The organism is Streptomyces sp. NBC_00353 (assembly GCF_036108815.1).
Taxonomy (GTDB): Bacteria; Actinomycetota; Actinomycetes; order Streptomycetales; family Streptomycetaceae; genus Streptomyces.
On record NZ_CP107985.1, the window covers coordinates 6999102 to 7056772 of the forward strand.

Annotated in this window: 47 protein-coding genes, 1 other RNA gene and 3 pseudogenes (1 of these 51 only partly in view); 22 read left to right on the forward strand and 29 right to left on the reverse strand. The window is 70.7% G+C overall.

The features are described 5' to 3' along the window. Positions 1-144 precede the first annotated feature (144 nt). A complete protein-coding gene (eda, locus tag OHA88_RS31530; protein WP_267005430.1) occupies positions 145-768 on the reverse strand; it encodes a bifunctional 4-hydroxy-2-oxoglutarate aldolase/2-dehydro-3-deoxy-phosphogluconate aldolase in 624 nt (207 codons plus the stop codon). A 66-nt stretch (positions 769-834) separates the two neighbouring features. Then, complete coding sequence (yaaA, locus tag OHA88_RS31535) at positions 835-1635, reverse strand: peroxide stress protein YaaA (RefSeq protein WP_328627999.1); 801 nt, start codon at positions 1633-1635, stop codon at positions 835-837. 202 nt (positions 1636-1837) lie between these two features. Here yaaA and OHA88_RS31540 point away from each other — a divergent pair, with 202 nt between their 5' ends. The 3 genes from OHA88_RS31540 to rnpB all read left to right on the forward strand — a co-directional run bounded on the left by OHA88_RS31540 (position 1838) and on the right by rnpB (position 4602). Then, complete coding sequence (locus OHA88_RS31540) at positions 1838-3280, forward strand: RNB domain-containing ribonuclease (protein WP_328628000.1); 1443 nt, start codon at positions 1838-1840, stop codon at positions 3278-3280. Positions 3281-3614: 334 nt separating this feature from the next. Continuing rightward, positions 3615-4133 carry a TetR/AcrR family transcriptional regulator gene (locus tag OHA88_RS31545; protein ID WP_328629838.1) on the forward strand — a complete coding sequence of 173 codons (519 nt, stop codon included), beginning with the start codon at positions 3615-3617 and terminating at the stop codon, positions 4131-4133. Between the two features lie 67 nt (positions 4134-4200). Beyond that, positions 4201-4602: RNase P RNA component class A (gene rnpB / locus OHA88_RS31550), an RNA gene on the forward strand. A gap of 53 nt (positions 4603-4655) precedes the next feature. Here rnpB and OHA88_RS31555 read toward each other — a convergent pair. Then, entirely contained in the window at positions 4656-4883 is a 228-nt protein-coding gene (locus OHA88_RS31555) for a hypothetical protein (protein WP_328628001.1), read from the reverse strand. 730 nt (positions 4884-5613) lie between these two features. On the opposite strand from OHA88_RS31555, the gene OHA88_RS31560 reads away from it, so the two are divergent. After that, positions 5614-7647, forward strand: a complete 2034-nt coding sequence (locus tag OHA88_RS31560; protein ID WP_328628002.1) for a glycoside hydrolase domain-containing protein — start codon at positions 5614-5616, stop codon at positions 7645-7647. A gap of 126 nt (positions 7648-7773) precedes the next feature. Here OHA88_RS31560 and OHA88_RS31565 read toward each other — a convergent pair whose 3' ends face one another. From OHA88_RS31565 to OHA88_RS31595, 7 genes and pseudogenes are all read right to left on the reverse strand, one after another. Next, positions 7774-8673, reverse strand: coding sequence for a MauE/DoxX family redox-associated membrane protein (locus OHA88_RS31565; RefSeq protein ID WP_328628003.1), 900 nt, complete (start codon positions 8671-8673; stop codon positions 7774-7776). A 31-nt stretch (positions 8674-8704) separates the two neighbouring features. Next, on the reverse strand, positions 8705-9319 hold the full coding sequence (locus OHA88_RS31570; RefSeq protein WP_328628004.1) for a cell wall protein: 615 nt from the start codon (positions 9317-9319) through the stop codon (positions 8705-8707). 11 nt (positions 9320-9330) lie between these two features. Further along, on the reverse strand, positions 9331-9753 hold the full coding sequence (locus OHA88_RS31575; RefSeq protein ID WP_030926101.1) for an RlpA-like double-psi beta-barrel domain-containing protein: 423 nt from the start codon (positions 9751-9753) through the stop codon (positions 9331-9333). 207 nt (positions 9754-9960) lie between these two features. Next, positions 9961-10602, reverse strand: a pseudogene (locus OHA88_RS31580) (dienelactone hydrolase family protein); the annotation flags it as partial. Between the two features lie 301 nt (positions 10603-10903). Continuing rightward, positions 10904-12331: an RtcB family protein gene (locus OHA88_RS31585; protein ID WP_328628005.1), complete on the reverse strand. Its 1428-nt coding sequence runs from the start codon at positions 12329-12331 to the stop codon at positions 10904-10906. A gap of 5 nt (positions 12332-12336) precedes the next feature. Further along, on the reverse strand, positions 12337-13320 hold the full coding sequence (locus OHA88_RS31590) for a CapA family protein (RefSeq protein WP_328628006.1): 984 nt from the start codon (positions 13318-13320) through the stop codon (positions 12337-12339). Positions 13321-13346: 26 nt separating this feature from the next. Next, a complete protein-coding gene (locus OHA88_RS31595; protein WP_328628007.1) occupies positions 13347-13754 on the reverse strand; it encodes an archease in 408 nt (135 codons plus the stop codon). A gap of 271 nt (positions 13755-14025) precedes the next feature. Between OHA88_RS31595 and OHA88_RS31600 the strand changes: the two genes are divergently transcribed. Beyond that, a complete protein-coding gene (locus tag OHA88_RS31600) occupies positions 14026-14955 on the forward strand; it encodes an LLM class F420-dependent oxidoreductase (protein WP_328628008.1) in 930 nt (309 codons plus the stop codon). Positions 14956-15150: 195 nt separating this feature from the next. Here the strand turns inward: OHA88_RS31600 and OHA88_RS31605 are convergent, their stop codons facing one another. Continuing rightward, positions 15151-16299 carry a winged helix DNA-binding domain-containing protein gene (locus OHA88_RS31605; protein WP_328628009.1) on the reverse strand — a complete coding sequence of 383 codons (1149 nt, stop codon included), beginning with the start codon at positions 16297-16299 and terminating at the stop codon, positions 15151-15153. A 713-nt stretch (positions 16300-17012) separates the two neighbouring features. Between OHA88_RS31605 and OHA88_RS31610 the strand changes: the two genes are divergently transcribed. The 5 genes and pseudogenes from OHA88_RS31610 (at position 17013) to OHA88_RS31630 (ending at position 25328) form a co-directional block, all read left to right on the forward strand. Then, complete coding sequence (locus OHA88_RS31610) at positions 17013-18542, forward strand: endo-1,4-beta-xylanase (protein ID WP_328628010.1); 1530 nt, start codon at positions 17013-17015, stop codon at positions 18540-18542. 114 nt (positions 18543-18656) lie between these two features. After that, complete coding sequence (locus OHA88_RS31615) at positions 18657-21401, forward strand: glycoside hydrolase family 48 protein (protein ID WP_328629839.1); 2745 nt, start codon at positions 18657-18659, stop codon at positions 21399-21401. A gap of 95 nt (positions 21402-21496) precedes the next feature. Continuing rightward, a pseudogene (locus OHA88_RS31620) lies at positions 21497-22189 on the forward strand (GH12 family glycosyl hydrolase domain-containing protein); the annotation flags it as partial. Positions 22190-22216: 27 nt separating this feature from the next. Further along, positions 22217-22978: pseudogene (locus OHA88_RS31625) on the forward strand (cellulose binding domain-containing protein); the annotation flags it as partial. Between the two features lie 235 nt (positions 22979-23213). Next, positions 23214-25328: a glycoside hydrolase family 6 protein gene (locus tag OHA88_RS31630; protein ID WP_328628011.1), complete on the forward strand. Its 2115-nt coding sequence runs from the start codon at positions 23214-23216 to the stop codon at positions 25326-25328. 97 nt (positions 25329-25425) lie between these two features. Here OHA88_RS31630 and OHA88_RS31635 read toward each other — a convergent pair whose 3' ends face one another. Then, the gene (locus tag OHA88_RS31635; protein ID WP_267005442.1) at positions 25426-25635 is read right to left on the reverse strand and encodes a hypothetical protein; all 210 of its coding nucleotides are present in this window, start codon (positions 25633-25635) and stop codon (positions 25426-25428) included. Between the two features lie 303 nt (positions 25636-25938). Between OHA88_RS31635 and OHA88_RS31640 the strand changes: the two genes are divergently transcribed. After that, positions 25939-26745 carry a hypothetical protein gene (locus tag OHA88_RS31640; RefSeq protein ID WP_328628012.1) on the forward strand — a complete coding sequence of 269 codons (807 nt, stop codon included), beginning with the start codon at positions 25939-25941 and terminating at the stop codon, positions 26743-26745. Positions 26746-26877: 132 nt separating this feature from the next. Here the strand turns inward: OHA88_RS31640 and OHA88_RS31645 are convergent, their stop codons facing one another. Next, positions 26878-27780 carry a glycosyltransferase family 2 protein gene (locus OHA88_RS31645; RefSeq protein WP_328628013.1) on the reverse strand — a complete coding sequence of 301 codons (903 nt, stop codon included), beginning with the start codon at positions 27778-27780 and terminating at the stop codon, positions 26878-26880. Between the two features lie 504 nt (positions 27781-28284). Continuing rightward, the gene (locus tag OHA88_RS31650; RefSeq protein WP_328628014.1) at positions 28285-28947 is read right to left on the reverse strand and encodes a ScbR family autoregulator-binding transcription factor; all 663 of its coding nucleotides are present in this window, start codon (positions 28945-28947) and stop codon (positions 28285-28287) included. Positions 28948-29077: 130 nt separating this feature from the next. Between OHA88_RS31650 and OHA88_RS31655 the strand changes: the two genes are divergently transcribed. After that, on the forward strand, positions 29078-30052 hold the full coding sequence (locus tag OHA88_RS31655) for a ScbA/BarX family gamma-butyrolactone biosynthesis protein (protein WP_328628015.1): 975 nt from the start codon (positions 29078-29080) through the stop codon (positions 30050-30052). Then, positions 30049-30999, forward strand: a complete 951-nt coding sequence (locus tag OHA88_RS31660; RefSeq protein ID WP_328628016.1) for an NAD-dependent epimerase/dehydratase family protein — start codon at positions 30049-30051, stop codon at positions 30997-30999. The genes OHA88_RS31655 and OHA88_RS31660 overlap by 4 nt, the downstream gene beginning before the upstream one ends. A 12-nt stretch (positions 31000-31011) precedes the next feature. Here OHA88_RS31660 and OHA88_RS31665 read toward each other — a convergent pair whose 3' ends face one another. Next, positions 31012-31890: a PhzF family phenazine biosynthesis protein gene (locus OHA88_RS31665; RefSeq protein WP_328628017.1), complete on the reverse strand. Its 879-nt coding sequence runs from the start codon at positions 31888-31890 to the stop codon at positions 31012-31014. Positions 31891-32111: 221 nt separating this feature from the next. After that, complete coding sequence (locus OHA88_RS31670; protein WP_326603357.1) at positions 32112-32885, reverse strand: SDR family oxidoreductase; 774 nt, start codon at positions 32883-32885, stop codon at positions 32112-32114. Between the two features lie 318 nt (positions 32886-33203). On the opposite strand from OHA88_RS31670, the gene OHA88_RS31675 reads away from it, so the two are divergent. Further along, positions 33204-34832, forward strand: coding sequence for an alkaline phosphatase D family protein (locus OHA88_RS31675; RefSeq protein ID WP_328628018.1), 1629 nt, complete (start codon positions 33204-33206; stop codon positions 34830-34832). Positions 34833-34845: 13 nt separating this feature from the next. Here OHA88_RS31675 and OHA88_RS31680 read toward each other — a convergent pair whose 3' ends face one another. Further along, positions 34846-35853: a Gfo/Idh/MocA family protein gene (locus OHA88_RS31680; protein ID WP_267005451.1), complete on the reverse strand. Its 1008-nt coding sequence runs from the start codon at positions 35851-35853 to the stop codon at positions 34846-34848. Positions 35854-35932: 79 nt separating this feature from the next. Here OHA88_RS31680 and OHA88_RS31685 point away from each other — a divergent pair, with 79 nt between their 5' ends. Further along, positions 35933-37237 (forward strand): multidrug effflux MFS transporter, encoded by a 1305-nt coding sequence (locus OHA88_RS31685; protein ID WP_328629840.1) that lies wholly within the window; start codon positions 35933-35935, stop codon positions 37235-37237. A gap of 59 nt (positions 37238-37296) precedes the next feature. Here OHA88_RS31685 and OHA88_RS31690 read toward each other — a convergent pair whose 3' ends face one another. After that, complete coding sequence (locus tag OHA88_RS31690) at positions 37297-38631, reverse strand: hypothetical protein (protein ID WP_328628019.1); 1335 nt, start codon at positions 38629-38631, stop codon at positions 37297-37299. Positions 38632-38826: 195 nt separating this feature from the next. Here OHA88_RS31690 and OHA88_RS31695 point away from each other — a divergent pair, with 195 nt between their 5' ends. After that, a complete protein-coding gene (locus tag OHA88_RS31695; protein ID WP_328628020.1) occupies positions 38827-39825 on the forward strand; it encodes a small ribosomal subunit Rsm22 family protein in 999 nt (332 codons plus the stop codon). A gap of 34 nt (positions 39826-39859) precedes the next feature. On the opposite strand, the gene ddaH is transcribed toward OHA88_RS31695, so the two are convergent. After that, entirely contained in the window at positions 39860-40699 is an 840-nt protein-coding gene (gene ddaH / locus OHA88_RS31700; RefSeq protein WP_406426730.1) for a dimethylargininase, read from the reverse strand. A 341-nt stretch (positions 40700-41040) separates the two neighbouring features. Between ddaH and OHA88_RS31705 the strand changes: the two genes are divergently transcribed. Next, on the forward strand, positions 41041-41787 hold the full coding sequence (locus tag OHA88_RS31705) for a bifunctional DNA primase/polymerase (RefSeq protein ID WP_267005454.1): 747 nt from the start codon (positions 41041-41043) through the stop codon (positions 41785-41787). A 146-nt stretch (positions 41788-41933) separates the two neighbouring features. On the opposite strand, the gene OHA88_RS31710 is transcribed toward OHA88_RS31705, so the two are convergent. The 4 genes from OHA88_RS31710 to efeO are packed head-to-tail and all read right to left on the reverse strand — an operon-like array spanning position 41934 to position 46276. Continuing rightward, on the reverse strand, positions 41934-42869 hold the full coding sequence (locus OHA88_RS31710) for a hypothetical protein (RefSeq protein ID WP_328628021.1): 936 nt from the start codon (positions 42867-42869) through the stop codon (positions 41934-41936). Beyond that, complete coding sequence (efeU, locus tag OHA88_RS31715) at positions 42802-43773, reverse strand: iron uptake transporter permease EfeU (RefSeq protein ID WP_328628022.1); 972 nt, start codon at positions 43771-43773, stop codon at positions 42802-42804. Before efeU ends, OHA88_RS31710 begins: the two co-directional genes overlap by 68 nt. A gap of 33 nt (positions 43774-43806) precedes the next feature. Further along, complete coding sequence (gene efeB, locus OHA88_RS31720) at positions 43807-45108, reverse strand: iron uptake transporter deferrochelatase/peroxidase subunit (protein ID WP_328628023.1); 1302 nt, start codon at positions 45106-45108, stop codon at positions 43807-43809. 31 nt (positions 45109-45139) lie between these two features. Beyond that, positions 45140-46276 (reverse strand): iron uptake system protein EfeO, encoded by a 1137-nt coding sequence (gene efeO, locus OHA88_RS31725; RefSeq protein ID WP_328628024.1) that lies wholly within the window; start codon positions 46274-46276, stop codon positions 45140-45142. A 313-nt stretch (positions 46277-46589) separates the two neighbouring features. On the opposite strand from efeO, the gene OHA88_RS31730 reads away from it, so the two are divergent. Continuing rightward, a complete protein-coding gene (locus OHA88_RS31730) occupies positions 46590-47276 on the forward strand; it encodes a PhzF family phenazine biosynthesis protein (protein ID WP_267005459.1) in 687 nt (228 codons plus the stop codon). Between the two features lie 143 nt (positions 47277-47419). Here the strand turns inward: OHA88_RS31730 and OHA88_RS31735 are convergent, their stop codons facing one another. Together OHA88_RS31735 and map are read right to left on the reverse strand one after the other, a co-directional pair. After that, positions 47420-48085, reverse strand: coding sequence for a biliverdin-producing heme oxygenase (locus OHA88_RS31735; RefSeq protein ID WP_328628025.1), 666 nt, complete (start codon positions 48083-48085; stop codon positions 47420-47422). Between the two features lie 204 nt (positions 48086-48289). Further along, a complete protein-coding gene (gene map, locus OHA88_RS31740; protein WP_328628026.1) occupies positions 48290-49147 on the reverse strand; it encodes a type I methionyl aminopeptidase in 858 nt (285 codons plus the stop codon). 58 nt (positions 49148-49205) lie between these two features. On the opposite strand from map, the gene OHA88_RS31745 reads away from it, so the two are divergent. After that, positions 49206-49436 (forward strand): hypothetical protein, encoded by a 231-nt coding sequence (locus OHA88_RS31745; protein WP_267005462.1) that lies wholly within the window; start codon positions 49206-49208, stop codon positions 49434-49436. Between the two features lie 53 nt (positions 49437-49489). Here the strand turns inward: OHA88_RS31745 and OHA88_RS31750 are convergent, their stop codons facing one another. Together OHA88_RS31750 and OHA88_RS31755 are read right to left on the reverse strand one after the other, a co-directional pair. Next, positions 49490-50782 carry an MFS transporter gene (locus OHA88_RS31750; RefSeq protein WP_328628027.1) on the reverse strand — a complete coding sequence of 431 codons (1293 nt, stop codon included), beginning with the start codon at positions 50780-50782 and terminating at the stop codon, positions 49490-49492. Between the two features lie 74 nt (positions 50783-50856). Then, entirely contained in the window at positions 50857-51459 is a 603-nt protein-coding gene (locus OHA88_RS31755; protein WP_328628028.1) for a hypothetical protein, read from the reverse strand. 140 nt (positions 51460-51599) lie between these two features. Here OHA88_RS31755 and npdG point away from each other — a divergent pair, with 140 nt between their 5' ends. Both npdG and OHA88_RS31765 read left to right on the forward strand, forming a co-directional pair. Next, positions 51600-52310: an NADPH-dependent F420 reductase gene (gene npdG / locus OHA88_RS31760; protein WP_267005465.1), complete on the forward strand. Its 711-nt coding sequence runs from the start codon at positions 51600-51602 to the stop codon at positions 52308-52310. Positions 52311-52408: 98 nt separating this feature from the next. After that, a complete protein-coding gene (locus tag OHA88_RS31765; RefSeq protein WP_267005466.1) occupies positions 52409-52585 on the forward strand; it encodes a hypothetical protein in 177 nt (58 codons plus the stop codon). A gap of 16 nt (positions 52586-52601) precedes the next feature. On the opposite strand, the gene OHA88_RS31770 is transcribed toward OHA88_RS31765, so the two are convergent. After that, positions 52602-53396: a site-2 protease family protein gene (locus tag OHA88_RS31770; protein WP_267005467.1), complete on the reverse strand. Its 795-nt coding sequence runs from the start codon at positions 53394-53396 to the stop codon at positions 52602-52604. A gap of 233 nt (positions 53397-53629) precedes the next feature. Between OHA88_RS31770 and OHA88_RS31775 the strand changes: the two genes are divergently transcribed. Beyond that, a complete protein-coding gene (locus OHA88_RS31775) occupies positions 53630-57175 on the forward strand; it encodes an AfsR/SARP family transcriptional regulator (RefSeq protein ID WP_328628029.1) in 3546 nt (1181 codons plus the stop codon). A gap of 17 nt (positions 57176-57192) precedes the next feature. Here the strand turns inward: OHA88_RS31775 and OHA88_RS31780 are convergent, their stop codons facing one another. After that, on the reverse strand, positions 57193-57671 hold the 3' portion of the coding sequence (locus OHA88_RS31780) for an ABC transporter permease (RefSeq protein ID WP_267005469.1). 373 nt of this gene lie beyond the right edge of the window; 479 of the gene's 852 nt are visible here — the last part of the coding sequence; the start codon falls outside the window, past its right edge — the gene reads right to left on this strand; it ends in the stop codon at positions 57193-57195.

Here is a 57671-nt window from a genome sequence, read left to right on the forward strand (position 1 = left end):
GCTCCTGCGGGGGCGTGGGGCGCTCCGGGGCAGCGGAGCGACTCCCCGGCGACGCGAAGCTGCCGCTTCCCCGGGGTGCGGGGGTGCCCCCCCGCATCCCGGTCAGCACCCGGCGGGGGCGGGGAGGGCCCGGGCAGGGGGAAATCAGCCGCGCAGCGCCGCAGCCTCGCCCGCCAACCTCTCCACCCGCGCCCAGTCCTTCGCCGCCACCGCATCTCCCGGCACCATCCAACTGCCGCCCACGCAGCCGACGTTCGGCAGCGCCAGGTACGACGGCGCCGACGCGAGCGAGATGCCGCCCGTCGGGCAGAACCGGGCCTGGGGGAGCGGTGCGGACAGCGCCTTGAGGTACGCCGTACCGCCCGCCGCCTCCGCCGGGAAGAACTTCATCTCGCTGACCCCGCGCTCCAGCAGCGCCACGACCTCGGACGTCGTCGAGACCCCCGGCAGGAACGGCACCTCCGACGCCTTCATCGCGTCCAGCAACGGATCCGTCCAGCCCGGGCTGACCAGGAACCGCGCCCCGGCCGCCACCGTGTCGGAGACGTTCCGCGCGGAGATCACCGTGCCCGCCCCCACCACCGCACCCGGCACCTCCGCCGCTATCGCCTCGATCGCATCCAGTGCCGCGGCCGTCCGCAGCGTCACCTCGATGGCCGGGAGCCCGCCCGCGACGAGGGCCCGGGCGAGCGGTACCGCGTCAGCGGCGTCCTCCAGGACGACAACGGGGACGACGGGGGCAAGGTCCAGCACAGAGGAGGAGGTCATGGCCTCATCTTGCCGCGCGCACCGCACCGTACGCAACGAGCGTTGCATATGCTGCAATGCCCTGTGTCAGTGGATCTCCGTCACGACCACATCGAGCGCCCACGGCCGTCCCGCCCGCCCCGGAGCCTCCGCCTCCACCACGTACCCCAGCCCCCGCAACGCGTCCACCAGCTCCGCGGGCCCGTTCGGCCGGGCCCCCGACTGCAGCAGGTCGCGGACCATCCGCCCCTTCGTCGCCTTGTTGAAGTGGCTGACCACCGACCGCTTCTCCACCCCGTTCACCATCTGGGAGTGCAGCACCCGCACACTCGCCGTGCGCTCCGCCACCGCACCCTTCGGCTTCCACGCCGCCGCGTACGCGGACGACCGCAGATCCAGCACCAGCCCGTCCCCGGCCGCCTCCGGCATGACCTCGGCCATCGGCGCACGCCAGTACGCGCCCAGCGCACCGAGCCCCGGCAGCTTCACCCCCATCGAGCAGCGGTACGACGGAATCCGGTCGCCCACCCGCACCGCGCCCCACAGCCCGGAGAAGACCAGCAGGGACTTCCCGGCCCGCCGCCGGGCCGCCGTGTCCAGGGACGCCAGGTCCAGCGCGTCGTACAGCACCCCGGTGTAGATCTCCCCGGCGGGCCGCGTCCCCGCCGTCCGCAGCTCGACGTTCTTCGCGATCTCGCCGCGCAGCCCCTCGCTCAGACCGAGCGCCTCCCGGGCCTTCTCCTCGTCCGCCACGCACAGCTCGACCAGCTCGTCGAGGACCGCGGCCCGGGCCTCGGCCAGCCCCGGCAGCGACAGCGACTCCGGCTTCAGGGGTGCTCCGCGCCCCGAGGCGGCCTTTCCTTCGGAGGGCGGCAACAGCACGAGCACGGCGGTTCTCCTTCGTACGAACAGGGAAGCGGCCCCCACAACTGCCCAAGGCCCCGCCTGCCAGCGTACGGGGACGCCCGGACCGCCCAGCCCGGCACCCGGTCCGCAGGACCACCCGTCCCGGCACCGCCACCGGTCCCCGGTCCGCGGGGCCGCCTGCACCCGGGATGCCGGTCGCCCCGCCCCGCCATACGCTCGGTCCATGCCCCGCCGCCATCTCCATATGACCGGCGCAGCCGACACCCCGCTGCGGGCGGCCCTGTGCGAGCTGCGCACCTCGCTCGGACTGCCCGCCGACTTCCCGCCCGAGGTCCTCGCGGAGGCGGCACAGGTGGCGAAGTCCCTCGTCCTGACCGGACACCAGGACGCCACGGACCTCCCCTTTTTCACCATCGACCCGCCCACGTCCACCGACCTCGACCAGGCGATGCACCTCGAACGCCGCCCGCACGGCTTCCGCGTGCACTACGCCATCGCCGACGTCGCCGCCTTCGTCCGCCCCGGCGGTGCACTCGACACCGAGGCCCACCGCCGGGTGACGACCCTCTACTTCCCCGACGGCAAGGTGCCGCTGCACCCCACCGTGCTCTCCGAAGGCGCAGCCAGCCTCCTCCCGGGGCAGACCCGCCCCGCTCTGCTCTGGCGGATCGACCTCGACACGGAAGGCCGTGCGGTCGCCTGCGACGTACGCCGGGCCCTGGTCCGCAGCCGGGCCAAGCTGGGCTACGCGGGCGTTCAGCGGCAGATCGACGCGGGTACCGCCGAGGAACCCATCGCCCTGCTGAGGGACATCGGCCGGCTCCGTGAGGAGCAGGAGGTCGCCCGCGGCGGGATCTCGCTCGACGTGCCCGAGCAGGAGATCGTCCAGCGTGACGGCGCATACAGCCTGGAGTACCGCGCCCCGCTGCCCGCCGACGGCTGGAACGCCCAGATCTCCCTCCTCACCGGCATGGCCGCGGCCCATCTGATGACCGAGGCGGGCACCGGCATCCTGCGTACGCTCCCGGTCGCCCCGGACGGCGCCGTCGCCCGTCTGCGCCGCTCGGCCGAGGCCCTGCACATCGACTGGCCGCACCACGTCCCGTACGCCCAGGTCGTCCGGTCGCTCGACCCGAAGAGGACGAGCGACGCCGCGTTCCTCCAGGAGTGCACCACCCTGCTGCGCGGCGCCGGCTACACGGTCTTCGACCACGGTGAACTTCCCACCCCCGCCGTCCACGCCGCCGTCGCCGACCTCTACACGCACTGCACCGCGCCGCTGCGCCGTCTCGTCGACCGGTACGCGGCCGAACTGTGTCTCGCGGCGGTCGCGGACCGGGAACCGCCCGAGTGGGTGATGGCCGCACTCCCCGGTCTCCCGAAGGAAATGGCCGAAGGGACCCGACGCGCCAACACGGTGGAGCGCGAGTGCGTCGACCTGGTCGAGGCGGCACTCCTCAGCGACCGGGTGGGCCAGGTCTTCGACGCGTACGTGGTCGACGTACAGGACCAGGAACCCACCATCGGCACGGTCCACATCGAGCACCCGGCCGTCGTCGCCCGCATCGACGGCGGCACGACGAAGCTTCCGCTGGGCGAACGGCTCCGGGTCCGCCTCACTCAGGCGGACCCGGGTGCGGCGAAGGTACTGTTCGCCCCCGCGTGAGCGCGACGACGACGGCGTCGAGCAGGTCGCCGACCCGCGGCGCACAGCCGTCGCAGGACGACGGCCTCCAGAGCGGGCGCGGCCGGAACCAGGGCCTCGGCCGTTCCCCGGAACGGCGCCCGGCAGTGTGGAAAACGCTGACCCGGCGGGAAGGCGAACACGCCCGGACCGGTTGCCGCGCCGGACCTCCCCATCTCGTAGGATCACGCCTTCGGCTACGGGTCCGACGGGCCCACGGACTTCCGGTGCGCCCCGGCGGACTCCGTACGAAGGAAGGCTTTCCAGCGTGACTGAACGTGTCACCGCCCCCACGACTGACCGCGTCGCGGGCCGTGTGACGGACCGGGCCCGGCAGATCATCGCCGCCGCCCGCACCCTCCTGGAGACGGAGGGCCCGGAAGCCCTCACCATGCGTCGGCTCGCCGACAGCATCGGGATCACGGCGCCGTCCCTCTACAAGCACTTTCCGGACAAGTCCTCCGTGCTGACGGCCCTGGCCGGCGAGGTGCTGCGGGAGACGGCCGAGACGCTGGAAGAGGCGGAGTCCGTGGCCCCCGGGTCGTTCCCGGCCCTCGCCACCGCGTACCGCGCCTACGCCCTGGCCCACCCCCATCTGTACCGCCTCACCACCGAGCACCTCGTGGACCGGACATCCCTCCCGCCGGGCCTGGAGCAACGCGCCGCGGCCCCGCTCTTCCGGGCCGTCGCCGGGGACCAGGAGCGGGCCCGGGCCGCCTGGGCCTTTGCGCACGGGATGGTGGTCCTGGAACTCAACGGCCGCTTCCCTCCGGGCGCCGACCTGTCGGCAGCCTGGTCGGCCGGCATCGCCGCGTTCGGCACGGTCCGTCTCTGACCTGCCCGCCGGTCGGGCCTCGTCCGACCGGCCCCGCCCCGCCGGGTAGCATGGTCGACACGGCAGACGAGCCGGCCGGACGGCCGCGTGAGGATTTTCGGATCCTCCCGAGGAACGTCCGGGCTCCACAGGGCAGGGTGGTGGCTAACGGCCACCCGGGGTGACCCGCGGGACAGTGCCACAGAAAACAGACCGCCGGGGACTTCGGTCCTCGGTAAGGGTGAAACGGTGGTGTAAGAGACCACCAGCGCCTGAGGTGACTCAGGCGGCTAGGTAAACCCCACCCGGAGCAAGGTCAAGAGGGGCCGTCGCAAGACGGTCCTGCGCGAACGTTCGAGGGCTGCCCGCCCGAGTTCGCGGGTAGACCGCATGAGGCCGACAGCAATGCCGGTCCTAGATGGATGGCCGTCTCCCCGGCCGCCGCGAGGCGACCGGGTGACAGAACCCGGCGTACAGGCCGACTCGTCTGCCGTCTCTGACTGCCGCAAGTCAGGACGTGTTTCTTCCGGGCATTGAGGGGCGTCAGGCCAGGCCGAGCCGCGCGGTGTCCGGGCCGGTCTCCAAGCGGCCGTCTGCGATGAGTCGGTCCATGAGCGGGGACATCCGGCGTCGGACGGTGCGCAGCGACACTCCCGTCGGCGCTGTCGAGACCCAGGACGATGTCAGCCCCACGGCCAGGTACGGACGGCGCGCGTCCTGCCCCCTGCGCTGCTTGCCTTCGACCGCCGCCGGCCACTGACGATCCCCCACGCACAGGTGAAGGGCGCCGATCGCTGCCGACGCTGTACTGACGGACGGTCAGGACGCCCTTTCGAGGGTCGTTGCTTCCTCGTCGAGCGGGCGCGACCAGTTCCTGGCGAGGGTCTCCGGATGGGATGGCCGGTGTCGAGCCCGAGCAACTGCTGCGTCGTTGTCGTGCCCCTGACGCCGGGCGCCGTTCCGCACGCGCGTTGATCGCGCCGGCGGCGGCCGGATCCGCTGCTGCCAGGTCCTCCTGACGGCGGACCAGGTCCTTCTCCCTCGTCGGCGCATCATCACCTCGATACGCCTTCATCACACCTTCGGCGTCGACTTCACGGGTGACGGTGAGGATCACCTCGGCGGTGTCAAGGCGTCGATCGGGACGCTTTACCTGTACAAGGGTCATGGCGGCGGCGCCATCGATGGCGGTTCCCCCCGTGGGGAGATCGGTTCCGGTGGCTGGAACGGGATCTCGGACTGCGCCGGCGGTGTGACTTCACCGGTGACGGTACGGGTGACTGGCAGCTGTCGAGTCCCAGCCGGGCGCCACCGGAAAACCCCAACCTCTACAAGGTCGACGGCACAGGCGGCTTCAACGTCCGCATCGAAAGCGGCACCGGCGGCTGGTGGCGCCCCACCAGGCGGGTCCGGGTTCACTGCGGCCCTGCCCTGCCTCTGTGCGCTGCCGCGCCCCGACCGCGCCGGCCGTGCCACATCGGCCCAACTCCGGGAAGAGAGAATGAAGATCCGACATCTGCGCCGTTCAGCCTCTGCCTTCATTGCCGCCATCGGACTGACCGCCACGTTCCAGCCCTCCGCCCCCGCTTCGGCGGCGGAATCGCTCGGCCACGTCGAGTACGGGGGGCTCTCCATCGACGTTCCGGCCGGGTGGAAGCTGGTGGATCTGGAGAAGGACCCGAAGACCTGCGTACGACTCGATCAGCACACCGTGTATCTGGGGCATCCGGGAGCGCAGCAGTCCTGCCCCACCCACCTGATCGCGGCAAAGACCGAAGCGATTGTGCTGGAGCCGTTCACCGGAGCTGCGCCCCGAGAGGATGTGCCCACCGTGAACGTCCCGGCGGGCTCCCCCGCTCCCAGGGCCCTCCCGGTCGGCGACTCCCGTGAAGTGCGGCTGGCCTTCGAAGGCGCCGGCGTCTATGCAACCGTCAGTTACGGCTCGTCGGCGGCAGCGATCGAGAAGATCCTGGGCTCCGTCACCACCGGCAGCACGGCCGAGCCGCAGACGGTTCCGACGCCCCGGGCGCCGGCTCTCCCGGCCGCCGCCTCCGCGATCCCGAGTACCGGCTACACCGGAAAAGCCTTCGACGCCTGCTCGGCACCCTCCTCCGGCGCCATGGCGAACTGGGCGTCCTCGCCCTACAGAGGGGTGGGCATCTACATGGGCGGGCCGAGCCGGGCCTGCTCCCAGCCGAACCTCACCGCTTCATGGGTGGCCGAGCAGAGCAACCGTGGCTGGCATCTGCTCCCCATCTACGCGGGCCTCCAAGCGGGGAGCATCTCCTCCTCGAGCGCGACCAGCCAGGGCCGGTCGGCCGCCGATGCGGCTGTCGATCTGGCACAAGCGCTCGGATTCGTCCCCGGCACGGTGCTCTACATCGACATGGAGGCGTACTCCTCGGGCTACCGCACCAACGTCCTCAACTACCTCTCCGGCTGGTCCGCCCGTCTGCAAGAACTGCGCTACCGGTCAGGCGTGTACAGCTCCTCCTCCAGTGGCATCAAGGACCTCGCCTCCGTCTATTCGTCCACGACACTGGTACGTCCGGACGTGGTCTGGGTCGGCAACTGGAACGGTGTGGCCAACACCGCCGACGTGAACATCCCCGCCGGGTACTGGTCCGACCATCAGCGTGTTCACCAGTACACGGGCAATGTCACCGAGACGTACAGCGGGACGACGATCAACATCGACCGGAACTACGTCGACGTCGGCGCGGCTGCGACCACGGGCGACCCGGGTATGACAAACCTGACGGCCGGTGACTTCAACGGGGACGGCAAGAAGGACCTGGTGGCCGTTCAGGTGACGACGGGCAACCTGTGGCTGTACCCCGGTACGGGCACGGGAACCCTGACTGCGCCGCTGCTGCTCGGCAAGGGTGGCTGGAACGGCATGGCGAATCTGGCCGTCGGTGACTTCAACTCGGACGGCAGGGACGATCTCGTCGGCACCGCGGTCGCGAGCGGAAAGCTTTACCTCTACCCCGGTACCGGCAGCGGGCTGGCCAGTCGTAAGGAGATCGGTTCCGGCGGCTGGAACGGGATCAGTAACATCTTCGTCGGTGACTTCACCGGGGACGGCAGGGATGACCTCGGCGGTGTCGAGAAGTCGACCGGGAAGCTCTACCTCTACCGGGGGCACGGCAACGGCACCATCGACGCCGGTCCCTCCCGGACGGAGATCGGCTCCTACGGCTGGAACGGCATGGACAAGATCGTCAGTCCCGGTGACATGAACAGGGACGGCAGGGACGACATCGTCGCCACCGAGAAGTCCACCGGGAAGCTCTACCTCTACAAGGGCCACGGCAACGGCACCATCGACGCCGGCCCCTCCCGCACGGAGATCGGCTCCCGTGGCTGGAACGGCATCTCGGACTACGCCGGCGCCGACTTCACCGGTGACGGTACGGGTGACCTGATGGCCGTCAAGTCCGAACCGGGTGCCACCGGGAAGCTCTACTTCTACAAGGGCACCGGCAAGGGCGGCCTCAACGCCCGCGTCGAGATCAGCTCCGGCGGCTGGTGAGGAACTAGCTTCTCGACGACGGCAACCAGGGGGGCGAGCCCCCGGGCAGCGCCGGACCCGGCTTTCGGTCCGGCGCTGCTGCGCTGTGTTCCGGAGGTCTGCGCGGGCGGCGATTCATCCGTGGCGTCAGCCCGCCATCGGCAGGATCCTTCGCGACGGCGCCGCGCGCAGTTCGTCCACGGCCACCGCCTCCCCGCTGTCCGCGTCGACATAACTGACACGGACGATCGGGTCGTCACCGGTGTCGCGGCCGGCCGTGGCGTCGAGTGCGAACACCACCGCGACCGGGCGCGCGTTCTCCCGGTCCCCGTACACACCCGAGTACTGGAGAATGCGCCAGCCGTCGTCCTCCCAGTGGTCCAGCAAGGCGGACCGGACCACGGGTGCGGCGGCCTGCCAGGCAAGGGAGTTCTCCAGGAGTTCGACGCTCGCCGCGACCGGCACCTGGTCGGTGGCGGTGCCGAGGAGCGGGTGCCCGAAGACACGCAGCCTCGTCCGGCGCAGTGGTAGCAGCCACCACCGGTCGAGGTCCGCCGAGAGGGTGACCAGAACCGCCGCCGCCCCGGCCAGGAGGACAAGGGCACCGGCAGGCCGCTCGGAGACCGCCGGCCACCAGGTGTCCCGTGCCACCGCCACCGTGGCCCCGCCGATGAGCACGACCGCCGCCCGCGCGAACGCCCGCCAGGTGATGGGGGTGCCCTCACCTGCCGAGCAGCCGCAGGAGGACTCCGGTGCCACGGCCCGGCCGTAGCCGAGGTAGCCGAGGAAGCCCGCCCCGAGGACCGCGGCTGCGGCCCCCGGCACCGGGTTCGCCGGGACCACCAGCAGACCTGCGGCGATCAGGAGTTCACCTGCGCCGGTCGCGCGCAGCACCGTGGTGGCCCGCTCACTGCTGCGCAGCATGCGGGCCAGCGCCGTCTTCGGCGCCTGTTGTGCGGTGCCCCGACTGAACACCTTGACCGCCCCGGTCCAGCCGAGCAGGCCCGCGAGGACCAGCGGGGCGAGGCCCGTTGTCAGTGACAGCATCTCTTCCTCTCTCTGTGTCCTTGGGCCTGTATCAGTGCCCGACGGAGATGCGGACGACGTCCACGGAGTTGTCGGAGGGCCGCCAGGCACCGAGCACCTGGGCGCTCTGCCCGATGCGCAGCCGGGACAGGTCGGACGTCAGTGCGCGGCCCGCGTAGGAGGCGCTGGCATCCGGGGCGACGTGGCCGACCAGCTCGTGCTGCCCGTGGGCGAGGTGCAGCCGGTTCTTCGCGATGCCGCGGATCTGCGTGTCCAGATTCACGATGTTCACCCACACCGCGTCGGCGGCCACGGTGCCGTCGGGCATCTTGACGCCGCGTGCGTAGAGCCCGTCGCCGACCTCGATTACTTCGGCTGTGGTGGCGCGCACCTTCCAGACGCTGGTGACGTTGGTCATCTGCACCCGGGAGTGGCCCCCATTGGATCCGGTCACCTCCAGGATGCTGCCGGTGATGCCCGTGATGCGGCCCTCCACGAAGGTGGACTTGGCTATCGCGGGGTCGAGCGAGGGTTCCGCGGCGAAGGCGGCCTCGGCGTCGAGGCCGCCGAGCGCGGTCGCGCCGATGATGGTCGCGCCGCCGAGGGCGGCATTGGTGAGGAAGCGCCGGCGGCGCATCGCGTCGGCCCGGTCGTGTCGTACGGTCATCTCGGTCCTCCTCACTCGTAGATGTAGACCGGCAGCTTGCCCGAGCTCAGGTTGCCGATCGCCGAGAAGGCGGCCGGCGTCAGGTCGAGGACGCGGTTGGTGCGACAGGTGCCGTTGCAGCAAGTCGCCTCTCCGCACCAGTCCTTGGTGCGCGGGCCGCAGTCGGTGATCGTGATGCACACCGTCGCACCCGAGCACTGGTGCTTGACGTTCATCACCGCACCACAGCCGCGTCTGGGGATGTTCTCGCCGCAGAGGTCGGGCCGGGTGATGTTCCAGCACGCCTGTGAGGCGTTGGGCCACGCGCCGTGGTGCGCGCTGGACTGGCAGTTGCCGCAGGCGCCGCCGCCGGCACTGGAGCATGGCCCCCAGGCGTTGCCGCAGCAGAACCAGCTGGTTTCACCGGCCCACAGGCTGGTTGATCCGCAAGCCATCGTGTTGCCCCTCCCAGGAAGTGACAAGTGCATGACAAGAACTGGACCGGCCGTCGACAGACACATGTGAAGCGGGGATGCCCGTGGTGCGACCGGGGATGGTTGTGCGAGCGAAGCAACCCAATGATGCGCGTAGACAAGCGGGTTGCATAGATGGCCTCGTTCCGCATCGACGAGGGCCTCGTCGGCCGGGTGGCGAGCCGGTGGTCAGCCTTCCGGCCCTGTTCGATGACCCAGGTGCCCGGCGAACCACTCTCTGGCCAGCTCCGCCACCTTCCCGAGAGCACCGGGCTCCTCGAACAGGTGAGTGGCGCCGGGGACCACGGCGAGCCGGTTCTCACAGCGCAGCAGTGCCTGGGCCTGGCGGTTGAGGTCCAGCACCACCTCGTCATCGCCTCCGACGATGAGCAGCGTGGGCGCGGTCACCGCCGGCAGGCGGGGCCCGGCCAGATCAGGCCTGCCGCCGCGCGAGACGACCGCCACGGCCGGGGAGTCCGGCTCCGCCGCCGCCCGCAGCGCGGCGGCCGCACCGGTGCTGGCCCCGAAGTAGCCGACCGCGAGGCCCTGGGTCTCGGGCCGGTCGAGCAGCCAGCGGGTGGCGTCGGTCAGGCGGCCGGCCAGCAGGGCGGTGTCGAAGGTGTTGGCCCGGTCCAGTTCCTCCTCCGCCGTGAGGAGGTCGAACAGGAGGGTGGCCAGCCCGGCCTTGTTCAGTGAGGTCGAGACGGAGCGGTTGCGCGGGCTGTGCCGGCTGCTGCCGCTGCCGTGGGCGAACACCACGATGCCCGTGGCCCCTTCGGGGACCGTCAGTTCCCCGCCGAGCCGGACCGGTCCGGCGTGCACGACGACATCCGCGGCCGCCATCCCCGCTCCTCCCGCAGCTCCCACGGTTGCTGCGTTTTCGTACCGCTGCTCGACTCCCTCGAGAGGGTGGGCTCCTCCGCCCGACGTTGTTGTCCGCAGGCCAGGACGTCCATCTGTCGTCACTGCTCCCGGCTCACGACCGGACTCCTGGCGAGACTGCACCTGCACTCCACGCTACTCGCGTTCCGCCGAGGTGCGAGCGCCGGACGACTTCACCGCCGGAGCCCACCGCGGCCGCCGTTCCGGCCTCCGGAGAAGCTGCGCCCCCGCTCTCCCGCCGCGTACCGGATCATCCCTTGACGACGCCCAGCGGCACCAGGCGGGCGACCAGCCGGGCGAGTCCGGCGCCCTCGGTGACCGCGGTGACCGCGTCGACGTCCTTGTACGCCTCCGGCGCCTCCTCGGCGAGACCACGCCACGAGGAGGGGCGTACCGCGATGCCCCGGGCCTCCAGCTCGTTGCGAAGCTGCTCCCCGCGGACCATGCGCAGCGCGTGATGACGGCTCCAGACCCGGCCGGCGCCGTGACAGGCGGAGTGGAAGGCTTCGTTGCCGGGCAGGCCGACCATCACGTACGAGGCGGTGCCCATCGTCCCGGGGACCAGTACCGGCTGGCCCGCCCGGACGAGGTCCTCGGGCAGGCTCGGGTCGCCGGGCGGCAGCGCCCGCGTCGCGCCTTTGCGGTGGACGCACAGTGGACGTGCCTCACCGTCGACTTCATGGGTCTCGAGTTTGGCCGTGTTGTGCGAGATGTCGTAGACCAGATCCAGACCGACTCCCGCGGCCGTCGCGAAGGCGTGACGGGTGGCTTCGGACAGCAGCTGGCGGTTGGCCCGGCCGTAGTTGGCGGCTGCCGCCATCGCCCCCAGGTAGGCGTGGCCCCGCGGCGACTCGACCGGTGTGCAGGCCAGCTGCCGGTCCGGGACCTGGATGTGGTGCCGGTGCAGTTCCTGGTCCATCACGCGGACGTGGTCGGTGCACACCTGGTGCCCCAGGCCACGCGAGCCGCAGTGGATCATGACGCACACCTGGCCCACCCGCAGCCCGAAGGCCACCGCGGTGGCGGTGTCGAAGATCCGGTCGACCGCCTGGACCTCCAGGAAGTGGTTTCCCGAGCCGAGGCTTCCCACCTGGTGGAGGCCGCGTTCGACGGCGCGCCTGCTCACCTGCCCCGGGGCCGCGCCGTCCAGGACGCCGTAGTCCTCGCAGCGCGCGAGGTCGCGCGGCACACCGTGCCCGTGCTCGACCGCGTACCGAGCGCCGCCGACCAGCAGCTCGTCGATCTCCCCGGCGCCCGACAGCTTCCACAGCCCGCCGCGCCCCATGCCGCGCGGGATGGTGTCGTCGAGGATGTCCATCAGCCGCCGCAGCCGGTCGTGGCCCAGCGCCTCATGGTCGATGTCGGCGGCCAGCAGCCGTACGCCGCAGGAGATGTCGAACCCGACGCCGCCGGGCGAGATGACCCCGCCGCGGGAGATGTCGGTGGCGGCCACCCCGCCGATCGGGAAGCCGTAGCCCCAGTGGACGTCGGGCATGGCGAAGGAGGCGCGGACGATGCCGGGCAGCGTCGCCACGTTCGCCACCTGCTCCAGCGCCTTGTCCCCGGCCGCCTGTGGCAGCAGCGCCCGTGAGGCGAACACCATCCCGGGTACACGCATCGGTTCCCGCTGCTCGATACGGAAGCGGTACGGGCCCTTCTCCACCAGTGCGATGTCCACGTCCCTCACCTCCAGTCGACCGTCAGCCGACCGGTCCGATCGGCGACGGCGGTGCCGAACTCGGCGCAGGCGGTGGTGAGCCGCTCGCGGATCCACTCCCGGTCCTCGCCGCGCGCCAGGCGGGTGTGGCAGTAGTCCAGGGCCAGTGGAATCGCCTCCACCCGGGCGGGAACCAGGTGCGCGGCATCCGGGCCGTCCAGGGTCACCAGGAAGAGAAGCCCCAGGTCGTTGCGGAGGACCGGGTCGACGGCGTAGTCGTCGACGAAGTCGCCCAGGTCGTACAGGATCCGGTCGGCGATCCCGTGGAACACATGGGCGGAGTGCCCGGCGACCAGCGTCGCCCCCGCCGCCAGCAGCTCCGGGGCCGCGGCCGAGACGTGACGCGGCGGCCGCGAGGTCATGTTGGGGCCCCAGTGCGGAGTGACCAGCACGACATCCGCCGCCGCGGCGGCCCGGCCCACCGACTCCGTCAGCCAGTCGGGCACCCCCGCGTGGAGATCGGCCCAGGCCACACCGGGACTGTCCGCCCCGGCCGCGTACTCCTGCGGGTGGTCCGTGGCGCCCACCACGGCAAGCCGCACACCGGCCGCCTCCAGCACCGCGAACTCCCGGGCCGCGTGTACGGTCGCGCCGGCGCCGACCGCGTGCACGCCCGCCCCGGCCAGCAGGGTGCGGGTGTCGGCCATGGCGTCGAACCCGTAGTCGAGAGCGTGGTTGTTGGCGAGCGTCACACAGTTCACGCCCAGTTCGGCCAGCACCTTCGCGGCGGCGGAGGGAGCGCGGAAGAAGAAGGCCTTTTGCGGGTCGGGCCAGCGGTGCCCGCGGTCGGAGACACAGCACTCCAGGTTGAGCACGAACAGGTCCGCCTCCGCGATCGCCTCCCTGACCCCTGCGGAGACCAGCGTCCCCGGCGTCGGCGAGCGGCGCAGCTCCTCGGCGACGCTGCGCCCGAGCATGGTGTCGCCGGCCAGTGCCACCGTGAACGCCATGATCCCGTCCCTTCCCCGTCCTGCACTCAGACGTCGAGGGTCACCCGGCAGGTCCAGCCGCCGGGGCCGCCACGCATGTGCAGGTCGTGCAGCGAAACGGCCTTCGGTACCGCACCGACCGGCACGGCGGTGCCCGCGTCGGCCATCCGGAAGCGGACCGACAGGCCCAGGCCGGCCCCCGCCGGCCGGATGGACCCCACCTCCACATCGAGCGGGATCTCACCGTCTGCATCCATCCGGTAGACGATCTCCTCCAGGACGGACACCAGCAGATCCTCCTCCGACTCCGCCGTGACCGCGTATGCGCGGTCACCGACGACCGTGGCCCCGGACGTGTCGGCAAAGCCCTCCACCATGGCGCGCACCGCCTCGCCGATGCACCGCTCGGCCGTCGGCGACCACGCCTCCACCTGCATGTCCGCGGTGTGTGGCACAGCCGCGTGTCCACTCGCGCCGGGCTGCTTCCCCACGGGTTCCCGACCGTCCACGGTCGGCGCCTCTCCGTCGTCTCCGGATGCACAGCCTGATGCCGGGTTTCCCGAGCCGCAGGCGATGCCTCCTCCAGAGTCGTCCCGTACACCGCTCCGGGGCAACCTGCACAGGGCGGCGCACACATTCACCCGCCGTTGCCCGCCTCGTTGACCGCAGGCAAGCAAGGGGTGACATACGGTAGTTGTCCTGTCGTCCTCGTGAAGGAGTGCACGCATGCCGGTCTCGCTCGGTCTCGGTCTTCCGCAGATGAAGCAGTACGACATCGGCCGCGACGTGGCCACGGTGGCACGCGCGGCGGAGGACGCCGGGTACGAGAGTCTGTGGGTCTTCGAGCGCGTGCTCTTTCCCGAGCCGGCCACCCAGGGGCTGTACGGCGTACCGGGGCTGCCGTGGCCCGATGGGTACCGCAGCGTCGCCGACCCGCTGGTCACCCTCACACTGGCCGCCGCGGCCACCGGCCGGGCCCGGCTCGGCACCAGCGTCCTGATCGCCCCGCTCCACGTACCGCTCCAGCTGGCCCGTTCGCTCGCCTCGCTCGACGTCGCGAGCGGCGGCCGGGTGATCGCGGGCCTCGGAACCGGCTGGTCACTCGACGAGTACGCAGCCGCCTCGGTCGCTCCCTTCGAGAAGCGCGGCGCGGTCCTGGACGAACTGCTCGACGTCTGCGCGGCCGTCTGGGGCCCGGACCCGGTCTCGTACCGGGGCGAGCTGACCACCATCGCACCGGCCGAGGTCGGCCCCAAGCCCGTTCGCCCCATCCCGGTCTATCTGCCGGCCAACAGCCCGCGCGCCACCCGCCGGCTGGTGGACCGGGCGGACGGCTGGATGCCCGTCGCCATGGGCGCCACGACACTGGCCGAACAGTGGCGGAAGGTGCAGGACCTGGCTGCCGAGCGCGGCAGGGACCGGCCGATCGGCGTGTGCGCCCGTGCCAACGCGACGTACAGCACCAAGCCGTTCGAGGGCGCGGACCGGCAGCCCTTCATGGGCAGCGTGGCTCAGATCGTCGAGGACCTGGCGGCACACGCCGAAACGGGCGTACCCGAGATCCTGCTGGACCTTCAGGCAACGACGCGTGACGCCGCCGAACTCGTCGACGTGGCGGCCGAGGTGTATCAGGCGGCCCGAGCAGCGGGCGTCTGACGGTCGTACCGGGGGAGTGCCGGTCCACCGTCCGGCGGGACGGATCGCGACGGCCGACAGCACGCCACTGCATCCCCCTCATCGGGTGTGGGTCACCTCCGCCCGGTCCGTCCATGTCCGCCGCGGACCGTGGGGGACATGGACGGACCGATGGTCCCGCGCCGGGTGATCCCGGCGCATGTCCGGGGCGCCGCCTCAATCTCCGGGGAGCAGTCGGGCCTCGGCGCTCGGCAGCTTGCTCCACCAGTGGTCGTAACGGCGATAGACCTCCGGTTCGCGGTCGGCGAGGAAGGCCGTCAGTGACCGCGCCTCGGCGGCGAGTTGCTCCCAGACGTCGTCCGGCAGGTGGTGGAAGGCGGTCGCCTCGATCCCGCCCTCGGCCGGACGCCATATGCCGGCGACGTACCCGTCGACCAGCAGGGTCGGCAGCACGTCGCCGTTCCTGCGGGTGACGAGCGTGCGGTAGTCCGGTGGGATGACGCGGCTGCGGTCGGAGTAGGCCAGCAGGATGCTGTCCCACATGGCCATCAGCCGGGACGGTGCCGGTGTGTCCTCGTCCGGACGCGACCCGCCCGGGGTATCGAACAGCTCCACGCCGTTCGGCCCTTCCAGCCGCTCGATGTCACCGTCACCGGCGAGAGCATGCAGTGCCGCCCTGGCTCTGGCTCGCTGGACCAGCGCGAACTGGGCCACGTCCGCCACCGATGCCGGACCGAACCCCTCGAGATAACGCAGGACCAGCGTCTGCAGGGACGCGGCGGACACCTCCGGGTCTGCCCGGGCAGGCCGGGTCGGGGGCGCGACGTACGACGGACGGGGGCCGAACGACCACGGTGGTGTGGTGGGTGCGTGCAGCAGTGGCGTGTACTGCCGCAGCCCCCACCACGCTCCGGGCTGCGGCTGCGCGCCCAGCCGCTGCGTGAGCCAAGCCACGCAGTCCGCAGCCGTGCGGGGCCGGTCGGCGAACGCCAGCAGCTCCGGAACCAGTGCGTCGGCGTCCTCGGCGGTCAGCCCGGACACCGTGAAGCGGTCACCCAGTCTGGCGGCACGCAGCGACGGCTGCACGGCCTCGTGAAAGGCCCGGAAATCGTCGATGTGGACCGCGTGCAACGTGATCCGCATGAGAGTCGCCTTGACGACCTCATGGCCGGCGAAGGCAGTGTCGAGGTCGGCCGCGTCGAAGCCGGTGAGCCGGTTCCACAGCGCGAGGTAGGGCGACGCCGCCTGCTGCGCCTGCAGTGCGACCACGCGTCGTATCGCATCCCCCACGCCGAGCGTCTCCCGCTCCAACAGCAATTGCCGGGCAAGCGTGGAGCGGTTGAGCCCTCGCGCCGTGATTCTCATGCCGTGACCGTCTCATTCCCCATGTCGTGGACCCGGCACCGAGGATGCCCGCGAAGTACCCGGCTGTGCACCCTGACCTGTACGCCGGAGCCTGATCGAGAGCTGCCCGCCGGCGGGATTCTTCCACGCGAACTTCCGTGCATGGGGCACCGTTGCGGGCCCGTGCGCAGCAGTCAGGCGAAGATCGGGCTCGACCGCGTCCGGCCCGGTGGCGCATTCCGGTCGATGTGCGGATGTCGTGCGCAGTGGCCTTCGGCGGGCGATTTTCGGCCAGCGGGTTGCCACGGTCCCGGGCCGGGTGGCGACCTCCGGAGGGAGATGTTCCGGTAGTGGCGTTCCGGGGCGGGGTGCATGGGGCCGGGCGGGTGGTCACCGGAGAGGGGGATCGTCCGGTCGGAATGCGGTGCAGGCGGCAGTCGCCGGGCGCGCGGTGGGTCCGCATGTGATTCCGGATCGCGACCCCGGCCCGGACCTGCTGTTGTGTGCCGCGAAGGGACCGGCGGTGTGCGTGCAAGTTAACGAGCACGTAAGGCAGTTGTGATTCAACACTTGACAGGTGCCCATCACCACGCCACTTTGGGAGCGCTCCCACCATCAAGACTTGCACGCTTCCTTACCCTCCGCTCCCCACACCTTCGAGACGTGAACCGGAGGCATGGGCGCTGCCGCGCACCCATGTCCCCGGCTGTTCTCGGCCGAGGAAAGCGAATGTCATGAGTCTGGTAAAGCGCCCCACGCACGGCTGCCCCGGCGGGCTGCCGGTCCTGTTGTTCACCGCATGTGCAGTCGCCGCATCCCTGGCGGGAGTGCCGGCCGCGGCGGCCGAGCAGAGCACCCTCCACGACCTGGCCGCCGCCCACGGGAAGTACTTCGGCTCCGCCACCGACAACCCCGAACTGCCCGACGCCGCCTACGCCGCCACCCTGGGTTCCGAATTCGGTCAGATCACTCCCGGCAACTCCATGAAGTGGGACACCACGGAGCCGCAGCAGGGGCAGTTCGGCTTCACCAAGGGCGATGTGATCACCGACTTCGCGCGGGATCACGGGCAGGCCGTGCGTGGCCACACGCTCGTCTGGCACAGCCAGCTGCCCGGCTGGGTCGCCGCCCTGCCGTCGGCGCAGGTGGAAGCGGCCATGACGAACCACATCGCCGAAGTCGCCGGCCACTACCGCGGTGAGGTCGCCGCCTGGGACGTCGTGAACGAGCCGTTCAACGACGACGGGACCTTCCGCACGAGCCCCTTCTACAACGCCATGGGCAGCGACTACATCGCCACCGCCCTGCGCGCCGCCCACGCCGCGGACCCGGACGCCAAGCTCTACATCAACGACTACAACACCGAGGGCCTGGGCGCGAAGAGCAATGCCATGTACGACCTGGTGAGCGACCTGGTCGCCGAGGGCGTGCCGATCGACGGAGTCGGGTTCCAGGGGCATCTCGCCGTCCAGTACGGATTCCCGGGCGGCATGCAGCAGAACCTGCAGCGCTTCGCCGACCTCGGGCTCGATGTCGCCGTCACCGAACTCGACGTACGTATGCAGCTGCCCGCCGACGCGGCCAAGCTCGCCACGCAGGCCGCCTATTACCGGAACGTCGTCGAGGCCTGCCTCGCGGTGGTGCGGTGCGTCGGCATCACCGTCTGGGACTACACGGACAAGTACTCCTGGGTCCCCGACGCGTTCCCCGGGCAGGGTGCGGCCAACCTCTACGACGAGAACCTCCGGCCGAAGGCCTCGTACGCTGCCGTGCGCACCGCACTGGGCGGCGACGAAGGCGGCGGCGGTGAACCCGGCGCGCTCGAGGCCCAGTACCGCAACAGTGACCCGGCCCCCGGAGACAACCAGATCAAGCCCGCCCTCCAACTGGTGAACACCGGCGGCGCTGCTGTCGATCTGTCCACGGTGAAGGTGCGCTACTGGTTCACCGGCGACAACGGGGCATCCTCGTACGGCACGTGGTGCGACTGGTCCCCACTCGGCTGCTCCACCATCACCCACCGGGTGGCCGCCGTGAGTTCCCCGAAGGCCGGCGCCGACCGCTACCTGGAGGTCGGCTTCGGCAGCGGCAGCCTGGCGGCGGGAGCCTCCACCGGTGAGATCCAGCTGCGGCTGAGCAAGACCGACTGGTCGAACTTCGACGAGACCGACGACTACAGCCGCACCACCGGGACCTCCTACGCGGACGCCCCGAAGGTCGCGGTCTACATCGGCGGCGAACTCGCCTGGGGCATCGAGCCCTGACAGTCCGCACCACCTGCACGGCCCTCCCTCCCCCTCCTTCCCCCTACGACACTCGCCAACGGAGGATTTGTGTCGATATCACGTAGAACATTCAGTACTGCCTTGGGCGGCAGCCTGATCGCGATGGGCCTGACCCAGGGCACCGCCGTGGCCGAGCCCGCCACTCCGACGGGCGAAGGCGCCCGTGCCGCGGCGGCCGACGACCCGTACACCCAGGCGTTCCTCACGCAGTACGGCAAGATCAAGGCGGCCGGCAACGGCTACTTCAGCCCGGACGGTCTTCCGTACCACTCGGCAGAGACGCTGATGGTCGAAGCGCCGGACCACGGTCACGAGACGACCTCCGAGGCCGTCAGTTTCTGGATGTGGCTGGAGGCCGCGTACGGCCGGGTGACAGGGGACTGGACCCCCTTCAACGAAGCCTGGGCGATCGCGGAGCGCACCATCATCCCGCAGCACGCCGATCAGTCCACCGCCGACGCGTACAATCCGAGCTCCCCGGCGACCTATGCGCCCGAATGGCCGCTGCCCGACAACTACCCGTCCGCCCTGAACAGTTCGGTCCCGGTCGGCTCGGACCCCATCGCCACGGAACTTGCCTCGTCCTACGGCACGATGGACGTCTACGGCATGCACTGGCTGATGGACCTGGACAACACCTACGGCTACGGCAACAAGCCGGGCACCGGCGGCGAGTCGGGACCGGGACCCGGACCGTCGTTCATCAACACCTATCAGCGCGGGGCGCAGGAGTCGGTGTGGGAGACCATCCCGCAGCCGACCACCGATCTCTTCAACTACGGCGGTCCGAACGGCTTTCTCGATCTGTTCGTCGACGACGCGAGCTATGCCAAGCAGTGGAAGTACACCAATGCCCCGGACGCCGACGCCCGTGCGGTACAGGCCGCCTACTGGGCGTACCGCTGGGCCGCCGCCCAGGGCAAGGAGGGCGAGATCGCGGCGTCGGTGGCCAAGGCCGCCAAGATGGGGGACTACCTCCGCTACGCCATGTTCGACAAGTACTTCAAACGGATCGGCAGTTGCACGGATCCCAACTCCTGCCCGGCCGCGTCCGGCCGTGACTCCCAGCACTATCTGCTGTCGTGGTACTACGCCTGGGGCGGCGCGGCCGCGGGGAGCGGCGGCGGGTGGGCCTGGCGCATCGGCGACGGCGCCTCCCACCAGGGCTACCAGAACCCGCTCGCCGCATGGGCTCTGTCCAATGTCCCGGCGCTGACCCCCAAGTCGGCGACGGCGCGCACCGACTGGGCGAAGAGTCTGACCAGGCAGCTGGAGTTCCTGCAGTGGCTGCAGTCCGCCGAAGGCGCCTTCGCCGGGGGCTGCACCAACAGCTGGGACGGGAAGTACGGAACCCCGCCGACCGGCACGCCGACGTTCTACGGCATGGCTTACGACTGGCAGCCGGTCTACCACGACCCGCCGAGCAACAACTGGTTCGGCTTCCAGGTGTGGGGCATGGAGCGCGTCGCCGCGTACTACTACGTCACCGGCAACGCGACCGCCAAGGCCGTCCTGTCCAAATGGGTCGCCTGGGCCTCCGGGAAGACCACCGTCGGCGCGGACGGCAGCTACCGCTTCCCCTCCACCCTCAACTGGACGGGCAAGCCGGACACCTGGAACCCGACGTCCCCCGGGAACAACGCGGGGCTGCACGTCTCGGTCGTGGACTACTCCAACGACGTCGGGGTGGGCGCCGCCTACGTCAAGACACTGACCTACTACGCCGCCAAATCGGGCGACGCGGATGCCGGGGCCCTGGCCAAGGCCCTGCTCGACGCGATGGCACTGAACGCCGACGACAAGGGCATCGCGGTACCGGAGACCAGGGCCGACTACAACCGGTTCGACGACGAGGTGTTCGTACCCGACGGGTGGTCCGGCGAGATGCCGGGCGGCGACACGGTCGAGCCGGGCGTCACCTTCATCGGCATGCGGTCCTGGTACCGGGACGACCCGGACTGGCCGAAGGTCCAGGCCTACCTGGACGGCGGTCCGGCACCCACCTTCACCTACCACCGGTTCTGGGCCCAGGCGGCGCTCGCGCTCGCCTTCTCGATCTACGCCGAACTGCTGGTGGAGGGGGACGGTGGCGGTGACACCGAACCACCGACGGCACCGGCCGGGCTGACGGTCACCGCGACGACGAACAACAGCGTGTCGCTGTCGTGGTCCGCCTCGACCGACAACGTCGCCGTCACCGGCTACGACGTGTACCGCAACGGCGTACTCGCCGGCAGCGCGACGACGCGAACGTTCACGGACCAGGGCCTCGCCGCAGCGACCGCGTACAGCTACGCGGTGGCGGCGCGGGACGCCGGCGGCAACACCTCGGCGCTCTCCACGACCGTTTCCGCCACCACGAAATCGGGCGGTGGCGGAACGGGCTCGGTGAAGGTCCAGTACAAGAACACCGACTCGTCGGCCACCGACAACCAGATCCGGCTCGGAGTGCAGATCGTCAACACGGGCAGCGCCCCGGTCGATCTGTCCACGGTCAAGGTCCGGTACTGGTTCAGTTCCGAGGCCGGTGCGAGCACCTTCTCCACGTACTGCGACTACGCCGCGCTCGGATCGTCGAACATCAACCACACGGTGGTGACGGTCAGCAGCCCGAAGACCGGGGCCGACCACTACCTGGAGGTCGGCTTCACCGGCGGCGCGGGCAGCCTGGCCGCCGGCGCCTCGACCGGCGAGGTCCAGTTGCGACTGAACAAGACCGACTGGTCGAACTTCAACGAGGCCGACGACTACAGCCGCGCCACCAACACCTCCTACACCGACGCCCCCCGCCTCGCCGCCTATGTGGGCTCGGCTCTCGCCTGGGGAGTGGAGCCGTGAGCGGACTCCTCACGAACACGGCCGCCCGCCACCGCAGCCGCTGGTTCCCGCCCCTCGCCGCCACCGCGGCGGCGCTGCTGCTCGCCGCCGCATCCATGCTCACCGGCGCCGCTCCGGCCGCGGCCGTGCCGGTGACCGACTGCACCGCCTGGGGGACCACCGAGCTCCGGGGCGGCGAGTACATCTACCAGCAGAACGAGTGGAACTCCACGGCCCGGCAGTGTGTGAGCGTCGACCCGGAGACCGGGGCCTGGAGCGTCACGGAGTCGTCCTTCGCCCTCCCGACCAACGGCGCCCCGGCCACGTACCCGTCCAGCTACAAGGGCTGCCACTGGGGTGCGTGCACGACGGACAGCGGACTGCCGTTGCGCGTCGACGAACTCGCCGGCACCCGCACCTCCTGGTCCACGACCCAGGTCGACTCGGGTGCGTACAACGTCTCGATGGACCTCTGGTTCAACTCGACTCCTGTCACCGACGACCAGCCGGACGGGACCGAGGTGATGATCTGGATGAACCACCGCGGCGGAGCCCAGCCGATCGGTTCCCGCACCGGCACGGTGCAGCTCGACGGCAAGGCGTGGGACGTCTGGACGGGGCCCGGCGCCTCCGGCTGGAAGGTCATCTCGTACGTACTGCAGCAGGGCGCCACCGAGTTCGCCGATCTCGATGTGAAGAGCCTGATCGACGACGCCGTCACACGCGGCCAGATCAATCCCGCGCACTATCTGATCGACGCCGAGGCCGGGTTCGAGATCTGGCAGGGCGGCCAGGGACTCGGCACCAAGAGCTTCTCCTTCACGGCGAGCGCGGACAGCGGCGGCGGGGGCGACACAGTCGCCCCGTCGGCGCCGGCGAACCTCCGGGTCACCGGGACGACCAGCAGTACGGCCGCCCTGTCCTGGACACCGTCGACGGATGACACCGGCGTCACGGCGTACGACGTCTACCGGGACGGCGTGAAGGCCGGGACCACGGCCACCACGTCGTTCACCGACACCGGGCTCACCGCCTCGACGGCGTACAGCTACACGGTCAGGGCCCGGGACGCCGCCGGGAACACTTCGGCGGCCTCCGCCGCGGTCACGGCGACGACCGGGCAGGGCGGCGGCACCGGGAGCGGCACGCTGAAGGCGCAGTACAAGAACAACGACTCGTCCCCGGGCGACAACCAGATCAGGCCCGGCCTGCGGCTGGTGAACACCGGCACGCAACCTGTGGACCTGTCGGATGTCACCGTCCGCTACTGGTTCAGCGGCGAGTCCGGCGCCACCACGTACAGCACCAACTGTGACTGGGCCGCGATCGGCTGCGGCAGTGTCACGCATCGCGTGGTGTCCTCCGCCGGCGCCGGACAGGGGGCCGACCACTACCTGGAGGTCGGCTTCACCGGCGGCGCGGGCAGCCTGGCCGCGGGTGCCTCGACCGGTGAGATCCAGCTGCGACTCAACAAGACCGACTGGTCGAACTTCAACGAGGCCGACGACTACAGCAGGGCGACCGACACCGCCTATGCCGATGCCGCGAAGGTGGCCGTGTACGTCGACGGAACGCTCGTCTGGGGCACCGCCCCCTGAGTTCCCACCGGTCAGGCACAGCACAACCACGCACTCCCGATGGTGGGATGCCCACCCCGCTCCTCCCGCCATCGGGGCACTGCCCCGACCACGTACCCGCCCAGGAACGTCCTCCCGAGCCCCCGGACGAGAAGGGGGCACCGAGCCGCAAGCACCGCGGAACCCCAGAACAACCCCTGAACTCGCCCTCGGGGAGTGCCCGGAGGCGTACGTACGAAAGGAATACGGAGCCGCAATGAGATCACGAAGTTCCACGCTGCACGGGATACGCAGGAAGTTCGCCGCGCTCTCCGCGCTGGCGATCGGAGCGGCCCTGGCCGTGGCCGTCCCCACCCCGGCCTCCGCCGCGGCCCGCGTCGACAACCCGTACGCCGGTGCCAAGGCGTACGTGAACCCGCAGTGGTCCGCAAAGGCCGCCGCGGAGCCGGGCGGCAGCGTCATCGCCGACGAACCCTCGTTCGTCTGGATGGACCGCATCGCGGCCATCGAGGGCGCCGGCGACGCGATGAGCCTGCGCGAGCACCTCGACGAGGCGCTCGACCAGGGCGCGAACCTCTTCCAGGTCGTCATCTACGACCTGCCGGGACGCGACTGCGCCGCACTGGCCTCCAACGGTGAGCTCGGTCCCACCGAACTCGACCGGTACAAGACCGAGTACATCAACCCCATCGCCGACATCCTCGACGACCCCGCGTACGCGAACCTGCGCATCGTCACGATCATCGAGCCGGACTCGCTGCCCAACCTCGTCACCAACGCGGGCGGCACCGCCGGATCCACCACCCAGTGCGCGACCATGAAGGCGAACGGCAACTACGAGAAGGGCGTCGGCTACGCGCTCCACACCCTGGGTGCCATTCCCAATGTCTACAACTACGTCGACGCCGGTCACCACGGCTGGCTGGGCTGGGACACCAACTTCGTCCCGGCGGCCCAGGAGTTCAAGAAGGCCGCGACAACCGAGGGCGCCACGGTCGCGGACGTCCAGGGCTTCATCGTCAACACGGCCAACTACTCGGCCCTGAAGGAGCCGTACTTCAAGGTCACCGACTCGGTGAACGGTACGACGGTTCGTCAGTCCAAGTGGGTGGACTGGAACTTCTACGTCGACGAGCTCTCCTTCGCACAGGCCCTGCGCACGGAACTGGTCAACCAGGGCTTCGCCTCGAACATCGGCATGCTCATCGACACGGCCCGCAACGGTTGGGGCGGCTCCGCCCGGCCCACCGCCGCCGGTCCGCTGACGAACGTCGACGACTATGTCAACGGCGGCCGGATCGACCGCCGTATCCACCCGGGGAACTGGTGCAACCAGTCGGGCGCCGGCATCGGTGAGCGGCCCACGAGTGCCCCGGAAGCCGGGATCGACGCATACGTCTGGGCCAAGCCTCCGGGCGAGTCGGACGGCAACAGCCAGCCCATCGAGAACGACGAGGGCAAGGGCTTCGATCAGATGTGCGACCCGACGTACGGGGGCAACGGGCGCAACGGCAACAGCCCGACCGGTGCACTTGCCAACTCGCCGCTGGCGGGCCACTGGTTCTCCGCCCAGTTCCAGGAGCTGGTGCGCAACGCGTACCCGCCCCTCGACGGCGGCGGCGGTGACGACGACACCCAGGCGCCGTCCGCGCCGACCGGCCTGACGGTCACGGGGAAGACGAGCGGCAGCGTCTCGCTGTCCTGGTCGGCCTCGACCGACAACACCGGTGTGACCGCCTACGACGTGTACCGCGCAGGGGTGCAGGTGGGCTCCTCGGCCACGACCTCGTTCACCGACACGGGGCTCACCGCCTCGACGGCGTACAGCTACACGGTCAAGGCCCGGGACGCGGCCGGGAACGTCTCGGCGGCCTCCGCCGCCGTCTCGGCGACCACCTCCGCGGGCGGCGGAACCGGCACCGGCACCCTCAAGGTCCAGTACAAGAACAACGACTCCTCGGCCACCGACAACCAGATCCGGATGGGCCTGCAACTGGTCAACACCGGGAGCACCGCGGTGAACCTGTCCACGGTGAAGGTGCGCTACTGGTTCACCCCCGAGGCCGGCGCGAGCACCTTCGGCACCGCTTGCGACTACGCGGTGCTGGGCTGCGGCAGTGTGACCACCGGCGTGACGGCCTCCGGCAGTTCGGCCGCCGGGGCCAGCCACTACCTGGAGGTCGGCTTCGGTAGCGGCACCCTGGCTGCGGGAGCCTCCACCGGGGAGATCCAGCTGCGCCTGAACAAGAGCGACTGGTCGAACTTCAACGAGGCCGACGACTACAGCCGTACCACCAACACGGCCTACGCCGACGCGTCGAAGATCGGCGTCTACGTGGGCTCCACCCTCACCTGGGGCACCGCCCCCTGACCCTGCCCGTCACCCCTTGCGCCACCTGCTCCGTCGCTCCCGTTGCCGCTTCCGTTTCGCGGCGGCGGGAGCGACGGGCATCTGGCCGCATCACACTTCATCTGCGCAGCATGTCGGGGGCGCGGTGGGGGCGGAGGTCCCTGAGGACCGACTCGACCTCACGGAGAAAGGACTGGTAGGAGGTCAGGCGTTGCCATTCGGAGTCGGGGATGCCGGGCACCGTAGCGGCGCTTGCGGTCCAGCTTGCGACCAGTTCGGCGTACAGCGGTGTCTCGCTCGCCGCCTCGGTGTACGTCTGACCCGCCACGAACGCGCCGGCAAGCTGCCCCCGTGATGTGCGTGCTCCGTGCGGCGCATCCAGCTGGGGCCGCGGACGCGGCCGGGCATGGGATGCGCGGGGGGGCTGCGAGGGGTGCGGAATGGATGTCGCTGTGCCTCTGCCGGTAGCGGTAACGGTGGCGGATGTGGGTGCGTTCATGACGGTGGTAACGATCAGCACCCATATGAGTAACTAGAGTGCGACACAGAATGATTAGATGGCGTTTCACCTTTCTTGATGCCTTTAGATCGAATATCGCTTCAAATCCGTAACAGAGACGTTGCTCCAGGCATGGAACCGAGGGAGATGTGGGAGCGCCATGCCGTACTGGCGCGGGCCTATTTCGGGAATGACGAGGATGTACGCCGTGCGCAGGGGGACCTTGACGAACGAAATGCGGACCGCATGCGGACGCTGGCCGCGTTCGCGGTGACGCTGGGAAGCGACGGGACCGTCGCCGAACTCCTCGGGCTCCATGAACGCGAAGTACGCCTGGCCCGCCGCACCGTGGGAAAGGAGGACGCCCGGGCCATCGCCAAGGCGCTCCTGGATCATCACGCTGCCGATGCGTACAAGCCCCCTGCCGAAGACGCGGACGGATGCCCTCCGTACCCGGAACCGGAGGAGAGGCAGGTGTCCCACGAGACTCCGGCCGCTCCGAGCCTCCCTCACACGCCGGTCACTGACGAACCGGTCCACGTGACGGCGTCGTCGACGGCCGTCGACGCGGTCCTGGTCGGAGCGTGGAGCACCGGGACCGACCTCGCCGTGCTGGCGAGCGAGCTCGGTCTCGATCTCCCCCGCCTCGTCGCACGCACCCGGTATCTGGAGGCACAGGGCCGCCTCACGCATACCTCGCCGCCGCTGGACCGTTCCGGCCGCCATCGGCGCGTCGACGGCACCGAGGCGCCCGCGATGCCCCAGCCCCGGCAGTGGTACTACCCCAGCCAGCCCCGCCCGCCGCACCAGGAGGCGGTATGGGACCAGCAGTCTTCATCCACCACTTTCGGCTCCGCACCGATGCACGACTGGGACGGCATCCTCGACCAGTGGCAGGTTTCATCCGCGCCCACGGCCTCCTGGCAGGGATTCGGATGAGAGCGCCCGGTGGTCGCGAGTCCGCCACCGGCGTGGGGAGTCCGACGAGCGACTCGTAGTCGGTCCGGCGCACGCGCCGGCATGTGCCGGAAGGCTCCGCCCCACGGGGTGGGGGTCGGCCTGCGGCGCCCCTCAGATGACCGGCGGCCGCCCCAGCATCGTCATGCGCCACACCGTACGCCACCGCATCGGCTGCCGTCGGCCGCACGGGGTGCGGACCCCCTCGGCGAAGCCGCCGGCCCAGGCGCGCAGACCCGTGGCGGAACGGGTGCGGGCCACCGTGAGGAGGGTCCAGGTGCCCAGGTAGGCCGGGACCAGTGGGAGAGGCAGGTTACGGCGGGCCAGCCAGACCCGGTTGCGGGCCGTCATCCGGTAGTAGACCGAGTGTCTGGCCGGGGATGTCTTGGGGTGCTGGAGCAGCAGGTCGGGTTCGTACAGGATCTTCCAGCCCGCATCGAGCGCCCGCCAGGACAGGTCCGTCTCCTCGTGCGTGAAGAAGAACTCCGCGGGCCACGGGCCGGTTTCGGCAAGCATCTTCATGGAGAGGGCGTGGCCGCCGCCGAGGAACGCCGTGACCGGGCCGCGGCGCATCGGGTCGGTGGCGCGCAGCCGGGGGACATGGCGGCGCTGCGTCTCGCCGTGCTCGTCGGCGATGCGGAAGCCGACGATGCCGAGCTTCGGGTCGGCGGCGTACATCTCCTGGACCTTGCGCAGCACACCTTTGTCGACGAGGAGTCCGTCGTCGTCCAGCTCGACGACGACGTCCACGTCACCGAGTTCCGCGAGTCGGCGGATGGCGACGTTACGGCCGCCGGGGCAGCCGAGGTTCTCGTCGAGCTCGATCGTGGTCACACCGCCGGCCAGGTCGGACAGGCCGGGGACGGCGGTGAAGTCCGGCAGCGAGGTGCCGTTGCCCACGATGACGAGACGGGTGGGCAGGACGTCCTGTATGGCGATCGAGGCCAACAGGGCTTCGACCTGCTGCGGGCGGTCGCCCATGGTCACGATGGATACGCCGATGCGCGGTTCGGACAAGGTCAGCACTCCTGGGCTCGCTGCGGTGCCCGTGATCGTAGTCGCTCGCTGTTCAGGTTCCGGATGCCGCCCTGTCACGGCAGGTTGACCGGTGTTCGGTATGTGACGTCGGGCCGTCGGGAGCCGGGCGTGGCGTCGGGCACTCGTGGGTGGCGATACGGCGGCGCCCGGTCCGGCCGACGACGGCCGCGGCCGGCGGCCTCAGGCGTCCGCCGCGTACCGCCGGAAGTCCCGTATCAGCGCGGGCGGCGTCGGCCCCGTCCCCTTGCTGACGTGTGCATCCAGGATGTCGTGCAGGTCGGTCGCCATCGGTCCACCTTCTCGATTCGTGCGGTCGGATCCAAGACTTCCGCCGCTGCCCCGAATCATCGGACCGTTGCCATGGATTACGCCCGATCGGCCCTGTCGAGGCCGGTGCCGGGGAGACGTTCCACAGGTGCTGCTGCCGGCCGTCATCGAAGACCGTCCGGTACGTCCCGGACCGGACGGGCCAGTTCCGGATGGTCAGCCGGTGGCGGCGGCCTGGCTCGGTACGGTTTCGAGAGAGGCGAGCAGCCGTTCGCCGCGGTCTTCGGCCATGTCGAGGGTGGCCAGCACGGCGGGCGTCGAAATGCTCGGCAGGATGTAGTGCAGGAGTACGGAGATCCGGCGCCCCAAGTCCTCGCGGTTGCACAGGACCTGGGACATCACCTGAACGCCGGAGAAGGCGCCCGCCAGCAGTTCTGCGGTCTCGCCCGGCTGGACGTGCGGCAGGAGCTCGCCCTGGTTCTTCGCCGCGCTGAGCAGCTGTTCGAGCCGATCTATCCAGGCCCGGAACGGGGTGCCCCGGTCGAGGCCCTCGACCCCCTGGTCCATGGCCAGTCCGACGCTGGCCCGCACCAAGGGTTCATGACGGAGCTGGTGGGCGAGCAGCATGCCCTGGTCCACCAGATCCTGGAGCTTCGTCAGCTGGGGCGGCAGCGGAACGACGTCCAGCTGGAGATCCATCACGCCGAGCGCCAGCTCTTCCTTCGAGTTGAAATGGAAGTACAGCGCGCCCTTGGTCACCCCCGCCCGCGCGAGGATCTCGCTGATGGTGGCGCTGCTGTAGCCGCGCTCGTCGAAAACGGCGGCGGCCGCCACCAGGATCGACCGTCGAGTCTGGATCGCGCGCGCCTGCTGTGCCATCAGCTACGTGTCTCTCTAGTCGTGGCGTGGTCAGCACCACAGGGGTATGGCTGGAATCGAAAACCGGGCTGTCAGTATCTTACTGCGGGGGTGACAGGCCTCTCACATGGATCCTCTGGGGGGGAACTTCATGGTTCAGCTCACCTCACGCGCGGGTTCGACGCCGCGCTCAGGTCGACAGGAAAAATTTCCACGGCAGTTGGTCCACCGTTCCGATCCCGAGGACGTCTTTCCCACCGGCTGGACCAGACAGACCGACACCCAGTTTTCGGTGTCGGCCCGCTGGCCGTGCGTGCACCGCTTCTTCGCCCCCGTGGCGGGCCGCTACCAGGACCCGCTGCTGATCGCGGAGACCATGCGGCAGACGACGATGCTGCTCGCTCACGCGGAGTTCGACGTGCCGGTCGGGGACCAGTTCGTGATGTGGGAGCTGGGCTACATCTCCTCGCCCGGACGCCTCGCCCTGGACGCGCACCCCGAGCACCCCGGCGGACCCTGGGACATCACCGTCGACGTCTCCTGCTCCCGGATCAGGCGCCGGGGCCGGGGCATCGGTTCCATGGACCTGGAACTGCTCCTGCACCGCAGCGGCAGCCGGATCGCAACCGGCGGCGGCCGGATCAGCTGCACGTCGGCCAAGGTGTACGAGCGGCTGCGGGGGGACCGCCTCGCCGTGAACGGTGTACCCGTCCCCCTCCTTCCGGCCGTGGCGCCGCACGAGGCGGGGCGGACCTCGGAGCGTGACGTCGTGCTGGCACCGACTGCGCGTCAGGGTGTCTGGCAGCTGCGGCTCGACACCGGACACCCGACCCTCTTCGGCCGGCCCAACGACCATGTGCCGGGAATTCTGTTGCTGGAGGCGGCCCGACAGGCCGCCAATGCCGTCCGCCCCGGGCGCGCCTTCCTGCCTGTGTCGCTGGAGGCAGCCTTCCTGCGTTACGTCGAACTCGACCGTCCCTGCTGGATCGAGGCCCGGATCGTCCCGGCGGACACCCGGTCGACGACCAGGGTGGAGGTCCGGGCCACCCAGGACGGCGAAACGGTCTTCACCGGCACGCTCGACTCCCCGGACCGCACCGAAGAGGCACAGGGCACACGGTCATGACGGCGCCGCGCATCCTCATCACCGGAGCGACCGGATTCATCGGCAGCCATGTCGTGGCCGCCGCGCGCCAGGTCCCCGGGGCGCGCCTGCGCCTGATGACGCACCGGACCGCGCCCGACAGCGGTCGCGACGTCGTGACCGGCATCGGTACCCGCGTCGAGACCGTGTACGGAGATCTCGCCGATCCCGCCTCCCTGCACGGTAGTTGCGACGGGATCGACGCCGTGATCCACTGCGCCTCGCAGATCGGCGGCGACACGGAGACGGCCACGACCGTCAACGACCACGGCACCCGCGCCCTGGTCGAAGAGGCCGCCCGCAGCGGCGTCGCCCGGATCGTCCACCTGAGCACTGCATCCGTCTACGGGCGCGGCCCGTTCACGGGGCTGCTGCCGGGCCGGGTGGAGCCTGCCCCCGCCTCGGCCACCAGCCTGACCCGCGCCGCCGCCGAGCAGCACGTCCTCGCGGCGGGCGGTGCCGTAGTGCGCCCGCACATCGTGCACGGGGTCGGGGACCGCTGGGCGGTGCCCGGTCTCGTCGCCCTGCTGGGGCAGTTGAGGGCAGGACTGACCGGGTGCGAGGCGCGGCACTCGCTCATCGACGTCGAGACGCTGGGCAGAGCGCTGCTCGGTGCGGCGCTCTCCCCGGAGCAGCCGGCGGGGGTCTATCACGTCAACCACCCCGAGCCGGTGGCCTGTTCGGAACTGCTGGCTACGGTCATCGGCGAACTCGGGCTGCCCTGGGCGGATGCGGGAATCGGTGTCGATGCCGCCCGTACCCGGCTGGCCGAAGTCCCGTACGCCCTGCATCATCTCGACATGCTCGCGGTGGACCACTGGTTCGCCGACGAACGCGTCTGGCAGGACGTCGGCTGCGAGCCGGGCGCGGGCTTCACCGCCACCTTCGCCCGGCACGCCCCTTGGTACCGGCAGTTCCTGGGGCGATAGCCGCCCGTTGCGTCACTCCGCCGCCGGGATCCGCGTCCCCGTCCCGCTCACCCGCACCCGTGCGTCGCCCGCACGCAGTTCGACCGTGAGCGTGCCGGGGCGGCCCATGTCCTCGCCCTGGTGGAGAGTGAGGACGGCGGCGTCCGGGACGAGGGCCCGCTCGCGCAGATAGGCCCCGAAGGCGGCCGCCGCCGCGCCGGTCGCCGGGTCCTCGACCACACCCCCGACCGGGAACGGGTCGCGGACATGGAAGACGGCCGGCGTCTCGCGCCACACCAGCTGAACGGTCGTCAGGTCGAGTCGGTGCATCAGCGCTTCGAGGCGCGCGAAGTCGTAGTCGAGGTCGGCGAGCCGCTCGCGGCTTGCTGCGGCCAGCACCAGGTGGCGGGCGCCCGCATAGGCGATACGGGGCGGCAGCGCCGGGTCCAGGTCGGCGGCCGGCCAGTCCAGGGCGGCCAGCGCCTCGGCCAGGTCGTCCGGAGCGACATCCGTGACGTGGGGCTCCACGCTCGTGAGGGTGGCGCGGAGCTCGGTGCCCTCCTGGGTGACGGTGACCGGGACCGTGCCCGCCTGCGTGGTGAAGACCAGATCCCCGGGTCCGTTGCGCTCGGCGAGGGCGATGGCCGTCGCAACGGTTGCGTGGCCGCAGAACGGGACCTCCGCCTTCGGGCTGAAGTAGCGGATCGTATAACCACGCCCGGTCGATCCGCCCGACTCGCCCGGCCCGGTCAGGAACGCCGACTCGCTGTAGCCGAGCTCGGCCGCGACGGAGAGCATCGCCGCGTCGTCGAGGCCGGATGCGTCGAGGACGACACCCGCCGGATTGCCGCCCTCGGGATCGGCGGAGAACGCGGTGTATCGCAGGACCTCGGTGCCTGAAATCTGAGTCATGACGCGAGTCAACCACACTGCGATTCAAGGCATTTCCGGCCGGGGCGGCCGGCACCCCGAACCGCGGCCGCGGTGTCGACCCAGTGGCAGTTCCCGATGCCGTTGCCCGTCTCCGTCCAGGAGTCGGGGCAGGAGCAGGAGCCGGGGAAGCGCACACCCGCCCGTCCGGAAGGTGCCGGAAGCGGTCGGATGCGGCCCACGGTTCGGCAGCGCCTCGGCTGTCAGCCGCGGCCCACGTACGGCATCGTCGTCGCCAGGACCGTGGCGAACTGCACATTCGCCTCCAGCGGCAGCTCCGCCATGTGCAGCACCGTCCGGGCCACGTCGTCCGCCGCCATCACCGGTTCCACCGCCAGCTCGCCATTGGCCTGAAGGGTGCCCCTCTGCATCCGGTCGGTCATCTCGGTCGCCGCGTTGCCGATGTCGATCTGGCCGCAGGCGATCCGGTACGGGCGCCCGTCCAGCGACAGCGACTTCGTCAGCCCCGTCATGGCGTGCTTGGTCGCCGTGTACGCCACCGAGTGCGGGCGCGGCGCATGGGCGGAGATCGAGCCGTTGTTGATGATCCGGCCGCCCTGCGGGTCCTGCTCCTTCATCTGCCGGTACGCCGCCTGCGCGCACAGGAACGCCCCCGTCAGGTTCACCTCGACCACGGTGCGCCAGTCGTCGTACGACAGGTCCTCGACCGGGACGGAGCGAGGGCCGAACGTGCCCGCGTTGTTGAACAGCAGGTCGACCCGGCCGATCCACTCCCGTACGGAGGAGAACAGCGCGGTCACGTCCTCGGGGCGGGAGACGTCGGCCGGGACGGTGATCACCCTGGCCTTCTCCCCGGCCAGTTCCGCGGTCTCGGCGAGAGGTCCGGGGCGGCGGCCCGCGAGCGCCACCGACCAGCCGGCGCCGGTCAGGGCAAGAGCCACCGCACGGCCGATCCCGGAGCCCGCGCCCGTGACGACGGCCGTTTTCGCATCGGAGTTCAACAGTTTGTTGCTCATGACGCCGCAGCGTACGCCTTCCGGGGCAAAGGTCCCCGGCGGGCGGCCGGTTCGGGTTCGACGGAATGATTTCTTGATCATTTGTCGGCGATTCCAGTGCCGCCGGGGCCGCTTGACGGTGATCATGTCCCTGCGACTGCGTACCCGTCTGTCTGCGTACCTCTGTGTCTGCGGTACCCCAGCGCAATTCGTCCCCCGAGGGGCGATCCCGCCGCACTTCTCATCAGCGCGACGCCTGCGCGACGCGAACACGACAGCCACTCGATGTGCGGGACCGGTGGACTTCCCGGCGTACACCGCCAGTCAGGGGAGGGACAGATGACGTACTCATCGCACCAGCAGGAGATGCGCGACGCCGCACGCCACGTCGGCCGCCGCCGCTTCCTCACCGTCACCGGTGCCGCCGCCGCGCTCGCCTTCTCGGTCAACCTGCCGACCGCGGGCGCCGCGAGCGCCGCCGAGCTGGACGCCGGAAGGATCAGCGAGGACCCGTTCACCCTCGGAGTCGCCTCCGGTGACCCACTGCCCGACTCGGTCCTGCTGTGGACGAGACTCGCACCCCGCCCGTACGAGCCGGACAGCGGACTGCCGAACGCCCGCGTCCAGGTGCGCTGGGAGCTCGCCCGCGACGAGAACTTCACCCGGATCGTCCGGCGCGGAACCGCCACCGCCCACCCGGAGTTCGACCACAGCGTCCACGTCGAGATCAAGGGCCTCGACGCCGACCGCGTCCTCTACTACCGCTTCCGCGCAGGGAAGTGGATCAGCCAGGTCGGCCGGACCCGCACCGCCCCCGCCCGGCACGCCCGCAACAGCGCGCTGACCCTCGCCGCCGTCTCCTGCCAGGCCTACCACGACGGCTACTTCACCGCGTACAGCCACCTTGCGCAGGAGGACGTCGACGTCGTCTTCCACCTCGGCGACTACCTCTACGAGTACGCCGTGACCGCGACCGGCGGAGCCCGTAACTACACGGACCGCACACTCCCCGCCCACTTCAACCGGGAGACGGTCACCCTGGAGGACTACCGGCTGCGGTACGCCCTCTACAAGTCCGACCCGGACCTGCGCGCCGCGCACGCCGCACACCCCTTCGTCGTCACCTGGGACGACCACGAGACCGAGAACAACTACGCGGGCGACATCCCGGAGAACGACGTCCCGCCGGAGGAGTTCCTGCTGCGCCGCGCCGCCGCGTACCGCGCGTACTGGGAGAACCAGCCACTGCGCACCCCGCAGCGGCCGACCGGCCCCGACATGAAGCTCTACCGGCGCCTGCAGTTCGGCCGGCTCGCCCAGTTCGACATCCTCGACACCCGTCAGTACCGCAGCGACCAGGCGTACGGGGACGGCTGGCAGAAGCCGGGACCGGAGTCCGAGGACCCGGCGCGCACCCTGACCGGCGCCACCCAGGAGCGCTGGCTGCTCGACGGCTGGCACGCCTCGCGGGCCACCTGGAACGTCGTACCGCAGCAGGTCACCTTCGCCCAGCGGCGCGACGTGCCGACCGACGCCTTCAAGCTGTCCATGGACGCGTGGGACGGCTACCCGGCCTCCCGGGACCGGATCCTGAAGGGCGCGGAGGCCGCCGGGATCGACAACCTGATGGTGCTGACCGGCGATGTGCACGTCGGCTACGGCTTCGACCTGAAGAAGGACTTCGACGACCCGTCGTCCCGCACGCTCGGCACGGAGATCGTCGCCACGTCCATCACCAGCGGCAAGGACGGCTCGGACAAGCCGGCCAGCTGGAACAACCAGATGCAGGCCAACCCGCACATGAAGTTCTTCAACGGACGGCGCGGGTACGCGGTCGTCACGCTGGGCCAGGAGCAGGCACGCGCCGACTTCCGCACGGTGTCGGCCGTCACCACGCCCGGTGCGCCCGTCGCGACAGCCGGATCGTTCGTCACGGAGGTGGGTAACCAGGGCCTCACGCCTGCGTGAAGCCCTGCCTACGTCACGGTCGGCCGAGGCCGTCCGCGGGGTAGCGGACGCCGATGCGGTCCCGTACCGCATCGAGCGTCCGCATCACCGCCAGCGAACCGTCCAGCGGAACCAGCGGCGACTCCGTCTCGCCCGCCCGCAGCGCCCGCACCACCTCGGCCTGCTCGAACTGCATCCCGCTGAGCCCCTCGTCCGACGACCCCGCGGTGAACTCCTCCGGGTCGTGTCCCGGCCGGTGCAGCACGAACCGCTCCGGGTGGAAGAAACCGCGCGGGAATTCGATCCGCCCCCGGGTGCCCGTGATCGAGGCGGTCTGCGGGGTGTCCGCGACCAGCGAGCAGCTGAGCAGCGCAGTGGCGCCCGACTCCCAGCCCAGCAGCATGCCGGTGTTCAGATCGACGCCCTCCGGGGAGAGCAGCGCATCGGCCTGGATCCGGTCCGGCTCACCCAGCAGCAGCTGCGCGAACGACACCGGGTACACGCCCAGGTCCAGCAGCGCACCGCCACCCAGCGCCCGGTCCCGCAGCCGGTGGTCGGGACCGAACGGGCCCGCGAGCCCGAAGTCGGCCTGCACGGTACGGATGTCGCCGATGGCACCGTCGGCGATCAGCGCGGTCAGCCGCCTGACGACCGGGTTGCAGTACGTCCACATCGCCTCCATCAGGAAGAGGCCACGGTCCCGGGCGAGCGCCACGAGCTCTTCCGCCTCCCGGGAATTGAGCGTGAACGCCTTCTCGCACAGCACGTGCTTTCCGGCCTTCAGGCAGAGCGCGGTGGCCTCCCGGTGCGCGGAGTGCGGTGTGGCCACGTACACCACGTCGACCTCGTCGTCCGCGGCGAGCTCGGCCCAGCTGCCGTACGCCCTGGGTATCCCGAACCGCTCGGCGAAGGCCTTGGCCGACGTGTCCGTGCGCGAGGCCACGGCCACCACCTCCGTGCCGGGCACCCCCTGCAGGTCAGCGGTGAAGGTCGCGGCGATGCCACCCGTAGCCAGCACGCCCCAACGCACGGTCCTGCTCATGCCTGCTCCCAAAAAAGGTCTCGACCACTCCGGCTGAGCTGAGAGCATAGAGGGCGGATTCAACTATTTGGAGATGAGAATGCCGGAGAGCGGCGTGAGCCGAGCCCAGCACACCCACATACCGACCGACAGGACCGGCATCCGGACCGCGTCCGGTTCGACCGTCACCGCCGCGGCCCGGCGCACCGGCCTCCTCGTCACCCTCGTCCTCGGCGGTCTCACCGCACTTCCGCCGCTTTCCATGGACATGTACCTCCCGGCGCTCCCCGCGGTCACCGATGCCCTGCACGCCCCCGCCGCCACCGTCCAGCTCACCCTCACCGCCTGCCTCGGCGGCATGGCGCTCGGCCAGGTCGTCGTCGGACCGATGAGCGACCGCTGGGGTCGGCGCCGGCCGCTCCTGCTCGGCATGGTCGTCTACGTACTCGCCACCGCGCTCTGCGTCTTCGCGCCCACCACGGAACTCCTCATCGGCTTCCGCCTCCTGCAGGGACTGGCCGGTGCGGCCGGCATCGTCATCGCCCGGGCCGTGGTCCGTGACATGTACGACGGCGTGGAGATGGCCCGGTTCTTCTCCACCCTGATGCTGATCTCCGGCGTCGCACCGGTCATCGCGCCACTGATCGGCGGACAGGTGCTGCGGTTCACCGACTGGCGGGGCATCTTCGCCGTCCTCACGGTTGTCGGCGTGCTGCTCACCCTGGTCGTCTGGAAGTGGCTGCACGAGACGCTGCCGCCGGAGGAACGGCACACCGGCGGCGTCGGCGACGCGCTGCGCACCATGCGCGGACTCCTCTGCGACCGCACGTTCACCGGCTACATGGTCGCGGGCAGCCTCGCCTTCGCAGCCCTCTTCGCGTACGTGAGCGCCTCGCCGTTCGTCGTGCAGGAGATCTACGGTGCCTCGCCGCAGACCTTCAGCCTGCTCTTCGGCATCAACTCGATCGGCCTGATCACCGTCGGCCAGATCAACGGCAAGGTACTGGTGGGCCGGATCAGCCTGGACAAGGCGCTCGGCTTCGGGCTCGCGGTCATCGTGCTGGCCGCGACCGCGCTGCTGCTGATGACGTCCGGGGTCTTCGGCGACGTCGGTCTGGTGCCGGTCGCCGCCGGGCTCTTCGTGCTGATGTCAGCGATGGGGCTGGCGATGCCGAACACCAACGCCCTGGCCCTGATGCGGACCAAGCACGCCGCGGGTTCCGCCTCGGCGCTGCTCGGTACGTCGTCGTTCCTGATCGGGGCCGTCGCCTCACCGCTCGTCGGTATCGCGGGGGACGCGACGGCCGTACCCATGGCGGTTGTCCAGCTGGTGTGCGCGGTCGGCGCCATGGTGTGCTTCCTGTGCCTGTGCCGGCCCTGGCAGCGCGGTGGCGCAAGGGTTTGAGCAAAGACCCTCGAACCACTCGCCCAGGGGTGTCCGGGCCGTGATCCACCCGGCACCCTCTAGCGGTCGGCGCGCGGGTAGCCGAGCAGATGCAGCCGGTCCAGTTCGTCCGTCCACCGGAACACGCCGACCCCCGCCGCGGCCTCCGTGGCCGGCAGCCGTACATTCGCGGGCAGCGCCTCCGGCACCCCGCTGGTGACCTCGACCTGGGCCGGACGGCCGCGGCCGGCCAGCACGTCCGCCGCGTTGCGTCCGGGCGTCGCGCCGTACGCGATGCCCTCGTCCGTCACGGAGACCAGGGTCAGCGGCTTCGATCCGTCCGTCGCCTCGAGACAGAACCCCTTCTTCGTCTCCAGGTCGAAGGCGAGGTTCCCCGCCACCAGGTACGTCCGCGAGGGCGACATGACGGCCTGCGGATACTGGCCCGGCTTGATCGCCACTTTGTGGCACTCCACCGTGGCCACCGGCTTCCCCGTCTCCGCGTCGTGCACCGCCCACAGGTCATGGGTCGTCGCCCGCTTCTGGCCCTTCGCGAGCTGCCACTTCGCCAGCACCCAGCCGGGGGCCACCGACGTCGGGATCCCGCTGGAACGGTCGGTGCCCTTCGGGGCGACGTTCCGGCTGAACCAGCCGCCCTGCACCCAGAACTCCCGTGCCCCGCTGACCAGCAGGCCCTTCGTGGTCAGTCCGAAGACCTCGGTGAGCTGCCTGCAGGACGGGCAGCCCTTCGGGTACTTCAGCGCCGTGGGGGCGATCTTCGTGATCCGGCCGCTCGCCGGGTCGACCAGCACGCTGTTGGTGCGGCCGTCGCTGATCAGGATGCCGGGTCCGCTGGTGTCGACGGTCGGTGCGGAGTTCCACGGCACCTCGATGCGCTGCCGGGAGCCGTCCGTCGCGTTGTAGACATCGAGGGAGACGATCGTGTCGGCCGGGGTCAGGGCGTTCACGCCGACCTTCCCGTACGCCCACGTGACGAAGTACTCCACGTCGTCCTTGGTGACCAGGAGCAGCTTCGGGAAGTGCTTCGAGGCCGGCGGCCGCCAGTTCTCGCCCTTCCAGCCGGCCTTCCCGGTCTCCGAGTCGATGGTCTCCAGCCGGTACTGGTTGTCGGAGACCCGCAGCAGATAGGCGAGGCGACCCGTCGTCCGGGAGATCGCGTAGTCGGGCGAGGTGTTGATGAGCTCCCAGCCGCGGCGGGTCGTGTACGCGGGGGGAACGGTGAGCTGCGTCGCCGGGCCCGTACCCGTCCGGACCGGCTTCTTCGGTCCGCCGTCGCCCTTGTCCCCCTCGCCCTCGTTCCCTTTTCCCCCGGCACCGCAGGTGGCCAGCAGAAGCAGCAGGGCAAGCACCAGCACCCCGGCGACCAGAGTCAGGCGCACGATCTTCTGTCGCATGGTCCCCTCGATGAGCATTTCCGACCTCACGTGAGCATTCCTGACCTCGCGCCGGTCAGCGTAGCAACTGGCCCAGGCGCCCAGGCAGTTGAGCTCGGCGGCCGTGGTGCGGGGGCCGGCTGCGGGCGACGGTGCGCCGGACGGGACAGGCACCGGCCGGAGAACGGCCGGTGGTATCCGCCTACACTTTTTTCGGTGAACGTCACCCTCTCCACCGCGGAAGCCCTGCGTGCGGCGCTGGCCGGACTCCTCGACGGGCTGCCGCCCAAGCAGGCCACGCAGGCTGTCGACCGGCTCATCGCCAATTACCGGGGGACCACCCCGACCGATGCCCCGGTGCTCCGCGACCGCTCCGATGTCGCCGCGTACGCCGCGTACCGGATGCCCGCGACCTTCGAAGCGGTACGGTCCGCCCTCGCCGCCCTGCGCGAGGCCGCCCCGGAGTGGGCACCCGCCACCCACACCGACATCGGCGGCGGCACCGGAGCGGCGAGCTGGGCCGTGGCCGGGGCCTGGGAGGGGCACCGGACGACCGTCCTCGACTGGGCCGAGCCCGCCCTCGTCCTCGGCCGGGAGCTGGCCGATGCCTCCGGTGTCGAGGCCCTGCGCACCGCCGACTGGCGGCGGGCCCGGATCGGTGAGGGTCTGGAGCTGGACCCCACGGACCTGGTGACCGTCAGCTACGTACTGGGGGAGCTGACGGCGGCCGCCCGCACCGCCCTCGTCGACACGGCCGCGGCCGCCGCGCAGGCCGTCGTGATCGTCGAGCCCGGTACCCCCGATGGGTACGCCCGCATCATCGAGGCCCGCGACAGGCTGATCGCCGCCGGGCTGACGGTCGCCGCGCCGTGCCCGCACAGCGAGGCGTGCCCCATCGAGCCGGGCACCGACTGGTGCCACTTCTCGGCCCGGGTCAGCCGCTCCTCGCTGCACCGGCGGGTGAAGGGCGGATCGTTGCCGTACGAGGACGAGAAGTTCAGCTATGTCGTGGCGACCCGCTTCGCCACCGAGCCGGTACTCGCCCGGGTGACCCGCAAGCCGCAGATCCGCAAGGGGCAGGTGCTGCTGGACCTCTGTACCCGCGACGAGGCACTGAAGCGCTCCACGGTCACCAAGCGGCACGGCGAGCTGTACCGGGCCGCCCGGGACATCGCGTGGGGCGACGCATGGCCGCCCCCCGGTGACGACGCGTAGAGCCTCGCTTCCGGATCAGGCCGGAAGAAAGACCCTAGGCGCGCAGCTCCTGGGTGCAGCACTTCACGCTGCCGCCGCCCTTGAGCAGCTCGCTCAGGTCCATCGGGACCGGTTCGAAGCCGCGTGCCCGCAGCGGGTCGAAGAGGCCCGCGGCGCCCTGGGGCACCAGCACATGGAGGCCGTCGCTGACCGCGTTCAGCCCGAGCGCCGCGGCGTCCGCCTCCTCGGCCGTCAACGCGTCGGGGAAGAGCCGCCGCAGCACGGAGCGGCTGCCCGGCGAGAAGGCGCCCGGGTAGTACATGATCTCGTCGCCCGCCTCGTCGAGCACACACAGCGCCGTGTCCAGGTGGTAGTAGCGCGGGTCCACCAGGTCGAGCCCGATCACCGGCCGTCCGAAGAACTCCTGTGCCTCGTCGTGGGAGAGCGGACTGGACCGGAAGCCGCGCCCGGCCAGGAGGTACGACGAGGTGACCGCGAAATCGCCCTCGCCCTCGTTGACGTGGGCCGGCTCATGGATCTCGGTGAAGCCGTGGTCCCGGAACCAGTCCCGGTGCGCCTCGGCCTCGGGGTACCGCTCCTGGTACGCGAACCGGGCGCCCAGCACCCGGCCGTCCACGACGGTGGCGCCATTGGCGGCGAAGACCATGTCGGGCAGGTCGGGACGCGGGGTGAGCAGCTCGACGGTGTGGCCGAGCGCCCGGTAGCGGTCGCGCAGGTCCTCCCACTGGGCCTGGGCCAGCCGTAGATCGACCGGCTTGCTCGGGTCCATCCACGGGTTGATGGAGTACGTGACCTCGAAATGGGTCGGGGCGCACATCAGGTAGCGGCGCGGGGTCGCTTCACGAAGCGATGAGGGTGTGGCTTCACGAGGCAATGGGGGCTCCTCACGGACAGCAGGGGTGGCCTGCGGACAGTCGGGGCTCGCACGGGTCTGTGCGTGAGCCCATGGTGCGCCGTGCGGGGCGACCGCGCAGTAAACCGATCGGGTGGTTGTACGGGCGGCTCGGTAACGATTACGCAGAGGCGCCGATGTGCTACGTCCCGTCCCGTTCCGCCGGCGGATACCTCCCGAGCCACACCTGCCATTTCAGGCCAATTATTGGCATAGTGCCCAGCTCAGTGCGCCGGTCCGCGCACCCCGCTTGAGAACTCTGGCCACCCGAGGCGCAGGATGGTGGGACCATAGGCAGGGGCAACGCTGAGGTAAGGGGATTGATGGGCGCCGATTTCGGCCGTTCTCGCGGCACAGAGAGCAAGTTTTCCCAATGGTTTCGCCGACGACCCAAACCGCAGGACAGCGACGTCGACGACACCGCCCGGGAGGCGCTGCTCCTGGCTGTCGCCGAAGCCGGAATGCCCATCGCGCCCGCCGCCCACCCGGTCGGCTACCGATGTTCGTGCGAACGCATCGGCTGTCCCACCCCCGCCCGGCACCCCATCTCGTTCGCCTGGCAGACGCAGTCCACCACCGACAGTGCCCAGATCGAGCGCTGGGCCCGCAGTCAGCCGCAGGCCAACTTCATCACCGCGACCGGCATGATCCATGACGTCCTCGACGTGCCGTTGACCGCGGGCAAGCAGGCTCTGGAGCGGCTCCTCGCCGCGGACATCGACGTCGGCCCGGTGGCCGTCTCCGGCGACGACCGGATGCTCTTCTTCACCGCCACCCGCGGCACTCCCGAGGACGAGGACGAGTGGTGGCCCTGCGAGCTGGACTGCCATCCCGAGACCATGGACGAGCATCCGGGGATGCGCTGGCACTGCCGCGGAAGCTACGTACTCCTGCCGCCCGCCATGCTCCCCGGTGAGCTGGACGTGCACTGGGTCCGTGGTCCGGAGAACCCGCTGCCGGACCCGCTGACGCTGCTGGAGACGCTCACCGACGCCTGCGCGCAGTACGCCGACACGGCGGACCAGAGCGATCTCGACCACGACTCGGTGGCCTGGCCGCTCAGCCGCTGAGATCCCCCGCAGCGGAAGTACGGGGGAGCCAGGGACGTGGGGCCTCACGAGCCCTGCACCACGAGCAGCGCGAGCCCTGCACCACGGGCAGCGGGGGAAGGCTCCCGACAGAACGGGACGCCGCTCACGGCAGCGCGCGACCGCGCCTACGAGCCCTTCGCCGCCGTGAGACCCGGCAGCCGGTTCAGCACGATCACCTTGGCGCCGTTCCCGGCGCCCTTCTTCGGGACGTACACCAGCTGGCTGGAGACCCGCTCCTTGGTGAGGGTGGTCTTCACCTCGCCGGTCAGCAGCGCCTGCACATCCGCGTTGACCGGCGGACGCAGTCCCTTCGCCGCGGTCTGCTGCTCGAAATGCTTGCTGCTGAAGAAGACCAGCGCCCCGCCGTCCTCCGTCTCCAGGCCGAGCGGACCGAACGTACCGCTGTCCAGCGGCTGGTCGATGAACTGGAAGGAGAAGCCCGCCCGTCGGCTGTTTCTGCGCTCGTTCCGCCAGGCCGAGGTGGCGACCCCGGGGGCGAACACGTCCGGCGTGCCCTTCTGCAGGTACTGCGTGTACTGCGTGCTCAAGTCCTTCGGCGCCACGGCCAGTTCGGTGCTGTCCGCGGTGACCGGCCGGGCCCGCCCGTCGCCGTCCTTGGCGAACGCGGGCAGCTCGGACGGCGTCACGACCGCGAGATACGACGCCTTCCAGACCGCGTCGGGACCGGTCCGGACGAAGACGATCAGCCAGCTGGTGTCCTGCTTCCCGCTGTCCTGGTCGCGGTTGGAGTCGGTGTTCGCGAGGAACCAGCGCGGCCAGCCGGCCTTCTTCGGGATGAGATACGTGGCGTCGGTCAGCTCCAGCGGCCGGTGGTTCGCGTTGCCGTTGGGGTTGTTCTTCTGCCGCGCCCGCAGACCGGCCTGGTTGATCGCACCGAGCGAACCGGTGACCCGGTCCGCGTCCAACGCAGGGTCGTAGGCCTTGTCCGCCGCGTTGTACGCGGTGGTGAAGTCCGTAAGGGCCTTCGCGGCCTCAGACTTCGTCGCCGCCGGTACGACTTCCAGCTCGCCGTGCACCGTCACGCACCCGCTCGCCGTCATGCTCAGCACCGTCGCTGTCACGAGTCCCGTCGCCAGCCGAATCGGCCTCAGACTTCTCATCCGTTGCTTTCTGCGCCTTCTGATCCGTCGCCCCCACTGACCGTCCGAACCCTACCGGGGCGAGGAACAGCGCAAGAGTGGGGATCAGATACAGCGCCCACACCGTGACCTGAAGAACGGTCGGATCGGGCTGGAAGTTGAACGTGCCCTTCAGCAGCGTGCCGTACCAGCTGTCCGGCGGGATCGTGGCGCTGATGTCGAACGCCCGGTTCTGCAGACCGCCGAGGAACTCGGCCTCCTGCAGATCGTGGACGCCGTACGCGAGCACGCCCGCCGCGACGACGACCAGCATGCCGCCGGTCCAGGTGAAGAACTTCGCCAGGTTGATCCGCAGTGCACCGCGGTAGAACAGCCAGCCCAGCACCACGGCGGTGGCGATCCCGAGCAGCGCACCGATCATCGGATGCCAGCCGTCGTCCGCGGCATGCACCGCACGCCAGACGAACAGCGAGGTCTCGAGCCCCTCCCGGCCGACGGCGAGGAGCGCCGTGGCGACCAGCGCGCCGGTGCCCATCGCGAGCGCCGCGTCGAGCTTGCCGTGCAGCTCCGCCTTCAGATGCCGCGCGGTGCGCCGCATCCAGAACACCATCCACGTGACCAGGCCGACCGAGACGATCGACAGCGAACCGCCGAGCGCCTCCTGCGCCTTGAACGTCATCTCCTGCGAGCCGAATTCGAGACCCGCGCCGAACGCCAGGCTGACGACGACCGCGCTGCCGACCCCGACCCAGATCGGCAGCAGCTTGCTCCGGTTGCCGGTCTTCACCAGATAGGCGATGAGGATGCAGACGACCAGGCTGGCCTCAAGGCCCTCGCGCAGGCCGATCAGGAAGTTGCTGAACACGTTTCGGTTCTCCTTTTTCCGCTTCGAGTCCCGTTACGAGAACAGCGCCCGGCCCCACCAGTCGTCCTTGGAGCGGACGCCCGGCGGGACGGCGAAGTGCGCCGAACCCACGTGCTGGATGTACTCGTTGAGTGCGTCGTGTGCCGCGAGGCGGCGCTGCAGCGGAATGAACGCCTTCCGGACATCGCGCTGGTAGGCGAGGAAGAACAGCCCGGCGTCCAGCCGGCCCAGGCCGTCCGTGCCGTCCGTGAAGGAGTAGCCGCGGCGCAGGATCTTCGCACCGTCGTTGCTGTCCGGGTGGGCGAGCCGCACATGGGCGGTCGGCAGCATCGCCTTCAGGAACGGCTCGTCGCGCTCCTTCGCCTTGCCGACCGGGGCGCCCTCGCCCTTGTCCCGGCCGAAGATGTCCTCCTGCTCCTGGAGTCCGGTCCGGTCCCAGGTCTCGATGTGCATGCGGATGCGCCGGGCCACCAGGTACGAACCCCCGGTCATCCAGCCGGCCTGGTCCTTCTCGCCGACCCACACATGCTTGTCGAGGCCCGCGGTGTCGGTGCCGGAGATGTTCCGGGTGCCGTCCTTGAAGCCCATCATGTTGCGCGGGGTCTGGGCGTCGGGCGTCGTCGACGACGTCTTGCCGAAGCCCAGCTGCGACCAGCGGATCGCGGTGCGGCCCATGCCGATCCTGGCGAGGTTGCGGATGGCGTGGACCGCGACCTGCGGGTCGTCCGCGCACGCCTGGACGCACAGGTCGCCGCCGCTGCGGGCCGCGTCGAGATTGTCGCCGGGGAACTTCGGCAGATCGACGAGCGCCTCCGGGCGCCGGTCCTCAAGGCCGAACCTCCCCTTGGCGAACAGGGAGGGACCGAAGCCGATGGTCAGAGTGAGCCGTGACGGCTTGAGCCCCAGCGCCTCGCCGGTGTCGTCCGGCGGTGCCTCGGCGAGACCGCCGTACGCCCCGTCGCCGACCGCATGACCGGCCGTCATCCGCTCGGCCGCCCGCGTCCACTCCTTGAGCAGCGCGATCAGCTCGGTCCGGTCCTTCGTCGTCACGTCGAAGGCGGCGAAGTGCAGCCTGTCCTGGACCGCGGTGGCGATACCGGCCTGGTGCACACCGTGGAACGGCACCGCGGCGCCGCTGTCCGCGGCCGGCACGGCGTCGTTCTCCGTACGCACCGCGGCGACCGCGCCACCGGCCGCGACCGCGCCGAGCGCCAGCCCGGCACCGCCCCAGCCGAGCAGTGCACGGCGCGACGGCGCGCGGCCGCCGGTGCCGGTGCCGGTGGCGTCCGCCTCGGCGACGTCCGTCCCGGCGGTGTTCTGACTTTCCTCGGACATGATCGGTGCCTCCCCGCCCGTCACTTCGTCACTACTTCGTCACTGCGGCGGCGAGCCGCGACAGCGGCTCGGCCAGCGAGTTGACGGCGTCCGACAGCTCCTTGCGGTCCGCCTTGCCGACCTTGTCGTACGAGGTGAACTCGTAGGAGTTCTTGTCCTCGCGGTACTTGTCCAGCAGCGTGTTCAGCGCCGCGAACTGCTTGTCCAGGGTGGCGGTCAGCGCCGCGTCGTTCTTCGAGGCGACCGGCTTCAGGAGCTCGTACGACTTCTGCGCGCCCTCGACATTGGCCTTGAAGTCGATCAGGTCGGTGTGGCTGTAGCGCTCCTCCTCACCGGTGACCTTGCCGGTGGCGACCTCGTCGAGGAGCTCCTTGGCGCCGTTGGCCATCGAGGTCGGCGTGATCTCCGCCTTGCCGACCCGCTTCTGCCAGTCGACGAGGTCCTTGTAGAGGACGGGGGCGAGGGCCTTCTCCTCGGCGCCGAGCTTCTTGTCCTGCCACAGCGCCTTCTCCAGGCGGTGCCAGCCGGTCCACTTCTGGCCGTCCTCCAGGCCGTCCTCGCGGACGTCGACCTTGGGGTCGATGTCACCGAAGGACTCGGCGACCGGCTCGGTGCGTTCCCAGCCGATGCGGGAGTCGGCGTACGCCTTCTTCGCGGCCTCGATGTCACCGGCGGCGACGGCGTCCGTGAAGACCTTGACCTTCGGCAGCGTCTCGTCGGCCTGGGCCTGCACATAGGTGCGGTAGCCGGCGACGGCCTCGTCCATCTCGGGGCTGCGCTTGACCGCGGTGCCGCCGGTGACCTCGATCTTCTGCCGGAAGCCGGCGCCCTTCATGCCGGGCTTGCAGACGACGTCGTACGAACCGGCCTTGACCTCGGCGGTGATGGTGGCCTTGGTGCCGGGGCCGATGTTCTCGCGCTCGGCGACGATGCGGTCGTCCGGGAAGAGGACGTAGACCTCGGTGACCTTGGATCCCTTGTTCTCCACGGCGAGTGCGATGTGACCGGCCGGGAGCTTCTTCTTCGACACCGCGCAGGAGTCGTCCTTCGCGGTGACCTTCACCCCGCCGTCACCCTTGCCGTCGCTCTTCTCGGCGCAGCCCGTGACGGCGGTCAGAGCTGCCGCGGTGGCGACAGCGGTGACGACGGAGAGACGAACGGCTCGCATACGGGCTCCACAAAGGCTGAAGAGGATGAACAGGGCCGGGAAGAGGCGGGGTGAGGCGGACCTAACTTAACCGAGGCTTACCTCACCGGTACCCACCCGTGCAGTGATTCAGCTCTCACCTGGGGTGCCGGAGAACGGGGCGATCACAGTCGGCCCATGGGTGCCCCATGGAAGGGTCAAGGGATGGTCAACCGGTACTTGGTGGTGCGAAGGAGGGGCGCCTCGGTGCCGGAGTCGTCGCCGCGGCCCCGCCGCCGTACCGTCCGGTCCGCTCCTGCGGCACCACGGCGCCGCACGATGCTTGAATGCGCACGTGAGTGACTACGACGTACCCGCAGGCATCGACGTACTGCACGTGTTCTGCGGTCCGGACGGACGGCACGGCAACGCCCTCGGGGTGGTACGCGACGGGCGTACGTACCCCGATGAGGCGTCCCGGCAGGCGCTCGCCGGGCAGCTCGGTTTCAGCGAGACCGTGTTCGTCGACGATCCCGAGCGCGGATACGTCGACATCTACACGCCGGGACTCCGGCTGCCGTTCGCCGGGCATCCGCTCGTGGGCTCCGCCTGGCTGCTGGACCTGGAGATCCTGGAGCTGCCGGTCGGCGAGATCTACGCCCGCCAGGACGGCGAGTTCAGCTGGATCGCGGCCCGCCCCGAGTGGGTGCCGCCGCGCACGCTGGAGCAGTACGCATCCGTCGCCGAGGTCGAGGCGCTGACCGGACCGCCCCCGGGGGAGGGCTGGCTGTACGTGTGGGCATGGGAGGACGAGGCGGCGGGACGGGTCAGGGCGCGGGCCTTCCCGCGGCGGGACGACGGAATCGTCGAGGACGAGGCGACAGGTGCGGCGGCGCTGCTGCTCAGCGCGCAACTGGGCCGCGCCCTCAACATCAGACAAGGGCGCGGCTCCCAGATCCTCACCGCACCCGCACCGGACGGCACGGTGGAAATCGGGGGCCGCGTCCTGCTGGCGCAATCAAGCTTGTCACCGGCGCTGTGACGTCGGACGGGCGCATTCAAGCGTGTCGTCGGCGTTGTGACATCGCAGGGACGCGTTCAAGCCCGTCCGGCGATTGAGGACGAAGCGGCACGGCTGACCGGGCCCACCGTCGGAACCCGGTCGCCCCCCGCACCGCCGGGGCCCTACGCGCTGCGGGGGAACACCTCGCCCAGCTCCCGGAACACCGCCGTGTTCAGCGCGAACGCGCGCCTGCACTCGTCGACGATCCGCATCTTCTCCAGTTCGTCCGCGTCTACCGCGTCCAGCAGCTCGCGGTAACCCCGCTTGAACGAGGCGGGGTTGGCGATCTCCTCGAAGACGTAGAACCGGACCCCGTCACCCTTGCGCGCGAAGCCCCAGGTCCGCTCCGCCCTGTCGCGGATGATCTGGCCGCCGGAGAGATCCCCGAGATAGCGGGTGTAGTGGTGCGCGACGTATCCGGCGGACCAGGTGCGCGCGCACTCGGCGACCCGGTCGGCGTACGCGGCCGTCGCGGGCAGTGGCTCCAGGCCCCTGCGCCAGTCCGCACCGCGAAGATGCGCCAGATCGCGTTCCAGCTCCGCGGTGCGCATCAGCTCCGGCTGTATGAACGGACCGGCGACCGGATCGGTGCGCAGTGCCTCCGCGCCCTCCTCCAGCGCCCGGTAGACGAACCACAGCTGCTCGGTGTAGCGCGTGTACGCAACCACTCCGAGCCGCCCGCCGAGCAGGTCGCTCATGAAGGTCGAGGTCTCCGCCTCGGTGTGCTGTTCGTGCGACGCCGTGCGGATCAGTGTCGAGAAGGGTGTGGTGGCGGCTGTTGCGTCCAAGGCGGGCCTCCGGGGACCGAGGAGGGAGGGAAGTCCGGGAAGAAGACGGAAAAGCCGACAGCAACTGCGCTCGGCAGTCACTGTCGACATCTCCGATCCTCCAACTTAGGCTTACCTAAGTCAACGGCTTCCCGACGGTCCGTCGGTAAAAACGATACGCCCGGTTCCGCCCGTTCGCCGGGGTTGCGGATCGCGTACGAACGCTCAGGGAAGGGTCAGGATCTCGGCGCCCGTCTCCGTCACCACCAGCGTGTGCTCGAACTGGGCGGTGCGCTTGCGGTCCTTCGTCACCACGGTCCAGCCGTCGTCCCACATGTCGTACTGGTGCGTCCCGAGCGTCAGCATCGGCTCGATGGTGAATGTCATGCCGGGCTGCATCACGGTGGTCGCGTGCGGGCTGTCGTAGTGCGGAATGATCAGGCCGGAGTGGAACGAGGAATTGATCCCGTGCCCGGTGAAGTCACGGACCACGCCGTACCCGAAGCGCTTGGCGTACGACTCGATGACCCGCCCGATCACATTGATCTGGCGCCCGGGGCGGACCGCCTTGATGGCGCGGTTCAGCGACTCCTCGGTGCGTTCCACGAGCAGCCGGGACTCCTCGTCCACATCGCCGCAGAGATAGGTGGCGTTGTTGTCGCCGTGCACACCGTTGATGTACGCGGTGACGTCGAGGTTCACGATGTCGCCGTCGCGCAGCACCGTGGAGTCCGGGATGCCGTGGCAGATGACCTCGTTGAGCGACGAGCAGAGCGACTTGGGGAAGCCGCGGTAGCCGAGCGTCGACGGATAGGCGCCGTGATCGCACATGAACTCGTGGGCGACGCGGTCGAGTTCGTCCGTCGTCACGCCCGGGGCGATGTGTTTCGCGGCCTCGGCCATCGCCTGTGCGGCGATCCGGCCGGCGATGCGCATGCGCTCGACGGTGTCGGCGTCCTGGATTTCCGGGCCGGTGTACGGCGCAGGAGCCGGCTTGCCCACGTACTCGGGGCGCCGGATATTTCCCGGTACGGAACGGATGGGAGTGATCTCCCCTGGTACGAGCAGCGACTGGCCAGACATGTCAGCGAGTCTAACCAGCGAGCTTGGGGCAGCATGGCTCCGAGGAAAGGAGCCGATGATGGCCCTGTTCAAGAAGCGCACGGTCGGCAAGCCGGGCGAGTGGTACTACTGCCTGGTGCACCAGAAGGTCGAGGAAGGCCCCGAGTGCCCCGCGAAGGACCGGTTCGGCCCCTACACCTCCCGTGAGGAGGCACAGCACGCGATGGACACGGCGCGCGAGCGGAATCTGGAGTGGGAGAACGACCCCAAGTGGCACGACAAGGCCACGCCTCCGGAGGCCGACGCGTAGGGTTCCGGCCCGTCCGGCAGCTGCCCCGGGGCTCCGGCCCCGGACCCTGCTCCTCACACGCCGGAGGGGCTGGACTGCCGGCGCCGCACCGCGTCCGCGTCCGTCTCGGAGTCGTACGTGAGGAGCTTCGGCAGCGCCGCAGCCAGCAGCGCGACCGAGGCCACGCACGCCACCCCGCCCGTCCAGATTGCGGACCGCGTGCCCGTCCAGCCAGCCATCGCGCCCGCCCGCACCTGTCCCAGCTGCGGCCCCACGCTGTACGAGAGCACCTCGATGCCCGCCAGCCGGCCGCGCAGCTCCTCCGGGATGGTCTGGTTCCAGATCGTGGAGCGGCCCAGACCGCTGAGCATGTCGCCCGCGCCCGCCACCGCGAGGCAGACCAGCACCAGCCACACATTGCTGAACCAGCCGGCCGCCGCGATCGCCAGCCCCCAGGCCGCCGCCCCGAACACCACGAACAGCCCGTGCCGCCGCACCCGTGATGTCCAGCCGCTGGTCAGGCCGAGTACCAGCGAGCCGACCGACCCCGCCGCGTACATCAGCCCCAGTGACCACTCGGCGTCGAGCTCGTCCGCCAGGAACGGGAAGATCGTGTTCGGGAAGGCGAAGAACATCGCCGCCAGGTCGATCGCGTACGTCCCCAGCAGCACCGGCCGGCTCCAGGCGTACCTCGCCCCCTCGGCAATGCCGCGCAGCGACGGCTTCCGTGCGTGCTCGGCGGGCGGTGCGGGCGCCAGCCGCAGACAGAGGAGCACGGAGACGGTGAACGTGACCACGGTGACCGTGTACGCCGTGGCGTGCCCCGCACAGGCCACCACCAGACCCGCCACCGCCGGGCCGGTGATCGCGCCGAACTGCCAGCGCAGCGAGTTCAGGGCGGCGGCCGCGGTGAGCTGGTCGTGCGGCACGATCCGGGCGATCAGGGAGTCCAGTGCGGGCCGCTGGAGCCCGGCGAGCGCGGAGACGCCGCCCGCGACGAGGTAGAGAGGCCAGAGCATCGGGTCGGGCAGCGCGGCGTTCACCAGGAGGACGAGCGCGAGCAGCCCCAGCCCCGCCTCGGTGCCCAGGATCACCTTGCGGCGGTCCGCGGAGTCGGCGAGCGCCCCGCCGTACAGACCGAAGACGACCAGCGGCACCAGCTCGACCGCACCCATCGCGCCGACGGCGAGCGGCGAACCGGTGAGCTCCTTGATCTGGAGCGGCAGCGCGATCAGCGCCATGAAGCTGCCGAAGTAGGTGACCAGGCCCTGGACCCACAGCAGTCGGAAGTCGGCCGAGGAACGCCAGGGCGAGAGGTCGGGCAGGAGCGCGGAGAGCCTGGCGGGCAGGGCGGTGGCAGAGGTCACGAGGGGTCATGGTCCGGCGCCGTACGTGCCCTGTGCAACCGGTTTTGCCGGGGCCTGCGGCGGCCTCGTCCTCGTCACCATCGCGCGGGCGGCGGCGCGGTCAGCTGGTCGGCGAGCCGGGACAGCCGGTCCCGGAAGCGATGGCGGCCGCGCGGTGCGGGGACGCTGTTCTCCCCGGCCGCCGCGCTCACCAGATGCTGCACGGTGTCCAGGTCCACATCGTCGCGGCAGGTCACCGCGAGCGTCTCATGGGCGAGCCCCCGCACCTCCGGGTCGCCGTTGTCCAGCGACAGCACCGTCGCCCCCGCCCGGCGCGCGTCGTGCACCCGCTCCAGCAGCCCGTCCCCGGGCCGCTCCGGAGCCACCAGGAACAGCGTCTCGCCCCGCCCGGCCGCCTCGATCCGGCCCAGCCCGACGGCCAGATGCGCCGGGTCGCCCGGCTCCACCCGGTGCCGTACGAGCGTGGGTGTCAGCTCCGGCAGCCCGGACCAGGTGGACTCGTCGACCAGATGGGCCGCCAGGTGCCACGGCTCGTACGCCGCCGTCCCCACCAGCAGCAGCCCGCCGCCGTGCGGAACGACGGACGACCGGAGGCTCCCCGCGAACCGGCGGGCCGCCGCGGGCCACTCGGTCCCGGCGAGCACTTCACGGAGCAGGGCGACGCGTACGGCATCCATGGCCCGGCATCATGCCGCAGGACCCGTACCCCGCACCGGCGAACGGCACCGAACCAACCGAACGGGGGGAGGTGCAGTGACGGATGTCGCAGGGGTGACACGCTGCGTTCCCCTCCATCGCGCGCAGTAGTGTCGGGACCATGACTACGAATGACAGCGGCAGCGCGCCCAAGCCCCCCGCCAAGGACCCCTGGGACCTTCCCGACGTATCCGGGCTGACCGTCGGCGTGCTCGGCGGCACCGGCCCGCAGGGCCGCGGTCTCGCCTACCGGCTCGCACGCTCCGGGCAGAAGGTGATCATCGGCTCCCGCGTCGCCGACCGCGCCCGGACCGCCGCCGACGGGCTGGGTCTCGGCGTCGAGGGCGCCGACAACGCCGAGTGCGCCCGCCGCAGCGACGTCGTGATCGTCGCCGTGCCGTGGGACGGCCACGCCAAGACGCTGGAGTCGCTGCGCGACGAGCTCGCCGGGAAGCTCGTCATCGACTGCGTCAACCCGCTCGGCTTCGACAAGCAGGGCGCGTACGCCCTGAAGCCCGAGGAGGGCAGCGCCGCCGAGCAGGCCGCCGCCCTGCTGCCCGAGTCCCGGGTCACCGCCGCCTTCCACCACCTCTCGGCGGTGCTGCTCCAGGACGAGGCGATCGAGGAGATCGACACCGATGTGCTGGTGCTGGGCGACGCCCGCGCCGACACCGATCTCGTGCAGGCGCTCGCCGGCCGGATCCCCGGCATGCGCGGCATCTTCGCGGGCCGGCTGCGCAACGCCCACCAGGTCGAGTCGCTGGTCGCCAACCTGATCTCGGTCAACCGCCGCTACAAGGCGCACGCCGGGCTGCGTACCACCGACGTCTGAGCCCGAGGGCTCCCACGGCCGCACCCTGCGGAGAGCGGAACGGGGCATGAGGGACACTGGACGGGACCGTGCGCCACCCCGGACAGGAGCCGCCCCCCATGCCCCGCCTCGCTCTCTACGCCCTCGCCGTCTGCGTCCTGGCCGTCGGTGCGGCCGTGATCTCCTTCGTCCAGGGCACCTGGCTCGGGATCATCTGGGTGCTGCTGGCCGGACTCTCCTCCAACATGGCGTGGTACTACCTGCGCAAGCACCGCGCAGAGACCGCCGCCGGCTGACCGCCGCCGGACACCCCTAACCGGCGACGCAGGACGGATTCGACTGCTGCCAGAACTGGTAGGCGTCGAAGCCGCAGTACGTGTCGGACTCGCTGACGCCCAGCGACTGCAACAGGCTGTGGATCGCGTCGAAGAAGAAGATGTTGACCTCGGGGATCCACAACAGCCCGAACACCGCGAACAGGCCGAACACCGCGAACGGCTCCACCTGACGGCGGATCCGGTGCGACAGCCACGGCTCGATCACCCCGTACCCGTCCAGCCCCGGGACCGGCAGGAAGTTCAGGATCGACGCGGTGACCTGGAGCAGCGCCAGGAACGCCAGCGCGTACCGGAACCCCAACGGGACACCGTCCAGCGCGTGCAGCCAGAACGGCGCCGTGCAGACGACCGCGAACAGTACGTTCGTCAGGGGGCCCGCCGCAGAGATCAGGCTGTGCTTCCAGCGGCCGCTGATCCGGCCCCGCTCGATGAAGACCGCGCCACCGGGCAGCCCGATCCCGCCCAGGATCACGAACAGCACCGGCAGCACGATGCTCAGCAGCGCATGCGTGTACTTGAGCGGGTTCAGCGTCAGATAGCCCTTCGCCCCGATCGAGATGTCCCCGCTGTGCAGTGCGGTGCGCGCGTGCGCGTACTCGTGCAGACAGAGCGAGACGACCCAGGCCGCCGTGACGAAGAGGAAGATCGCAAGCCCCGGCGGCTCGGCGAAGTCCGTCCACACGGCCCAGCCGGAGACCGCCATGACGGCGGCGATCCCGAGGAAGATGGGACTGATTCGCCGGTCGCTGCGGGCAACTGCGGTGGTCATCAGCGGACTCCAAGTGGCTCGGGGGGCAGGGGGCGGAGCGCGTCACGGGCAGGGCGAGTCCCGACCGTACAGTCGACACGGCGGAAACGACTCGCATCCGGGTGGTGGTTCCGGACAGGGTGGACACATGACGAGCAACACCGGGGAACCGTCGGGCAGCGCCGAGGACCGGAACGGACCGCCGCTGCCGGGCGCCTGTCCGATTCCCGATTCCGGTCACGGAGAATAGGCGCGTGCGCTACAGCATCCTCGGCACCACGCAGGCACTCCACGACGACGGCACGGCCGTCGCCATCGGTGGGGCGCGGCTGCGCGCCCTGCTGACCGTTCTGGCGCTGAGCCCCGGCCGTGCGGTCCCGGCCGCGGTGCTCGTCGACGAGGTGTGGGACGGCGAGCCGCCCGCCGACGCGGTGGGCGCTCTGCAGGCGCTCGTCGGCCGGCTCCGGCGGGTTCTCGGCCATGAGGCCATCACCTCCGCCGAGAGCGGCTACCGGCTTGCCGCCGATCCCGACGCGGTCGACCTGCACCGCTTCGACCGGCTCACGGGGGAGGGGGTGCGGGCCCTGGACTCGGGCGATCCGGCCAAGGCCGTCACTGTCCTCGACGATGCGCTCGCCCTGTGGCGGGGCCCGGTCCTCGCCGATCTGCCCGACCGCGGTGCCGTCGCCGCCCGCTGGACGGCCCGCCGCCTGGACGCCCGCCGCACCCGGCTCGCCGCGGCGCTGGCGCTGGGCCGCGCCGACGAGGTCCTGCCGGAACTGGTCGCGCTCTGCGCCGACCACCCGATAGACGAACCGCTCCAGGCGTTGCGCCTGCGGGCGCTGCGGGACGCCGGACGTACGGCGCAGGCGCTGGCGGCGTACGAGGAGGTACGCACCGTACTCGCCGCCCGCCTCGGCACGGACCCGGGCCCCGAACTGCGGTCTCTGCACGCGGAGTTGCTCCACCAGGGACCGGTGCGGGCGCCGTCGAACCGAGGGGCCGGACGAGGCCGGGCGCCCGCGCCGGGTCGCACGCCCGGGCTCGATCGGACGCACGGACAGGGCCCGGCCGCCGCGCCGCACCACGCGCCTGCGCCGAACCGGCCGCCACTGGCGGACCCGGCCGCCGTGCCGAACCGGGCCCCCCGGCCGACCCGTACCCCCGCGCCGGCCCCTGCCCTCGACGGCCTGCCGGCCCCGTACGCTCCCGTCGCCGCCCACGGCAACCTGCGCGCCAGGCTCACCAGCTTTGTCGGGCGCGAGGCCGATATCGAGGCGCTCCGGGACGACCTCGCGCAGGCCCGGCTCGTCACCCTTCTCGGGCCCGGGGGCGCGGGCAAGACCCGGCTCTCCCAGGAGGCCGCCGAGTCCGCCGCGCCCGCCTGGCCGGACGGCGTCTGGCTGGCCGAGCTCGCCCCCGTGGACGACCCCGAGGCCGTGCCCGAAGCGGTACTGACCGCGCTCGGTGCGCGCGAGACCGTGCTGCGCGGGGCCGGCGCCGAGGAACTGCGGGCCGCCGAGCGGGGCACCGGGGATCCGCTCGTCCGGCTCACCGAGCACTGCTCCCGGCGCCGGATGCTGCTCCTCCTCGACAACTGCGAGCACGTCATCGAGGCCGCCGCGGCGCTCGCCGACCATCTGCTCGTCCACTGCCCGGACCTCACCGTCCTGGCGACCAGCCGTGAACCCCTCGGCGTGCCGGGCGAGTTCGTCCGCCCCGTCGACCCGCTGCCGGACCCGATGGCGCTGCGCCTGCTCGCCGACCGCGGCGCCGCCGCGCAGCCCGGCTTCCGGACGGACAGCGACGAGGAGACGGCGGCTGCCGCCGCCGAGATCTGCCGCCGCCTCGACGGCCTGCCGCTCGCCATCGAACTCGCCGCCGCCCGGCTGCGGATGCTCAGCCCGCGCCAGATCGCGGACCGGCTCGACGACCGGTTCCGGCTGCTGACCAGCGGCAGCCGTACCGTTCTGCCGCGCCAGCAGACCCTGCGTGCCGTCGTCGACTGGTCCTGGGACCTCCTCGACGCGCCCGAACGCGCCGTCCTGCGCCGCCTGTCCGTGTTCGCCGGCGGCTGCACCCTCGCCGCCGCGGAGTCGGTCTGCGCCCATCCCGCCCCGGACGCCCCCGTCGTCGCCGACGATCCGGTCGAGCCCGTGGACCCGCGTGATGTCGCCGTCCTGCTCGGCTCGCTCGTCGACAAGTCCCTTGTCGTCGCCGCGCCCGCCGACGACGGCGAGATGCGCTACCGGCTCCTGGAGACCGTGGGCGAGTACGCCGCGGGACGGCTCGACGAGGCAGCGGAGCGAACCGCCGTCGAGCGGCAACACCTGGTCTTCTACCGGGAGCTGGCCCGTACCACCGACCCCGAGCTCCGGGGCTCGGGACAGCGGGCCGCCATCGAGCTCCTGGAGCGCGAGTACGAGAACCTGCGCACGGCCCTGCGGCGCGCCGTCGCCGCCCGTGACGAGCAGGAGGTGCTCTGCCTGGTCCTCTCCCTCGCCTGGTACTGGCAGATGCGTGACCTGCGGACCGATGCACTCCAGTGGTCCGACGCGGCCGCCGAGCTCGGCCCCGACCCGTTCGCCCCGCCCGCCCGGCCCGCGCCCTCGCTCCATGAGCGGTGCACCGACGCGCCGCCGCCCATGTCGCCCGAGCTGCTCGAAGAGGCGCGGCGCGGGGTGCGGCTGATCCAGCTGGTCAGCATGGACCATGCGATGGACGAGTGGACCACCGAGCAGAGCATGGAGCGGCTGCGCGTCATCGCGGGCACCTACCGGGCGGGTCAGCCGCAGACCTGCCGCGCCCCGGCATCGCTCTGGTTCTTCGCGGTCCTGCTCACCGGGGACGTGGGCCGGCTGCGCGAGCTGCTGGACGAAACGGTCCGTTCCTGCCGGGAGTTCGGCTATGAATGGGAGCTCGCCGCCGCTCTCCAGATGCGCGCCAATGTGCTGGCCAATCGCCCCGACTGGGCGGGCGAGGCCCGGGGGGACGCCGACGAGAGCCTGGAGATCTTCAACCGGCTCGGCGATGCCTGGGGTGCCGCGGAAGCGCTCTCCTGCCGGGGCGAGGCCTATGAGAAGAAGGGCGAATACACCAGCGCGGCGGGCGACTTCCTCGCTGCGATCGGCTGGGCCGAGCAGCTGGGGGCCCGCTCCCAGGTGTCGCTTCTGCGCACCCGGTACGCCTCCGTGCTGACCGAGCTCGACCGTGGCGCCGAGGCCGAGACGATCCTCCGTGAGGTGCTCACCGAGGGCCGTCAGGCGGGGCACGAGGCGATGCCGGCCGCCCGGCTCCATCTCGCCATGTGGCTGGGCCGCTCCGGGCGTACGGCCGAGGCCCGGGAGCAACTCATCGAGCTGCGCGAGGAGTTCCGGTCCGAGACGGTGGCGATCTTCGACGGGTTCGTGCTGGGCGGCATGGCGTGGCTGGACAACGAGGACGGCCTGTACGCCGACGCCCTCGACCGGGGCCGGCAGGCTCTGGTCAAATCTCAGGACCCGCTGTCACAGATGGTGGCACCCCAGATGTCCGCCCTTCATCTCGTCACCGTGGCCTGGGCCCTCGGCGGACTCGGCGGCGAGCGCCGGGCGGCGGACGCGGCGCGGCTGCTGGGTGCCCGGGAGGGTCTGCTGCCGGCCGGTCATGTCGAGGCGTCGCTGGAGCGCGACAACCACGAGCGGGCGGTGGAACTGGTCCGTGGCGTCCTCGGGGAGGCCGCCTACGCCGCCGCGTACGCCGAGGGCGGCGGCCTCACACTGGAGGAGGCCGCCGCCCTCGTGGACGCGTATCGGGACTGACCCCGGACGTCCCGTCCTCAGGTCTTCTTGCGGAACTTGGAGACCGCGAGCGGCGCCGTCACCAGGGTGATGGCCGCGGCCCAGCCGAGCGTCAGCCACACCGAGTGCGCCACCGGACCGCCGAGCATCAGCCCACGCGCCGCGTCCGCGAGATTGGACAGCGGGTTGTAGTCGGTGAACGACCGGAGCCAGCCGGGCATCGTCGTAGGCGGTGCGAAGATCGAGGAACCGAACTGCAGGGGCATCATCACCAGGAACCCCATTCCCTGAACCGCCTGGGCCGTCTTCAGGGACAGCCCCAGCAGCATGAAGATCCACATGATGGCGACGCCGAACGCCGCCGAGAGACCGACGGCCGCCAGCAGACCGAACACCGAGGTCTTGAGCTGCATGCCGATCAGGAAGCCCATGCCCAGCAGGATCACCGTGGCGACCATCATCCGGCCGAGCTCGACCACGATCTTCGCGATGAGGACCGAGGAACGGGCGATCGGCA

Bases quoted from the DNA above. Each gene is read 5' to 3' on its own strand.
- OHA88_RS31655 (WP_328628015.1), top strand. From the start codon at position 29,078: ATGGTTCAGCTCACCTCACGCGCGGGTTCGACGCCGCGCTCAGGTCGA.
- OHA88_RS31685 (WP_328629840.1), top strand. From the start codon at position 35,933: ATGCCGGAGAGCGGCGTGAGCCGAGCCCAGCACACCCACATACCGACC.
- OHA88_RS31670 (WP_326603357.1), bottom strand. From the start codon at position 32,885: ATGAGCAACAAACTGTTGAACTCCGATGCGAAAACGGCCGTCGTCACG.
- OHA88_RS31605 (WP_328628009.1), bottom strand. From the start codon at position 16,299: ATGAGAATCACGGCGCGAGGGCTCAACCGCTCCACGCTTGCCCGGCAA.
- OHA88_RS31680 (WP_267005451.1), bottom strand. From the start codon at position 35,853: ATGAGCAGGACCGTGCGTTGGGGCGTGCTGGCTACGGGTGGCATCGCC.
- OHA88_RS31665 (WP_328628017.1), bottom strand. From the start codon at position 31,890: ATGACTCAGATTTCAGGCACCGAGGTCCTGCGATACACCGCGTTCTCC.
- OHA88_RS31610 (WP_328628010.1), top strand. From the start codon at position 17,013: ATGAGTCTGGTAAAGCGCCCCACGCACGGCTGCCCCGGCGGGCTGCCG.
- OHA88_RS31560 (WP_328628002.1), top strand. From the start codon at position 5,614: ATGAAGATCCGACATCTGCGCCGTTCAGCCTCTGCCTTCATTGCCGCC.
- OHA88_RS31640 (WP_328628012.1), top strand. From the start codon at position 25,939: ATGGAACCGAGGGAGATGTGGGAGCGCCATGCCGTACTGGCGCGGGCC.
- map (WP_328628026.1), bottom strand. From the start codon at position 49,147: ATGTCTGGCCAGTCGCTGCTCGTACCAGGGGAGATCACTCCCATCCGT.
- efeO (WP_328628024.1), bottom strand. From the start codon at position 46,276: ATGCGAGCCGTTCGTCTCTCCGTCGTCACCGCTGTCGCCACCGCGGCA.
- OHA88_RS31660 (WP_328628016.1), top strand. From the start codon at position 30,049: ATGACGGCGCCGCGCATCCTCATCACCGGAGCGACCGGATTCATCGGC.
- OHA88_RS31540 (WP_328628000.1), top strand. From the start codon at position 1,838: ATGCCCCGCCGCCATCTCCATATGACCGGCGCAGCCGACACCCCGCTG.
- OHA88_RS31650 (WP_328628014.1), bottom strand. From the start codon at position 28,947: ATGGCACAGCAGGCGCGCGCGATCCAGACTCGACGGTCGATCCTGGTG.
- eda (WP_267005430.1), bottom strand. From the start codon at position 768: ATGACCTCCTCCTCTGTGCTGGACCTTGCCCCCGTCGTCCCCGTTGTC.
- OHA88_RS31590 (WP_328628006.1), bottom strand. From the start codon at position 13,320: ATGGCGTTCACGGTGGCACTGGCCGGCGACACCATGCTCGGGCGCAGC.
- OHA88_RS31770 (WP_267005467.1), bottom strand. From the start codon at position 53,396: ATGACCACCGCAGTTGCCCGCAGCGACCGGCGAATCAGTCCCATCTTC.
- OHA88_RS31745 (WP_267005462.1), top strand. From the start codon at position 49,206: ATGGCCCTGTTCAAGAAGCGCACGGTCGGCAAGCCGGGCGAGTGGTAC.
- OHA88_RS31765 (WP_267005466.1), top strand. From the start codon at position 52,409: ATGCCCCGCCTCGCTCTCTACGCCCTCGCCGTCTGCGTCCTGGCCGTC.
- OHA88_RS31565 (WP_328628003.1), bottom strand. From the start codon at position 8,673: ATGCTGTCACTGACAACGGGCCTCGCCCCGCTGGTCCTCGCGGGCCTG.
- OHA88_RS31690 (WP_328628019.1), bottom strand. From the start codon at position 38,631: ATGCGACAGAAGATCGTGCGCCTGACTCTGGTCGCCGGGGTGCTGGTG.
- OHA88_RS31705 (WP_267005454.1), top strand. From the start codon at position 41,041: ATGGGCGCCGATTTCGGCCGTTCTCGCGGCACAGAGAGCAAGTTTTCC.
- npdG (WP_267005465.1), top strand. From the start codon at position 51,600: ATGACTACGAATGACAGCGGCAGCGCGCCCAAGCCCCCCGCCAAGGAC.
- OHA88_RS31570 (WP_328628004.1), bottom strand. From the start codon at position 9,319: ATGACCGTACGACACGACCGGGCCGACGCGATGCGCCGCCGGCGCTTC.
- OHA88_RS31600 (WP_328628008.1), top strand. From the start codon at position 14,026: ATGCCGGTCTCGCTCGGTCTCGGTCTTCCGCAGATGAAGCAGTACGAC.
- OHA88_RS31755 (WP_328628028.1), bottom strand. From the start codon at position 51,459: ATGGATGCCGTACGCGTCGCCCTGCTCCGTGAAGTGCTCGCCGGGACC.
- OHA88_RS31575 (WP_030926101.1), bottom strand. From the start codon at position 9,753: ATGGCTTGCGGATCAACCAGCCTGTGGGCCGGTGAAACCAGCTGGTTC.
- OHA88_RS31675 (WP_328628018.1), top strand. From the start codon at position 33,204: ATGACGTACTCATCGCACCAGCAGGAGATGCGCGACGCCGCACGCCAC.
- OHA88_RS31630 (WP_328628011.1), top strand. From the start codon at position 23,214: ATGAGATCACGAAGTTCCACGCTGCACGGGATACGCAGGAAGTTCGCC.
- efeB (WP_328628023.1), bottom strand. From the start codon at position 45,108: ATGTCCGAGGAAAGTCAGAACACCGCCGGGACGGACGTCGCCGAGGCG.
- OHA88_RS31710 (WP_328628021.1), bottom strand. From the start codon at position 42,869: ATGACGGCGAGCGGGTGCGTGACGGTGCACGGCGAGCTGGAAGTCGTA.